At 51.1% G+C, this 57671-nt stretch carries 59 protein-coding genes and 3 tRNA genes; 39 read left to right on the top strand and 23 right to left on the bottom strand.

From position 1 onward, the window contains the following. Positions 1 to 251: 251 nt before the first annotated feature. Together ABI361_11815 and ABI361_11810 are read right to left on the bottom strand one after the other, a co-directional pair. Positions 252 to 1583 (bottom strand): S8 family peptidase, encoded by a 1332-nt coding sequence (locus ABI361_11815; GenBank protein MEO9321347.1) that lies wholly within the window; start codon positions 1581 to 1583, stop codon positions 252 to 254. A gap of 226 nt (positions 1584 to 1809) precedes the next feature. Beyond that, positions 1810 to 2349, bottom strand: a complete 540-nt coding sequence (locus tag ABI361_11810) for a resolvase (GenBank protein ID MEO9321346.1) — start codon at positions 2347 to 2349, stop codon at positions 1810 to 1812. An 85-nt stretch (positions 2350 to 2434) separates the two neighbouring features. Here ABI361_11810 and ABI361_11805 point away from each other — a divergent pair, with 85 nt between their 5' ends. From ABI361_11805 to ABI361_11795, 3 genes are all read left to right on the top strand, one after another. Further along, a complete protein-coding gene (locus ABI361_11805; GenBank protein ID MEO9321345.1) occupies positions 2435 to 3058 on the top strand; it encodes an RNA-binding protein in 624 nt (207 codons plus the stop codon). A 79-nt stretch (positions 3059 to 3137) separates the two neighbouring features. After that, positions 3138 to 3494 (top strand): twin-arginine translocase TatA/TatE family subunit, encoded by a 357-nt coding sequence (locus tag ABI361_11800; GenBank protein ID MEO9321344.1) that lies wholly within the window; start codon positions 3138 to 3140, stop codon positions 3492 to 3494. Between the two features lie 52 nt (positions 3495 to 3546). Further along, entirely contained in the window at positions 3547 to 4812 is a 1266-nt protein-coding gene (locus ABI361_11795) for a Glu/Leu/Phe/Val dehydrogenase (protein ID MEO9321343.1), read from the top strand. Between the two features lie 143 nt (positions 4813 to 4955). On the opposite strand, the gene erpA is transcribed toward ABI361_11795, so the two are convergent. The 6 genes from erpA to ABI361_11765 form a co-directional block, all read right to left on the bottom strand. Further along, the gene (gene erpA, locus ABI361_11790; GenBank protein MEO9321342.1) at positions 4956 to 5303 is read right to left on the bottom strand and encodes an iron-sulfur cluster insertion protein ErpA; all 348 of its coding nucleotides are present in this window, start codon (positions 5301 to 5303) and stop codon (positions 4956 to 4958) included. Positions 5304 to 5395: 92 nt separating this feature from the next. Beyond that, a complete protein-coding gene (locus tag ABI361_11785; GenBank protein MEO9321341.1) occupies positions 5396 to 6160 on the bottom strand; it encodes an FKBP-type peptidyl-prolyl cis-trans isomerase in 765 nt (254 codons plus the stop codon). An 89-nt stretch (positions 6161 to 6249) separates the two neighbouring features. Next, complete coding sequence (locus ABI361_11780) at positions 6250 to 7398, bottom strand: alanine--glyoxylate aminotransferase family protein (protein ID MEO9321340.1); 1149 nt, start codon at positions 7396 to 7398, stop codon at positions 6250 to 6252. 84 nt (positions 7399 to 7482) lie between these two features. Next, positions 7483 to 7570: transfer RNA gene (locus tag ABI361_11775), tRNA-Leu, on the bottom strand. A gap of 310 nt (positions 7571 to 7880) precedes the next feature. Next, positions 7881 to 8450: a hypothetical protein gene (locus ABI361_11770; protein ID MEO9321339.1), complete on the bottom strand. Its 570-nt coding sequence runs from the start codon at positions 8448 to 8450 to the stop codon at positions 7881 to 7883. 576 nt (positions 8451 to 9026) lie between these two features. Further along, positions 9027 to 9392: a hypothetical protein gene (locus ABI361_11765; protein ID MEO9321338.1), complete on the bottom strand. Its 366-nt coding sequence runs from the start codon at positions 9390 to 9392 to the stop codon at positions 9027 to 9029. 487 nt (positions 9393 to 9879) lie between these two features. Between ABI361_11765 and ABI361_11760 the strand changes: the two genes are divergently transcribed. After that, on the top strand, positions 9880 to 10251 hold the full coding sequence (locus ABI361_11760) for a hypothetical protein (GenBank protein ID MEO9321337.1): 372 nt from the start codon (positions 9880 to 9882) through the stop codon (positions 10249 to 10251). An 84-nt stretch (positions 10252 to 10335) separates the two neighbouring features. Here the strand turns inward: ABI361_11760 and ABI361_11755 are convergent, their stop codons facing one another. Beyond that, positions 10336 to 12288 (bottom strand): TOPRIM nucleotidyl transferase/hydrolase domain-containing protein, encoded by a 1953-nt coding sequence (locus ABI361_11755; protein MEO9321336.1) that lies wholly within the window; start codon positions 12286 to 12288, stop codon positions 10336 to 10338. Between the two features lie 495 nt (positions 12289 to 12783). Continuing rightward, positions 12784 to 13107 carry a hypothetical protein gene (locus ABI361_11750; protein MEO9321335.1) on the bottom strand — a complete coding sequence of 108 codons (324 nt, stop codon included), beginning with the start codon at positions 13105 to 13107 and terminating at the stop codon, positions 12784 to 12786. Between the two features lie 248 nt (positions 13108 to 13355). Between ABI361_11750 and ABI361_11745 the strand changes: the two genes are divergently transcribed. Next, positions 13356 to 13598: a hypothetical protein gene (locus ABI361_11745; protein ID MEO9321334.1), complete on the top strand. Its 243-nt coding sequence runs from the start codon at positions 13356 to 13358 to the stop codon at positions 13596 to 13598. A 77-nt stretch (positions 13599 to 13675) separates the two neighbouring features. On the opposite strand, the gene ABI361_11740 is transcribed toward ABI361_11745, so the two are convergent. The 4 genes from ABI361_11740 to ABI361_11725 form a co-directional block, all read right to left on the bottom strand. Beyond that, positions 13676 to 13984: a hypothetical protein gene (locus ABI361_11740; protein MEO9321333.1), complete on the bottom strand. Its 309-nt coding sequence runs from the start codon at positions 13982 to 13984 to the stop codon at positions 13676 to 13678. A gap of 462 nt (positions 13985 to 14446) precedes the next feature. Further along, positions 14447 to 15052 carry a hypothetical protein gene (locus ABI361_11735; protein ID MEO9321332.1) on the bottom strand — a complete coding sequence of 202 codons (606 nt, stop codon included), beginning with the start codon at positions 15050 to 15052 and terminating at the stop codon, positions 14447 to 14449. Then, positions 15049 to 16113 (bottom strand): hypothetical protein, encoded by a 1065-nt coding sequence (locus tag ABI361_11730; GenBank protein MEO9321331.1) that lies wholly within the window; start codon positions 16111 to 16113, stop codon positions 15049 to 15051. The genes ABI361_11735 and ABI361_11730 overlap by 4 nt, the downstream gene beginning before the upstream one ends. A 247-nt stretch (positions 16114 to 16360) precedes the next feature. Further along, positions 16361 to 17347: a site-specific integrase gene (locus ABI361_11725; GenBank protein ID MEO9321330.1), complete on the bottom strand. Its 987-nt coding sequence runs from the start codon at positions 17345 to 17347 to the stop codon at positions 16361 to 16363. 299 nt (positions 17348 to 17646) lie between these two features. Here ABI361_11725 and ABI361_11720 point away from each other — a divergent pair, with 299 nt between their 5' ends. From ABI361_11720 to mvk, 5 genes are all read left to right on the top strand, one after another. Continuing rightward, positions 17647 to 17883, top strand: coding sequence for a DNA-directed RNA polymerase subunit N (locus ABI361_11720; GenBank protein ID MEO9321329.1), 237 nt, complete (start codon positions 17647 to 17649; stop codon positions 17881 to 17883). Positions 17884 to 17911: 28 nt separating this feature from the next. Continuing rightward, positions 17912 to 19153 carry an enolase C-terminal domain-like protein gene (locus tag ABI361_11715; protein ID MEO9321328.1) on the top strand — a complete coding sequence of 414 codons (1242 nt, stop codon included), beginning with the start codon at positions 17912 to 17914 and terminating at the stop codon, positions 19151 to 19153. A 388-nt stretch (positions 19154 to 19541) separates the two neighbouring features. Next, positions 19542 to 20132 carry a 30S ribosomal protein S2 gene (rpsB, locus tag ABI361_11710; GenBank protein ID MEO9321327.1) on the top strand — a complete coding sequence of 197 codons (591 nt, stop codon included), beginning with the start codon at positions 19542 to 19544 and terminating at the stop codon, positions 20130 to 20132. Positions 20133 to 20323: 191 nt separating this feature from the next. Beyond that, entirely contained in the window at positions 20324 to 21202 is an 879-nt protein-coding gene (gene amrB, locus ABI361_11705; GenBank protein ID MEO9321326.1) for an AmmeMemoRadiSam system protein B, read from the top strand. Then, on the top strand, positions 21199 to 22185 hold the full coding sequence (gene mvk / locus ABI361_11700) for a mevalonate kinase (GenBank protein MEO9321325.1): 987 nt from the start codon (positions 21199 to 21201) through the stop codon (positions 22183 to 22185). The genes amrB and mvk overlap by 4 nt, the downstream gene beginning before the upstream one ends. 17 nt (positions 22186 to 22202) lie before the next feature. Here mvk and ABI361_11695 read toward each other — a convergent pair whose 3' ends face one another. After that, positions 22203 to 23222, bottom strand: coding sequence for a phosphate uptake regulator PhoU (locus ABI361_11695; GenBank protein MEO9321324.1), 1020 nt, complete (start codon positions 23220 to 23222; stop codon positions 22203 to 22205). 72 nt (positions 23223 to 23294) lie between these two features. Here ABI361_11695 and ABI361_11690 point away from each other — a divergent pair, with 72 nt between their 5' ends. From ABI361_11690 to ABI361_11660, 7 genes are all read left to right on the top strand, one after another. Then, the gene (locus tag ABI361_11690; GenBank protein MEO9321323.1) at positions 23295 to 24218 is read left to right on the top strand and encodes a GHMP kinase; all 924 of its coding nucleotides are present in this window, start codon (positions 23295 to 23297) and stop codon (positions 24216 to 24218) included. 12 nt (positions 24219 to 24230) lie between these two features. Next, the gene (locus ABI361_11685) at positions 24231 to 24974 is read left to right on the top strand and encodes a 4-phosphopantoate--beta-alanine ligase (protein ID MEO9321322.1); all 744 of its coding nucleotides are present in this window, start codon (positions 24231 to 24233) and stop codon (positions 24972 to 24974) included. A gap of 2 nt (positions 24975 to 24976) precedes the next feature. After that, on the top strand, positions 24977 to 25867 hold the full coding sequence (gene panB / locus ABI361_11680) for a 3-methyl-2-oxobutanoate hydroxymethyltransferase (GenBank protein MEO9321321.1): 891 nt from the start codon (positions 24977 to 24979) through the stop codon (positions 25865 to 25867). Beyond that, positions 25860 to 27119 carry a bifunctional phosphopantothenoylcysteine decarboxylase/phosphopantothenate--cysteine ligase CoaBC gene (gene coaBC / locus ABI361_11675; GenBank protein MEO9321320.1) on the top strand — a complete coding sequence of 420 codons (1260 nt, stop codon included), beginning with the start codon at positions 25860 to 25862 and terminating at the stop codon, positions 27117 to 27119. The genes panB and coaBC overlap by 8 nt, the downstream gene beginning before the upstream one ends. Before the next feature lie 53 nt (positions 27120 to 27172). After that, on the top strand, positions 27173 to 28285 hold the full coding sequence (locus ABI361_11670; protein MEO9321319.1) for an aminopeptidase P family protein: 1113 nt from the start codon (positions 27173 to 27175) through the stop codon (positions 28283 to 28285). A 248-nt stretch (positions 28286 to 28533) separates the two neighbouring features. Further along, complete coding sequence (locus tag ABI361_11665; protein MEO9321318.1) at positions 28534 to 28953, top strand: hypothetical protein; 420 nt, start codon at positions 28534 to 28536, stop codon at positions 28951 to 28953. Between the two features lie 68 nt (positions 28954 to 29021). Then, on the top strand, positions 29022 to 29366 hold the full coding sequence (locus ABI361_11660) for a winged helix-turn-helix domain-containing protein (protein ID MEO9321317.1): 345 nt from the start codon (positions 29022 to 29024) through the stop codon (positions 29364 to 29366). Here the strand turns inward: ABI361_11660 and bcp are convergent. Both bcp and ABI361_11650 read right to left on the bottom strand, forming a co-directional pair. Then, positions 29363 to 29863, bottom strand: a complete 501-nt coding sequence (gene bcp, locus ABI361_11655; GenBank protein MEO9321316.1) for a thioredoxin-dependent thiol peroxidase — start codon at positions 29861 to 29863, stop codon at positions 29363 to 29365. The two genes, ABI361_11660 and bcp, sit on opposite strands and share 4 nt — an antisense overlap. A gap of 43 nt (positions 29864 to 29906) precedes the next feature. Beyond that, the gene (locus tag ABI361_11650) at positions 29907 to 30914 is read right to left on the bottom strand and encodes a redoxin family protein (protein ID MEO9321315.1); all 1008 of its coding nucleotides are present in this window, start codon (positions 30912 to 30914) and stop codon (positions 29907 to 29909) included. 90 nt (positions 30915 to 31004) lie between these two features. Between ABI361_11650 and ABI361_11645 the strand changes: the two genes are divergently transcribed. The 15 genes from ABI361_11645 to ABI361_11575 all read left to right on the top strand — a co-directional run bounded on the left by ABI361_11645 (position 31005) and on the right by ABI361_11575 (position 46160). After that, complete coding sequence (locus ABI361_11645) at positions 31005 to 31424, top strand: cupin domain-containing protein (GenBank protein MEO9321314.1); 420 nt, start codon at positions 31005 to 31007, stop codon at positions 31422 to 31424. 54 nt (positions 31425 to 31478) lie between these two features. Further along, positions 31479 to 32906, top strand: coding sequence for a TldD/PmbA family protein (locus tag ABI361_11640; GenBank protein MEO9321313.1), 1428 nt, complete (start codon positions 31479 to 31481; stop codon positions 32904 to 32906). Between the two features lie 3 nt (positions 32907 to 32909). After that, on the top strand, positions 32910 to 34244 hold the full coding sequence (locus ABI361_11635) for a TldD/PmbA family protein (GenBank protein MEO9321312.1): 1335 nt from the start codon (positions 32910 to 32912) through the stop codon (positions 34242 to 34244). 2 nt (positions 34245 to 34246) lie between these two features. Next, positions 34247 to 35452: an NAD(P)/FAD-dependent oxidoreductase gene (locus ABI361_11630; GenBank protein ID MEO9321311.1), complete on the top strand. Its 1206-nt coding sequence runs from the start codon at positions 34247 to 34249 to the stop codon at positions 35450 to 35452. Between the two features lie 113 nt (positions 35453 to 35565). Beyond that, the gene (locus tag ABI361_11625) at positions 35566 to 35898 is read left to right on the top strand and encodes an NADH-quinone oxidoreductase subunit A (GenBank protein ID MEO9321310.1); all 333 of its coding nucleotides are present in this window, start codon (positions 35566 to 35568) and stop codon (positions 35896 to 35898) included. 73 nt (positions 35899 to 35971) lie between these two features. Further along, positions 35972 to 36487: an NADH-quinone oxidoreductase subunit NuoB gene (nuoB, locus tag ABI361_11620; protein MEO9321309.1), complete on the top strand. Its 516-nt coding sequence runs from the start codon at positions 35972 to 35974 to the stop codon at positions 36485 to 36487. A gap of 1 nt (position 36488) precedes the next feature. After that, on the top strand, positions 36489 to 37106 hold the full coding sequence (locus ABI361_11615; GenBank protein MEO9321308.1) for an NADH-quinone oxidoreductase subunit C: 618 nt from the start codon (positions 36489 to 36491) through the stop codon (positions 37104 to 37106). A gap of 96 nt (positions 37107 to 37202) precedes the next feature. Then, the gene (locus ABI361_11610; GenBank protein ID MEO9321307.1) at positions 37203 to 38282 is read left to right on the top strand and encodes an NADH-quinone oxidoreductase subunit D; all 1080 of its coding nucleotides are present in this window, start codon (positions 37203 to 37205) and stop codon (positions 38280 to 38282) included. A 5-nt stretch (positions 38283 to 38287) separates the two neighbouring features. After that, positions 38288 to 39556 (top strand): complex I subunit 1 family protein, encoded by a 1269-nt coding sequence (locus ABI361_11605; protein ID MEO9321306.1) that lies wholly within the window; start codon positions 38288 to 38290, stop codon positions 39554 to 39556. Next, positions 39553 to 40053 carry an NADH-quinone oxidoreductase subunit I gene (locus tag ABI361_11600; protein ID MEO9321305.1) on the top strand — a complete coding sequence of 167 codons (501 nt, stop codon included), beginning with the start codon at positions 39553 to 39555 and terminating at the stop codon, positions 40051 to 40053. The genes ABI361_11605 and ABI361_11600 overlap by 4 nt, the downstream gene beginning before the upstream one ends. Beyond that, on the top strand, positions 40046 to 40570 hold the full coding sequence (locus ABI361_11595; GenBank protein ID MEO9321304.1) for an NADH-quinone oxidoreductase subunit J: 525 nt from the start codon (positions 40046 to 40048) through the stop codon (positions 40568 to 40570). The genes ABI361_11600 and ABI361_11595 overlap by 8 nt, the downstream gene beginning before the upstream one ends. Next, on the top strand, positions 40554 to 40856 hold the full coding sequence (gene nuoK / locus ABI361_11590; protein MEO9321303.1) for an NADH-quinone oxidoreductase subunit NuoK: 303 nt from the start codon (positions 40554 to 40556) through the stop codon (positions 40854 to 40856). Before ABI361_11595 ends, nuoK begins: the two co-directional genes overlap by 17 nt. Before the next feature lie 3 nt (positions 40857 to 40859). After that, positions 40860 to 42587, top strand: coding sequence for an NADH-quinone oxidoreductase subunit M (locus ABI361_11585; GenBank protein ID MEO9321302.1), 1728 nt, complete (start codon positions 40860 to 40862; stop codon positions 42585 to 42587). Then, the gene (locus ABI361_11580) at positions 42587 to 44650 is read left to right on the top strand and encodes an NADH-quinone oxidoreductase subunit L (GenBank protein ID MEO9321301.1); all 2064 of its coding nucleotides are present in this window, start codon (positions 42587 to 42589) and stop codon (positions 44648 to 44650) included. Before ABI361_11585 ends, ABI361_11580 begins: the two co-directional genes overlap by 1 nt. Before the next feature lie 4 nt (positions 44651 to 44654). Next, entirely contained in the window at positions 44655 to 46160 is a 1506-nt protein-coding gene (locus tag ABI361_11575; GenBank protein ID MEO9321300.1) for an NADH-quinone oxidoreductase subunit N, read from the top strand. Between the two features lie 15 nt (positions 46161 to 46175). On the opposite strand, the gene ABI361_11570 is transcribed toward ABI361_11575, so the two are convergent. Then, positions 46176 to 47045: a polyprenyl synthetase family protein gene (locus ABI361_11570; GenBank protein MEO9321299.1), complete on the bottom strand. Its 870-nt coding sequence runs from the start codon at positions 47043 to 47045 to the stop codon at positions 46176 to 46178. 210 nt (positions 47046 to 47255) lie between these two features. Further along, a tRNA-Glu gene (locus tag ABI361_11565) sits at positions 47256 to 47351 on the bottom strand. A 91-nt stretch (positions 47352 to 47442) separates the two neighbouring features. Here ABI361_11565 and ABI361_11560 point away from each other — a divergent pair. The 4 genes from ABI361_11560 to ABI361_11545 all read left to right on the top strand — a co-directional run bounded on the left by ABI361_11560 (position 47443) and on the right by ABI361_11545 (position 49871). Beyond that, the gene (locus ABI361_11560) at positions 47443 to 48126 is read left to right on the top strand and encodes an iron-containing redox enzyme family protein (protein ID MEO9321298.1); all 684 of its coding nucleotides are present in this window, start codon (positions 47443 to 47445) and stop codon (positions 48124 to 48126) included. Positions 48127 to 48174: 48 nt separating this feature from the next. After that, a tRNA-Ile gene (locus tag ABI361_11555) sits at positions 48175 to 48248 on the top strand. Positions 48249 to 48297: 49 nt separating this feature from the next. Then, positions 48298 to 48693: a hypothetical protein gene (locus ABI361_11550; GenBank protein ID MEO9321297.1), complete on the top strand. Its 396-nt coding sequence runs from the start codon at positions 48298 to 48300 to the stop codon at positions 48691 to 48693. A gap of 365 nt (positions 48694 to 49058) precedes the next feature. Beyond that, a complete protein-coding gene (locus ABI361_11545) occupies positions 49059 to 49871 on the top strand; it encodes a hypothetical protein (protein ID MEO9321296.1) in 813 nt (270 codons plus the stop codon). A gap of 12 nt (positions 49872 to 49883) precedes the next feature. Here ABI361_11545 and ABI361_11540 read toward each other — a convergent pair whose 3' ends face one another. Continuing rightward, entirely contained in the window at positions 49884 to 51644 is a 1761-nt protein-coding gene (locus ABI361_11540) for a hypothetical protein (GenBank protein MEO9321295.1), read from the bottom strand. 1318 nt (positions 51645 to 52962) lie between these two features. Here ABI361_11540 and ABI361_11535 point away from each other — a divergent pair. Beyond that, on the top strand, positions 52963 to 53862 hold the full coding sequence (locus tag ABI361_11535; GenBank protein ID MEO9321294.1) for a hypothetical protein: 900 nt from the start codon (positions 52963 to 52965) through the stop codon (positions 53860 to 53862). 462 nt (positions 53863 to 54324) lie between these two features. On the opposite strand, the gene ABI361_11530 is transcribed toward ABI361_11535, so the two are convergent. Further along, on the bottom strand, positions 54325 to 54561 hold the full coding sequence (locus ABI361_11530; GenBank protein MEO9321293.1) for a hypothetical protein: 237 nt from the start codon (positions 54559 to 54561) through the stop codon (positions 54325 to 54327). 356 nt (positions 54562 to 54917) lie between these two features. Between ABI361_11530 and ABI361_11525 the strand changes: the two genes are divergently transcribed. Further along, complete coding sequence (locus ABI361_11525) at positions 54918 to 55787, top strand: hypothetical protein (GenBank protein MEO9321292.1); 870 nt, start codon at positions 54918 to 54920, stop codon at positions 55785 to 55787. A 191-nt stretch (positions 55788 to 55978) separates the two neighbouring features. Further along, the gene (locus tag ABI361_11520) at positions 55979 to 56608 is read left to right on the top strand and encodes a hypothetical protein (protein ID MEO9321291.1); all 630 of its coding nucleotides are present in this window, start codon (positions 55979 to 55981) and stop codon (positions 56606 to 56608) included. Positions 56609 to 56712: 104 nt separating this feature from the next. Here the strand turns inward: ABI361_11520 and ABI361_11515 are convergent, their stop codons facing one another. Further along, complete coding sequence (locus ABI361_11515) at positions 56713 to 57207, bottom strand: cupredoxin domain-containing protein (protein MEO9321290.1); 495 nt, start codon at positions 57205 to 57207, stop codon at positions 56713 to 56715. 145 nt (positions 57208 to 57352) lie between these two features. Then, positions 57353 to 57671, bottom strand: a 319-nt coding sequence (locus ABI361_11510; protein ID MEO9321289.1) for a hypothetical protein, incomplete at its 5' end; no start/stop codon positions are given.

Below are 57671 nucleotides of genomic sequence, written 5' to 3'. Positions count from 1 at the left end.
ATAGTTGCAGAATTATTATCACGGATCAAGCATATAAGTAGTTCTGATGCCAGAAAAACGACAAAAAGCGGCTACCACTCCAAGAATTACCATGAAAAAACCCGAAACGCTGCAATATGACTACGAGAACCGCGGTATAGCTGGAAAATAAGGATTGTGCGGACATTTATATAGAATTGAAAATATAGCGGATTTTTGCAACTTCCGCAAAGCTTCTGAAAAATCAGGGGTCGCGGAATCCGCGCCTAGGTCTAGTTGTAGAACTGGAATCCCGCTGAAACCAGCGAAAAGCTTCCAAAAAGAGAACCTGCGCCGGCTCGCGGCAGCATGCTGAGCGCGGGGATGGAAGCCACATTAGTACTGCCCGCGTCGCTGCTTGACTTGACACTTTTCACGACCGTCGGAAAGTTCAGGCTGAGTTCGCCGTAACCATACTGATCATTTCGGCCCGGGGAACCCAGGTGCTTTGTCATGTGGTCGAGAACGTTACGGACTTCCTCCGGCGTCCATTTGCCGTCGCCGTCCGTCAGTCCGCTCGACTTCCAGAGCCTTTCATCGCTTCCAAGGATGAGAGCCACGGTCCCCGTGACAAAAGGGGTTGCCATTGACGTGCCGCTTAGTACCTTGTACTTCCCGTCGAACCATGTAGAGTTGATTCCTGACCCCGGAGCCACCAGTTCAACCTTGTTTCCTGTCAGTGAGAACGACGACCTAGACCCGTCTCTTGTCACAGAACCCACCCCGATCACGGCGTCGTATTCGGCAGGATACAGTACTCCCCCGGAGGAGCCATTGCCCACTGCTGCGACAAGGACAATGCCGTATTTGTCATGGGCAACGGTTACCGCCTGCTTGAGCGCCTCGCTCCCGTCCGAACCGGTGATGCTCATGGTAATGACATTCATGTGGTTTTCAATAGCCCAGTTGATTCCCTGAACCAGCAAGTCAAATGTCCCCTTTCCCTGCGAGTCAGACACCTTGACCGCGTAGAGGCTTGCCTGCGGCGCCACTCCAATTGTTCCAAAGTTATTTCTGGCGGCCGCAATTATGCCGGCTACATGCGTCCCGTGACCGTTGTCGTCCATTGGGTCATTGTTGCCATTTACAAGATTGATTCCCCCCATGTAGTTGGCCGCAAGGTCTGGGTGTTTGTAGTCAATCCCTGTGTCAAGTTCCGCAACTTTGACGCCCTTGCCCATAAAGCCCGCATCATGGACTGCCTTCACTCCGATCGCAGACAGACCCCATGAATGCGAGTATTCGTTGCTCGCTGTATGCGACGAACCGGTGAAATTGTCTGTGCCCCCATCTTGCACGGACGCAGGAGCAACGACTACCTGTGAGTTTGGTTCGACAAAGTCTATGCCCGGAAGAACTCTCAGAAGCGCGACCGAGATCTGCGGGAGGGTTGCATCGATGATTCCTACTTTTTGGTAGACGTGGTCTATCCTGCCGCCAAGATCGGTGATAGAATAACTCGAGACCCTGCCATCATGGAAGGAAACCATGACATTTGTGGGCGAAAATGCCGTTGTCAGCGGTGCAATAAGCAACGTCAATGTCAGAAGAATTGTGTAGTGCAAAATTCTCTAACATTGTCGTTACTCTGCCAGCATAAGAAACATCTAGAACATTTTTCTCAGGCATTTGGCCGAGATGTCTATAGTAAATATAATCTGGGGCCCAATGGACAGATAAATCTTATATAATATTCACAAATTCAATGCGAGTTTCAGCCCGTTGCCAATAACCAAAATGGGCACCCACTTGCCGAGCCTGAAAGCGCATTCCAATTTGGGTTAGCTCAGCCTAGTGGCTTGCTAGTCGGGATATTCTTGCCTGGGCAGTACTGCGCAGTTCATCGGAAAACGGCATTGCAAAATCCGGCAGATTCAACTCGACGCTCTGCGCGTTTTCTCTCAGGCTGTAAGTCCTCCCCTCGTACGTGCACTTGACCGTTAGGTCGCCATGCGCGTCGACGGAATCCGCGACCTTGAAGTATTCGACGAGCTTTCGCTGCTCGTAAACCGTCTTGTTTTTTCTCCTGAACCTTTTCTTGCTCAGGAACTTGAACGCAAAGACAATCTTGCGTTCCTTGTACACCGAAAACATGTCCCGGACAAGAACGCACCTGGCTATCTGGTCGGGTGGGACATACAGGATGTCACCTGTGCCGGACTTGGCCTCAATGGCAAGAAGAATGGAACGCTCGTTGTTCAGGGCAACAATGTCTGGAAGACCAGTGCTCGAGCCCCCTAGCCTTCTTGCGTGCCAGCCTTCGGAGCGGTTGAACCGCTCGACAAGGGCATGTTCAAAGTTGTAGCCTCTGCTTCGCCGGATGTTGCCCACGACGTACCGCACCGCGGCTTGAAGAATTAAAGTTTTGCAGCCTCTGCAATGTTTTTATTGAATAAAATAGGATCGAAATCCCATCGTGATTGATTCATCGGCAGGCAATTCTCTTCAGCTAATTGACGGCCAGCTTAAAGACGTGCAGCGCCGCAGGGAGCTACTGATACGAGGTTCCCGCGACGCCATCGCAATGGCCAGCAAATCGATAATATTTATGCACAAGGGCAAGTTTGACGAAGCCGTCCTGCAGATGGAAAATGCTCGCTCGACAGTCGACCAGCTGCGCCCTTCTGCCCAGAGCGACCTTTACAAGTACGTCGCGGTGGCCGAGCAGGAGCTTGCCGAAGCGTACTGCCTTCTTGCCATCATGAACAACAAGCCGATTCCGTCAGCCGAAAGCCTCGGGATCTCCGGTCCGTCATACCTGACGGGGATACTGGACTGCGTCGGCGAGGTCAAGCGGCTCGTCTACGACCGGATGCGAACAGGCAGAGAGCAGGATGCCGAGTCGCTTTTTGGTGTGATGGAAGAGCTCTACGATGCAGTGTATCCGTTTGCGGTTTACGACAACATCGTTGCCGGCCTTCGCAAAAAGCTCGACGTCGCCCGGATGCTGATTGAAGACGTAAGGGCGTCAGTCACAGAAGAGCGGCGCAGGACTACACTTATCGCCGCCTTTGACCGGCTCAGGCCCGGCTCCGCCTAGAATCTCGCAAGTCGGGCATATTTTCAGTCATGTAACACAGCAAGTAATTAATTGCTGTTAGACCCTGATTGACTTGGATTTGGTCCTGGCGGCGCTTGTGCGAGAAATCGCAGGCTCGGAATGGATTATCCTTATCCTGTTGGTACTTGTCCTGATGTTTGGGACAAAAAGGCTGCCTCAGATGTCCCGGACTTTGGGTAGGGCAGCTGGCGAGTACGAGAAGGCCAGAAATATGGTAAAAAGGGAACTGGGGCAGGGCTTTTCTTCCTATGGATCGCCACCCGCGCAAACCAGCGGCGTCGTGCCGCGCATTACGGGTCCTGTCACAACAGAAAGGGAAAAGCTAGAGCAGATCGCCCAGAGCCTTGGGATTGACTCAAAAGGAAAAACCGACGACGAACTCAGGACGCAGATCTCGCAAAAAATGAGCTCTTAAATTCTAGAACAATTTACAACACTTAAATACACTCGTTTTGTTCAAATCTTTTATGTCAGCGTCCCGGAGCGTGGCCATAAACCCGTTTGAGGTTGCACTGAAACAGCTTGACGAGGCTGCAAAACTCATCAAGCTCGACAAAGGACTCCACCAGGTCCTTGCAAATCCAAAGCGCGTTCTTACCGTTTCTCTCCCTGTCAAGATGGACAACGGGGAAATCCGCGTGTTTACCGGCTATAGATCACAGCACAATGATGCGAGGGGGCCTTACAAGGGAGGAATCAGATACCATCCCCAGGTGTCCATCGACGAGGTAAAAGCTCTTTCAATGTGGATGACATGGAAGTGCGCCGTCGCAGACATTCCTTACGGCGGAGGAAAGGGCGGCATAATATGCAATCCCAAGGAAATGTCCGACGGAGAATTGGAACGCATGACCCGCAGATACGCATACGCCATTGCGGACATTATCGGACCCCTTACCGACATTCCAGCGCCCGATGTTTACACGGGAGGCAAGGAGATGGCCTGGATTATGGACACTTATTCGGCGCTAAAGGGCAATTACATGCAGCCCGAAATTATCACCGGCAAGCCCCTCTCGATAGGCGGTTCGCTTGGAAGAAACGAGGCTACCGGCCGCGGACTTTCAATCACCGTGCGCGAGGCGGCCAAGAAGCTCAAGGTCGACATGAAGAATGCAACCGTGGCTGTCCAGGGCTTTGGAAACGCAGGCCAGTTTGCGTCGCAGCTCGTTGAAGCCCTTGGTGCAAAGGTAGTTGCGGCTTCAGATTCCAAAGGCGGGATCGTAAACAAGTCTGGCATTTCAATTGCCAGCCTGCGGCAGCACAAGCAAAAGACGGGCAGCGTCGAGGGCTTTGGCGGCTCAAAGGCAATTTCAAACGAGGAACTGCTAGAGACAGACTGTACCATACTCATTCCAGCGGCGCTTGAAAACCAGATTACCGCAAAGAACGCGCCGAAGGTCAAGGCCAAGATAGTTGCCGAAGCTGCAAACGGTCCGACAACTCCTGAAGCAGACGATATTCTCTTCAACAACAAGATCCTTGTAATCCCGGACATTCTCGCAAACGGAGGAGGAGTGACAGTGTCCTACTTTGAGTGGCTACAAAACCTTCGCAGGGAATACTGGACGGAGGCAGAGGTAAATGAGAGGCTCGACAAGAACATCACTAAAGCATTCCTCGATGTTTATGAGACGCATGACAAGTACAAGGTCAATATGCGAAAGGCCAGCACGCTTTTGGCGATAAACCGCGTCGTCGAGGCTATTCAGGCGCGTGGCCTGTGGCCCTAGCGCGCCTTTTTCTGATCATGAAAAAATCTATCTATTTGCACAGACGGCTTTAGAGCCTATCTTGCAGCGCATCTGCTGCCGCTTATAGCCCGTAAAACAAGATAAAAAGAGCTGCGGAATTCAAAAAGAGAAGAAAGGGACGCTTATTCTGTGCTGAACGAGTGGCCACAAGAGCAGCTCTTGGTCACGTTGGGATTGTTTATCTTAAATCCCGACCCCATCAGGCTCTCAATGTAGTCAATGTTGGCGCCCTTGAGGTATCGCTCGCTGTAGCTGTCGAGGATTATCTTGACTCCGCCCTGCTCGATGACCTTGTCGTCATCGTCGACTTTTTCTTCAAAGCCCATGCCATAGGACAGGCCCGCGCAACCACCACCCGAAACATATACTCTCAGGAAAAGGTTCGAGTTGCCTTCTTGCTTCATAAATTCAGCGACTTTTTCGGCCGCCTTGGGGGTTATTGTAACCGGTTGCTGTTGAATGCTTTCCATGCTGCGAGCTTTTTGGCTTTATAATGTAATAAACTTTTGCCCCTTTTTACTCTATGACAAGGGTGAGTCCGCGCTCGGTAAAGCCTTGCCTGCTACTTTGCCTCAGCAGGCTTTTCCTGCTCTTTTGCAGCTGCTTCGGTGCTTTGCGCTGGCTCTGGGGCCGGCTTTGGCTGCTGGGGAGCGGAAATCGTTTCTACGTACTTTACCTTCTTTACCTTGGAGACATTCTTGAAGATGTCCCTTGCAATTCCTGCCTTTACCGACTGGAGGCCTTCCATCTGGTACGTTTCCTCAGGCAGGTCCATCTCAAGCTGCTCGTCGCTTATCGCGAACTTTAGTTTGTCGTCGTCTATCGGAAGCCATCTCTTTACAAGCGCAGAGACCTTTTCATTATCCGTCTCGAGCTTTTTGACAACGTTTACGTCGTAAACAAGCGTGCGGCCTGCAAGCCTGTGATTGAAGTCGACCTGTATTCTGCCAGAGCCGACAAACCTGACAATGCCTGTCCTGTCGTCCACGTCGATGACGTCACCGACAGAAACCTCGTCTGCCTTGTCGCCAAGCTTGCGCTGCGGAATCATGCGTACCTTTGCCGGGTCACGCTCGCCAAACGCCTTGTCGGGAGTGAGCTCCACGTTCATCTGGCTGCCGATGTCGGCTTTTGTGAGGGCCTCGTCCAGCCCCTTTAGAACCCAGCCATCACCAACGGACACGAGCCGTGGCTGGTATTTGCGCGTCGGGTCAAAGTGATCGCTTTTCTTTGCATCTTCCTCCTTTGTAGTTTCGAAAATTTCGTTAGTGTCCTTAACGCGAGCAGTGTAATCTAGCAGCACGAGAGAACCCTTATCCAAAGTCATGTAACCCCGCGTACTGTACAGGTAATATTAAGTTTCAGAGAAAATGTGTAAAAAGTGGGTGGAGAACTGCTGGAGCGGAAAAAAGATTGCTAGTTCGGAAGCGCCTTTAGTTTTTCAAGCGCTACCGAAGTAGCCTCTGGGTTTGTCTTTATGCCAAGCATGTTCATTGCAGACGAAATTGAAGATATGGTGCGCATGACATGGTACCTTCCAACCTCACCCATCGAACCAACCCTGAATACCTTGCCCTTCAGGTCGCCAAAGCCGCCGGCAATAAGCACCTTGAACTGGTTTGAGAGCAGATCCCTGAACTTCTTGTCATCCATCCCCGCCAGGTAATTGACGGCTATTATCACGTTGCTCCTTGCGTCCGGCTTCGCGAAAGGCGTAAGCCCAAGCGCGCTAAGGCCGGCGTAAAGCGCTTCAGCACAAGTCCTGTGGCGGCGAATTCTTGCGTCCATGCCCTCCTCAAGCACGATGTCAAGTGCCTCTCTGAACGCATAGTAAAGCGGCAGCGCCGGAGTGAACGGCGTTTCATGGTGTTCTTCGTAGTACTTGAAGTAGCGTTTAAAGTTCAGGTACTGAGTCGGCGGCGGATTTTCCTGCATGTATTTCTTGGTTCTGGCGTTTACGGAAACCGGCGATACGCCAGGCGGCGCAGCAAGGGCCTTTTGCGCAGCTGTAACGCAGATGTCAATGTTCCACTTGTCAACGGGGAGCTCGTCGCCTCCAAGGATTGACACCGCGTCAGCGATAAAGTAGCAGCCTTTTCTTGCAGCCAGTTCGCCGAGCTTATCCATATAGCGGATCGTCGTGCCGGTTGAAGTCTCGTTATAGACCGCGTAAAGCGCCTTGACGTCTTTATTTTGGTCCATGACTTCTTCAAATTTTTCATAAGGCGGGTTTTCCCCAAATGGTGCCTTTATCCTGATTGTCTGGCCGCCCCAGCTGTCAATCAGGTCAGCCAGCCTTGTGCTAAACTCGCCGTTTACTGGAATTACGGCCTTGTCGCCCTTCTTTATGAGGTTGACGACGGATGCCTCGACTGCGCCGGTGCCAGAAGTGGTCAGGAGAACAATGTCGCCCTGTGTCTGAAACACCTTTTGCGACTTTTCAACTATTGATTTGTAGAGCACCCTGAAATCATCGCTCCTGTGATTAATTATCGGCGCAAGCATTGCATTCATTACACGGTTTGGAACGTTAGTTGGTCCGGGAAGCATTGCAAGATATTCCATATTAGAATCTCAAGCAAAACGGCGTTTTTTCCTATATTTAAATCAATTATCCGGATGGCCCACTAAACACTACTTTCAAACAAATGGTGCGGGAGATGGGATTTGAACCCACGAACCCCTAAGGGATAAGAGCCTCAGTCTTACGCCTTTGGCCAAGCTGGGCGACTCCCGCATAACTTGCTCGGCTGGCGTAAAATATTACCGCGTCATTTCGGTGAAACGAACGCGGGTAATCATGCGCCAAGTTGGCCTGTTCCCCTAGTTGCCCGGCGTGTGCTAGTGTCGCTGACTATATAATGCTAATGCGATTTATTTGTCTGAAAACGAAATAACTGGTGCGTCGGCAGGTAGTATTTACAACTAGTCTGATTTTAGCCTTTACAATTCGCATGTCGATAAGGTCTTAAGCAAGTATCAAATTTTCCGATTTCGAAAAGCAATGTGCGGCGGGAGAAATCAATGTAGACTTGATCTGCTGCGGTTTAGTTGTGACCAGTCGCTATTCGCACGATTTCAGCTGCTGCCAAAATTATAGTCAGAGCAACGAGAGCAATCGTAAATTTTTCTAAGCGTTTTGAAGAATCCGAGACCTGCTTTGTTGTTGCTATCGTTATTCTGGCATGTTGGTATAACGCATCTTTTAGCAGCCTCTCTGCACTATAATGGCTTCCAAATGACTCGTCAAGATTCTTGAGCATGTCTTCGACTGATTCTATGTTATCTTTCATACTCTTGGGGTTAGCTAATGCCTCGATACCACCTCTCACTCTTTTAAGACCAAAAACTCCTAAGAATGCACCTAACGCAATTAGCCCGAGTCCGCTTCCGATGTCATAATTGGCGATGGAACCGAGAGCATTATACACACGCAATACAGCTTGGCTGGCTTCTGTCTGATTCCCATATCCCTTTTCTACTATGGTTGGTATTGCTCCGAAAGGGTAGCTAAGTCCGACCGCTAGTAGCGCTCCTCCAACTGTGAAGAATGCAGTCGCTGCAAGCATCCAATATGCAATACTGACAGCTTCTCTCCTTGCGTCGTTAATTGACAAGTAATCCGACAGCTTGCAGGGTTTCTTAAAAGTTTGACACCAAAAAAGGAAAAGGGGGAAATAATCGTCCACTCGTTGGGCTGATATTTGCAGTTCTTCAATCGTCAGTCTGTCAGCCGCTGTCTGCGTCAATGCTTGAAATAGTTCTGACTCGCTCCGGATTTTGGACTCGCGATATCTCGAGAGAGCCGACCCGTCGGTGACCTAGCGGAGATTTTGAACGTGATACCCACCAGCCCATAAACCTTTTAAGAGATATCGACAATAGACTATGTTGTATGGCGAAGCACCGGACCATATCCTCAGACTTTTGGCAAAACAGTTGTGTGCTCAAAGAGCGACAGCTTAAGCGAAAAGCACTGAATAAGCAAGATTACTTGGATGCCCACTGGCATCAACAACTCGAAAACAATTGCAAACGCTTACGGGACCAAGCTAAAGGGCGTTAAGCGCTCAGGTCTCTCCTTTTTCTAGGCTCGGCTTGCTCGTGAAAGCACTAGAGCAAGCGAAAGAGCGCTAACTTATCGAGCCACTAGTTTCAACTTTCAGGTTTGGGGAGATACACTACCAATAAACTTACGTGAATGATTGGTTGATTTTTGCTTTTGAACCCAAGCCCATCCCTTGCCCTCTAAGAGCATCAACAAGCTGTTTGAAATCCTCGGAGGTTCTTCCCATATCTGCCAAGTCCACTAACTCAACAATAATCTGATAAAAAATGTCAAAATACATCTCGCCATTTTCCTTGAAAACTCTTCCTGCTTGAGGTATAATGCCACCATCAGGACGCTCTCTGAACCAATCCTTCTCAAGCCTTTCGCCTTTCCATATTCCCTTCCAAACCAAATCAGGATGCTGTGAGGTGTAGATTTGCCTAGTCCTTTCAATAGTAGCTTCAAGGCTTGAATAAACGGCTAGCATAGAGCTCAGGCGTGCGCTCATATTCAAACAAGTGAATCATGAATATTTGAAGTATTGTCGCCTAATCTTGAGTTTTCGTTCAGAACAAGATGTTACAGGATCTTGGTATCTTGCTGCGTATATAATCGGTTTTGTGAGCCTCTTCTCAGGAGGATTTTCGCCACTTGCGCCGACGGAGATCATACTATTCGGAAACCATCTTGGTCAGTTGCCATCGGAGGCTCAATTGATGATCACGTATGCAGGATTTTCAATAGTCATTCCGGTCGTCATTCTGGGGATGGCTTTGGCTGGCTACTTTCGGGTTTACTTTTACAGATCACATCTCTCAAAAAGAGTCAGTAGACCCTCCTGAATTAGTCGAGGAGCTAGGCTACAAGATAGGCGACGTTATAGCATGGGACTTGGTAACCGATAAAGGAAAGAAATACACTCGTTTGCGACGGCTGGAATAGATAAGCTAAGTCACGATGACCTTAAATTTCGAACGCTATAACGGGCTGTGTCCTTGTTTCATCCCCGGTCGAAGGATAATCAAAAAGATGAAAAGGATATTGATGTTGACCTAAAAGACCTTCTAGTCTTAGATGGCGTACTCATGGGAGCGATGCTTTTCATTCTTGCATTGGAGCCAATTAGCCATAATGTAGACTGGTACGCCAAGCTTCAGGAATGGATGAAATGGACGACGCTTGCTAGCACCGTGATGTCATTTGGAGCATTTTCAACTTCGGTCATCGGAGCATTTTCCAGAAAGAGCTCTTACGAGACGCGGTTCAAATTCTGTACTATAATGACAGTTGTAGGCGTAATCATGCTTACTGTCACAATTGCATTTACAGTCTACATAAGGTATATTTTCCTTGTCGTTGGGCAGTGACAAACTTTTCTCATACCGTGAAATTGTAAACCTTGTCATGTCCATTTCAAGCTTTTTCCTTTGCTCTCCTTTGAAATTCTTAGCCTATTCTTTCGAGTATATTGCTATTCTTGAATTTATTCCGTCAAAAATCTTTGACAAATTTTCCACTAATGCTTGGTCGAGCTGAGTTAAGGAATTGGTGATTCTCAACATCTCGTATGCAATTTTGACTTTATCGAGGTCGTACTTTGAGGTCTTGAGCAAAGATTTGCCCTTGTTAGTAACCTTTCCATTGCCTTCAGATATTGCCTTCAGGACATCTACTTTGCTTAGATTAAGCGATTTCCCGTGAACTGAGTGGAACGCCTCCGCGTATGTTTCTAAAGGAAATAGATCCTCGATATCTAAGTCCGCTTGAACGCCTCTGTGATTCGAAAGCAAAATTACATTACTAGTGGGAATTCCATCCTTTTGAAAGTCTGCACTCGCGTTCCTCCCTTCATCGTCGTTATCGAGGACCACGACATAAGGAAGATTCTCGATTTGCAATAATAGCGCATATTCTTTTGCGCCGCGTGCCCCTTTGCCTGCAACCACACTTATGTGCTCTAAATCTATTTTCCTAATTTTTCGGCTATTGAATTCTTGGAGCATGCCGTCAAGCAAAATTCGGTCTGAAGGACCTTCTCCAACAATCGTTTTCTCTCCAACAAAGAGGCTATCTCCGAGCGAAACACCCAACGCAGCACGGAGTGGGTATAATACATCTTTATCCTCGATCGCATAAAATTTCTCGGTAACTTCTGTGTATCCAGCGCCTTTCTTTCTGACTAATCTCAGCCGTTCTAGCTTCGAACGTGGGATGAGAAATGGTAAGTGGGTTGTGTAGATTGTCGTAACGCCATTTCCTAGATATGACTCAAAAAGGTCCAGCAAGTCTTTATGCCCTTTTGGATGGAGGAATACCCCCGGATCATCAAGTAATAGAATCGCCCTTTTGAATTCAGAATTCGTCTCTGCGCCGAAGTTAATGAAAAATCCTAAGAACCACTGAAAGCCTTCACTCCCAAGGCTGGGCGGGAGTAATGTCTCGACTGCGGCAGAATTCTTTGTGAATACCATCAATTTCTCAGTTGAATAGCGAAGTTCCATATCGAGCTCCTCTTGTCTCCAAGCTCCTCTAAGCAACTTTGTCGCCCTGCCACAACCACTTTCCAGATAAACCTGCCTTTTGGTTTCGTCCTGCAGATACTCGATAGTATCTAGTTTAATTTGAGCTAGCTTCAAAAAGTTAATGAAAGTTTTGTGTTTTTGAGGATTAGCCCTAAGTTCAGCGATTGTTACTTCATCCTCGAGTCTATCCCATGTCTTGAAGTATATGGTTCTCGGCATTCGCTCAAGGACGAACTTGTACATTGCAATTGCAATTTCATCCTCCATAAAAGATTCCATAATTGATTGCAGCTCTCTCGCAAATGCAACAAGATCTGTCTTGAACGGGGCGTCGATAGCCGCATTGGACAAGTTTGTAATCTCCTGCAAACTACTCAAGGCAACTGACTTCACAGTTTGCGCTGGGCTTGCATTTTCCACGGTTGCAGCGGCGGAATTGAATTGGGCTCTCATTGCATCGTTAGGGGCGTGTGTGAGATGAGTATTAGTTGCGCTGTTTCTATGATTGGCGATCACTCTGCGCATTTCACTCATCAAGTCATTAACTTTCGCTCTAGATATGACGCGGATTGCTTTGTCTGAAATCTTGATCTGATAAGACTCATCAAAATATTTCGTAATCATTATTTTCTTCGGTTCTTCAGCAAGTTGCAATAGGCTGCCGAGCTCTTTAATCTCCTCTGGAGCGAGCTCGAAGCTAGCATGAACCATAGGGATGTCTTTGTCCTCAATCTCATTGTCATTGTATCTCTTGAGCATTCCCTCTAACTGAGTTAGATCGAAGTAGGCATAGAAGGCGTCCATAGACAAGGATGCCAATCCATTTAGGATTCCGCTCTTGCCTGCTTCATTTGGACCGATCACTACCATTATGTCAGACATTGTAATAACTCCGGAATCTACAACTGAGCGAAAATTAGTGACTCTAAAATCTGCTAGGCGCAAGTGGGGGCTAGTACGCAAGCTACTTCTATAAACTTTATCGAGTTTTCTATACTAGTAGCAACGATCAACTAAATTATAATCCTCTACAGCATCGCGGACAGATTTCTCTCGTTATTCGGCTATCTGAGCGTGTTTGGTAGACGTTTGTATTCATGCCCTCAACAGTTTGCGTTGCCATTCCCCCGCTAACCCAAATTACTATCGCATACAACGTGTACAAAGTTCGCTCAATCATCGAACACCGCGCCACTAGGCGTATCATACTCCGCACCGCTATAGGAACTACTTGAGCTTGACAACTCGTTTCCGTCAAAATCAAATAGTGCATAGTTGACGCTTTCTCCGTCTTCGTCTATTCCAATGCTTAGGCAGTCTATCAGGTCGAAACTGGCTCTTTAGTCATGCTGCTCCGAAGGCTGCGGCGGGAGGATTTCATTCCGACTCAATATCGTCTGACTTCACGAAGACTCGAAACTTTATTCGATTGACATTCTCCGAAGCTTTCTCTTGCTTGGAATTTGCAGAACCACTAAGCCAAGCGCCTATTACATAAACTCCCCCTTTGACCGAACCGCCCTTTTCATCCTTATCTCTGGCGGCAACAGAGACGTCAAAATCAACAAATTGTCCATAATAGTCAGGAACTTTTTCCCCGATAAATTGAAACTTGTCAGTCTCTTCTATTGCATCATTTGCATTTTTTACGCCTTTTACAATTTCAACGAGTGTAGTCATAACGAAGTCCTGAAGTTCCATGACAGTTGGTCAGTTCAAATGCTCGAAATTAAATACTGCTGCGGCAGACTGGAAAAAGCTTCATTCAACTGGAATGCGAGATTCTTCGACAGAGCATCCACGGTTACACACCCATATTTTTTGCTCTTTGCCATCCTTCAGTTCTTTGATTATCCGCATGTCATGTTTGCACTTTGGACATCTTTTCCTCATAGCCAGCGGATTTACCTACCGAGAAATTAATAAGGTTAGACACTGTTAACTTGGTATTGAGGAAGTATAGCCTGCATCCAGTTATACCGCTAGGCTATGGAGCGTTCTGCACGATTTACGCAGCGTTTCTGTTTTGGGCTGGCGGTAAAATTGATGGAATATTTCCAACTGGCTCGGATGCTCTCTTTCAGGCTGGTCTTCTCGTGTCTGGGCTGGGATTGTTTATTATTTCGCAGTTCGCTTACTACGAGCACAAAGCGCTTCGCAAACTGCAAGAGAACACTGGGTTTTACGACTAAAAGGAATACTAGTTCGCTGGCTGTAATACGAGCTCCTCAGCGAAGTCTTTCTTCTAATCTTCCAGAGTATTTTCACTTTAGCAAAAGGTCTTGCGGCGGAGGTCTATCTTTGCCTTTGGGTGTTCCCTTTGATAAGCTTGCACAAAACCCTTCGCCAAGTCATAAAGAACTCCATAGGTATCTATCCGAGGATCACTGGTATCTGCGAATTGTCCTAGGTATTGCTCCAGTTTTGATCTAGCCTGTATTACTGTCTCCTTTGGCGTTGGCTCTTTGTAGCCGCGCCTGTAGAAACTGGTGGTATTGGCAAATGTGATGCTGTCCTTATCATTTAACTGAGCCAGGTTCCGCTCATAAAATTCATCATCCTTAATTTCGTCTCTCAATGATTGAACCTTCCTTGACTTTTACTTATTGTGAGTACCTTACTTAAAAACGAGCTACGAAATCTTGCTTGTGGTATTTAGGCTCAACTATCTCAGGTACTCCTTCTCACATTAACTTTCACAATTTCGGCATCAAGTTCACCAAATATTTTTGTCCACTCCGATATCTGGCGGTTACAGACGTCGATCCAAAAGGAAATTCCTCTCTCGTTTTTTTGTCTTTGGAACATGTGGTTTGCGTTACCTATTGGAACGCTTATTCCCCAAGCTATTACTTTCAATTTTTGTCCTAGCTCTGGATCATAATACCTAGAAAGGAAAATGGCATCTCCCATATGCTTTTATTATTAAGATCGAAAGTCAGTTTGTGTCCCTCTACTAGTTTCCCGATTAGACGAATTTTTTGTTCCGTAGTTTAAGCGAGCCTGCCGAAGTACTCGCAATAGGCTAATTCCGGATTTTTCATAGCTCTCCACCATGTCGGTCCTTCTCTATTATATGCTCAATTTCGGACCAAGCCTTTTTGGAAATACTGAATTGCTGGTCCGGCAGCATGTAACGCCGATCGATTTTCTCCTTCTCCGCGATTTGGTTTACCGCATTTGCTACTGCTTCAGAGAACGCAAGCCTGGAATCGAGGATCTTCAAACCCGCATTTACAAGCCGAAGATCTAGTTCAGCCATAAGTCGCTCTATAGATAGCCTGGTTTCAAGGTCCGTTGCCTTGTCTAGATAGGAGCGTAGGCGAGCTTGCTGAATGGAGAGTCGTACAAGATATCTACGCATGTCCTCGTCGAAAGTAGTTGTTCCTTCAGTCTTTCGCGTTTGGGCGTATAGAAATCTGATATCTGAATTAATGGTCCCTCTACTGACTTTCATTATTTCTGAAATCTTGCTAGCCGAATATCCATACTCGAAATGAAGCCTAAAGACCTCCTTGCGGCGCTTATGCCGTTCTGCCTTGGTATATGGTGAGAATTTCTGCATAGGTTTGATCAGGTTAGCGCCTTGCATTAATGCTGGATCGACGCTTTCAATTTCGGGAGAGTTTGCAGGAATATCGCTCATGTCATACCCTCTTTACCCTTTGACGTTTCCAGCGCGATTAACCGTTTGTTAAGTCCCTCTAAGGTGAACGCTTCGGCGATAGTCTCTCCGTACGGTTTATTGGGATTAACAGTCTTCTCAAACCTATAGAATAATTTATCATTGATTGGCTTAAGATACACCCTGAAAACGTTATCGTAGTATCGATACTGTTCAGAGTGGTTCAGTTGTAAATCGCTGACTTTGCAGCTCGATATTGAAACGTCCCTATTGATGTCTAACTGCGTGACTAGCCAATCGCTGATAGCTGGAATGATGTGATGTCTCTCGTCGTGCAGAATGACGGAAAGCGCGCCTCTAACTTCGCCTAGGAACGCATTTAGCTCGGTCCTATGACTCTCTGAAACTAGCGGGAAAGCATGTCTAGAACAAACCACGACGATCTCGAGCGAGCCAGAAGGATAGAACGATAACTTGACGCTTCTATAGCCTACAGGAATCTTCCACTGCTTACCCTTGTTACCATTTACAATATCGGCTTTTAGAGCTGGATACGTTTCAGTAGGCAGACATAGCTTAAAGTGTATGTTATGGATATGCAGCGGTGCGTCCTTTAGGAGCGGCAAAGCATACTCGATAAGCGTGTTAGCCCTTACTGGATCAAGCAACGTATCAGCGCATAAGGCATCTTGGTTATGCTCGTGATCAAAGTAGAATACCCCCGTGGGGCGAATTGGTGTAGTTCTAGTGACAATTTCGGCTTTTAACGATGACGGATAATACTGTTGAGGTTTTGTACGTTTATCAGGTATGGTGAAAAGCACCAGAGAACGATTTGAATGATATTTTAGCATCGCCTGAGCCTTCGACTTGCTCGTAGCAAGCCCACTTTCAATCAAGTTTACAAATGTTATACCACTACCGTTTTTCTGATATTTTTCCAAGGCTAGCTGTTCAATTTCGCTAGATCGGACATTCTGTACTAAATCGGCATTTGGTATACTTTTTCGAGAAAGATCTGGGACTGGTCTACCCTTCAAGATTTGACTATCAGTAACAAAAATTTTTGCAGTGAGACCCATTTTGTAATTAACCATCTCTACACTATTGAACTGCGCCGAAATGCTCGCGGCAACGCTCGCAGTTTTCGATATGCTGTAGCATCTTGCTAACCTGACGCAAAAAGTCCGCCTGTATATCACCTGTTATTGCTACGCATTCGGACATGGTTTATTTTGTAAAGTTCAAAAATATAATATGTGGTGCCTTCACAAATTGAGCGTGAATTTCTCCTTCATAAATGTATAATAAGTATAGTCCGCTGAGGCTCTAGTCTAGCCTAAGCTTAGGGAACTTGTTAAGGCGCTCCTGGATTTCCGCCATTTGGTCGAGCAGAGGCTTATTCTTCGCATCAATTTCAGACATAATTTTCTCTCGCAGTTTGGCTTCGGCGCTCAGCTTCTTCTCCAGATCTCGGATCTCGGACCTGAGCTTGCTTTCACTTTCGATCGTGAGAAGGTCGGCGGCTTTTAGGTATTCGCGGGTTATTTCCTCGTCTGTGAGCCTAGCATAAGAGATGTCTAATCCCGTTTTATGCCCCATTAGGTGTTCCTTCACCGTGTGATTTACGCCGGCTTTGATCAGCTGAGTGTTGAAGAATTTTCGTAGACCATGATTCGCCATTACGTCGTGTCGCTTGCGACTACTGTAACCTTTAGTCTCGCGAATGCCGGCTGTAACTAGGAGCCCTTTCATCAGTGTATTCAGGGTAGTTGTTGACACGTGTCTCGGATTCCTTGCGTCCGACCGTGAAAATTCCTCTCTTATCAATGGAGCATCAGGCGTCAGATCCTCGCCTGCACGCTTTCTTTTCTCTAGGTATAGGTCAATAACCGCCACGCACTCAGGCGTACAGAATGTAAAATACTCCTCATCCGCCCCCTCGTACAACATTATCTTGTATAGTCCGCTTATGCGCTCTAGATTCCTGATTTTCAGGTCCGCAATTGAGCCTATGCGCAGCCCCGCGGATGCCATGAGTAAAATCATTATCCTCTTTCTGTCGTCAGCATGATCTAGGAGTTTGCGAATTTCATCTATAGTATATGCTCGGTCCTTAACTGCCCTTTTTCTCTCTCCACAGAACGCCTTTAGCTTTTTCCAGTTGACGCCGATAACGTCATTGTATTGGTAGAAATGGATAATCGCTGAAAGGTTTACAATTATGGTTTGAGCTCTTAGGTTCCGTTTGTATCGAAGTTCCGAGATGTACGCCTGGACCCTTATTTGAATCGTCTTTGCGTCCTCGGCAGCCATAGCGTCAAAATCTGTCAGACCGTGAAATCTCATGTATCGCTGAAGAGCCTTGCTGTAAAGTCTGAGACTGAATGGGCTTCTTATGGAGTCTACGAAATTACTATAAGCGGCAGAATTTAATAGCGGTTCGTCAATTGCGGTAGTCATTGACTGTAATTAATGCTCTGAGGTCGTATTTTAGGGGAGATATGTCACAGTATCTATAATTTATTGGGGAATGCGAGATTGCATTCAAGGAAATCGGGCCTTCGCCCACCGCCAAGCGTTTTTATTAGCAGGGTGAAATGTAAATGCAAGCAATGCTAGTGCCTGTCAGGTGTTTTACTTGTGGAGGCCTCATCGCAGACAGGTTTCAGCAGTACTCTATCCGCGTAAAAGCTGGCGAGGATCCTGCAAAGGTTATGGACTCTATCGGCATCAAGCGGTATTGCTGCAGAAGGATGTTTGTCTCGAGCGTAGAGACAATCTATCAGATAATTCCCTACTATGAGGCCCTGAGGCGCCGCATGTCAGAGATCCAATCTGAAATAGAATAAATATCGTCTTCAAAGTCCAGTCAACGTATTGGCTTCCATTTCTTCAGTCCGCGGTCGCATCATTTTCAACAGCCGGGGCAGTAAAACAATTGAAGTTGACGTCGTTTCCGATAACAAGTTCATGGGACGCGCCTGCGCGCCCTCCGGCGCAAGCGTTGGCAAACTGGAAGCCCAAAGTTTTCCAGAGAACAAGCCAGAAAGGGCCCTGTCTGCCCTCAATGCCAATGCATCCAAGTTCGTTGGAGCAAACGCGGCTGACTTGAAGGCAGTCTATGATATCCTAAGAAAAATCGACGATACACAGAACTACAGCAAGATCGGAGGTTCAGTGGCATACGCCCTGAGCATTGCAGCTGCGGAAAGCGCCGCCAAGGCCGCGGATGTTCCCCTTTTCAGGCAGCTAAACCCGAAGGGGCCATACGCATTTCCTTTCCCACTTGGAAACATTCTTGGCGGAGGGGCTCATGCAGGACCCGGGACCCCTGACATACAGGAAATCCTCGCATGTCCTACCGGAGCCCGGGACATAGTTTCGGCTCTTGAGACCAACTTTAGACTGCACGCAGAGACCCGGAAGGTAATCGAATCAATAGACAAGCGGTTTACTTATGGCAGGGGCGACGAGGGCGCATGGGCCCCAAACGTCAACAACGACCAGGCTCTTGAAATCGTGGAGAAGGCAACTCGGAACTGCGGTTACACGCTTGGAAAAGAGATTTCACTTGGCATTGATTTTGCAAGCTCTTCTTTTTGGGACGAAAAAAAGAAGGTGTATGATTATGCCCGCCAGGGAATCAAGCGCGATGTCGGCGAGCAAATCGAGTTTGCAAACAGACTCATCAAGGACTACAAGCTAATCTACGCAGAAGACCCTGTTCAGGAAGAAGATTTTGAAAGCATGGCAGAAATCACCAAGAAGAACCCAAAGACGTACGTGACCGGCGACGACATGCTGGTTACAAACGCGGCAAAGGTGAGGGAGGCTGCCGAGTATGGCGCCTGCAGCGGAGCTATCCTGAAGGTGAACCAGGCCGGTAGCCTCTATGATGCTATGCAGTTTGCAGCAGAGTGCAACAAGCGCGACGTAGGCATAATCACCTCACATAGGTCAGGCGAATCAGTAGACTCGCACATTTCCCATATCGCCGTGGCGACGGGCTCGAAGATGCTCAAGTCCGGCGTGCTTGGAGGCGAGCGCGTAGCCAAGCTCAATGAACTTGTCCGGCTTTCAGAGCACGGTCTAGTTGCTGGGATGGCCCGCATAATCTAGCAAAAGGCGGGCTTTGGCAGAGCTTTGGGCAAAGCGGATTGTGCGCTTGTCTCTAGCGATTTGGCAGCAATCTTGCGATAGGCCTGCATTTGGAATCTGCGGATTTGCGGGTTCATGGCCGAATATGCGCCGGTAGGCCTGCGCATGAATATTCTTAATAAACGCCACATACGCCTAGTTTGTAGCATGGTTTAATAGCTGGAGTGGCAAAACTGTCCCCTGCGTAAGGATTTACATGACTGAATCATCTCCCAACGAAGACAACGAGATTAGCGCCGCCGACGAAGTAAGCGAAGTCGAGGGCACTGATCAATCCGAGTCTTATTCCTCTGAACAGGTCGAGTCCCCTGAGGGACAAGAGAATGTTGAAACGACTGACCTTGAGAACATGATACTGTCAACTGGCATCCGTGTTGGCACGCCGGTAAAGACCAAGTACATGGCTCCGTTTATACTCAAGGCAAACCCTGAGGGACTATACATCCTTGACATCAGCAAGACCCTTGCCAGAATCGATGTTGCTGCCAAGTTTATCGGTAGATCCGACATTTCAAAGGTTGCAGTAACCTCTGCTAGGGAGTACGGCAAGACCCCGGTTGAAAAATTCTGCGAACTCACAGGGGCTACACCCATCCTCGGCAGGTTTATGCCCGGCACATTTACGAATCCCTCACTTCCCGACTATATGGAGCCGGAAATAGTAGTAGTCACAGACCCTCAGGCTGACCAGCAGGCGGTTTTGGAAGCCACGAGAGCCGGTGTACCGGTAATTGCAATTTCAAACAGCGACAACGTGACATCCAAGGTGGATCTTGTTGTGCCGGCAAACAACAGAGGCCGCAAGGCACTTGCCACGACTTACTGGCTCTTGGCGCGTGAAGTGCTAAAGAAGCAGAGCAAGATCAAGTCAGACGGCGAAATGGAGTCAAAGGCATCCATAGACGACTTTGAGACCAAGCTGGTCGAAGAGTTGCTCTAGGCCTCACTTTTATTTTCTTCACCGATTTCTTTAAATTGCGACCGTCCAGAACGAGGCAGGTACATGGCAGACTGCAGAGGTTTTTGTCTTGCGTATCCCTGCCTCCAGCTTACCGATTCTTCGTTTCCTACTCGCGCAAGCCATCCATTCGCTTATTATACAATCAAGCCGGTAGGGTTGTCTGAAATAACTTGACTTCTGATACTGCCACGCGCCCGCCTGCAGTCGCCGGAATGTTTTATCCTGACAATTCCCGCGAGTTGACCAGAGCAGTGGAGGACACTTTTGCAGACTGGCGCTTCGGGCCAGGCGCGCAGCCGCCCTCGCTTGAAAACCAACGAATCTATGGGATGATCTCGCCGCACGCCGGATACGCTTACTCGGGAGCCGTTGCGGCAAATGGCTATTACCGGATTTCCGGCTCTAACTTTGAGAACGTCATTCTCGTAGGCCCCAATCACTACGGAATTGGCTCAACTGTTGCCACCATGAAATCCGGCCAGTGGGAAACCCCCATTGGCAGCATCGCCGTTAATTCTGATTGGACAGCACTTATCTCGAAAAAATCCGGCATACTTGACTTTGACAATTTTGCACACAGCAGGGACCACTGCATCGAGGTGCAGCTTCCATACCTCCAGGTAATCAGGCAGCGCAAGTATTCTGCCGAGTTTTCAATAGTCCCGATTATTCTTATTATGCAGGACCTGGACACCGCATACGACCTTGGAAACGCCATCAAAGAAACTGTCGAAGAAAACGCCGAAGAGGGCAAGACACCTGTCATTATCGGATCCTCAGACCTGACTCACTATGAGCCAAACGAAGAGGCCCACAGAAAGGACGGCGAGCTGATAAATGCAATACTGTCGCTTGACGTCAACAGGTTCTATGCCGTACTTGAGCGCCTTGACGTATCTGCGTGCGGCTATGGCGCTATAGCCACCACCATGATAGCTGCAAAGGGGCTTGGGGCGACAAAGGGAGAGCTGTTAAAGTATGCGACTAGCGGCGATGTCACAGGAGATAAGGACGCGGTTGTCGGATACTGCTCCATAATATTTACATGAAACCTGCATCCTTCGCGTCGGCCCCCGCAAAGGTAATCCTTTTCGGCGAGCATTTCGTCGTGCATGGGAGCACGGCGATTCTCGCATCGATAGAGCGGCGAATCTCCGCCAAGGCTGCCTTGACAGACGAGCCGGGCAGGATCTCCATAATTTCCGACCTTGGCAGCGAGAGCATGGTTGTCGGTTCGCAGGAAAGCGCAGAGGACGCCCAGCGGCGGAAGACAGGCGGACTGGCGCCTCTACTGGACTTGGCAAGGCAAATTGTTCATGAAAAATCTGGCGGGCAGGTACCCGGAATCAGGATTCATATTGAATCACACGTCCGGTCGGGAATAGGACTGGGTTCTTCCGCAGCTTCCTGTGTAGCAACTGCTGCTGCCGTAGTGTCTCTTTTCGGGCCGGTCGACAGGCAGCGGGTATGCAGACTTGCTATGGATGCCGAGGGAATGGTGCATGGAACTGCGTCGGGGGCGGACTGCTATGTGAGCACGTTCGGCGGGCTTGTGACCTACAACCGGAACCAGAGCATGAGGCCTTTGACCCCGGGTTCTGATTTGGTTTTGTTGGTCTGTAACACCGGAATTGCCCACTCCACAAGAGAGGAAGTGGACAAGGTTAGAAAGTTCAAGGAAAGAGACGTTGCCAATTTCAAGAGTCTTCAGGACGAGCTCGACGATATATCGTCCAAAGCTGCCGATGCACTGGAGCGCGGCGACAAGGTCGGGGTGGGCCGCCTCATGGGCCAGAACCAGCGGCTACTGCATAGGCTTGGAGTCTCTCATCCAAAGGCAGAGGAAATAATAAAGCTCGCACTAAGTGCAGGCGCGCTGGGAGCAAAGGTCACGGGGGCAGGCGGGGGAGGAGCCGTCATTGCGCTTGCTGGCAGTCATGAAGAAGGAGAAAAAATTCTCGCCGCGGTGGAGCAGCATGGCTACGAGGCCTTTGTGACCGGAATTGACACGCATGGCCTTGTCAGCGAATAACTTCTACAACAGCGGCTCTATGCGTTTTTGAGAGGCGCCGTCAGGTGCACCGGCTTTACCAGGTCTGCAATGTCCACCCAGCATCGGGCGATCTTGTCAAGCGAATAGAGGATATTGAGAAAGTTAATGGTCGAGCTGGAGTCGCGTTTTGAAGCAATGGCGTTCAGCGATGAGACATCCTTGAGCGAATTGACAAGGTCTGTAAAGCGCTCGTACATCCTGACCACCGTGAGCGAGTCGTTCCTGTTCTTGTTGACAAAGGCAGATACTGCCTTTTCCTGCATGTCGTCGACTAGCATGCCTGCCTCGACGATTTTTTCAATGTGTGGAATCTCTGAAGCCGCGCGGATCCCGGCCAGGTCAACGATATAGTCCCCTGCACTTTCGAGCAGGTTTGCAGCTATCCTGTAGTCAAGGATGTCGATGTTGCTCAGGTTTAGTTTTCCCGCAAGCCTCTGATCCATCATCGCACTCCGAATAAGCCTGACAAGTAAAAAGTAGTGGCGGTTTACTTCCTGATCCCTGCTGCCCACTACCCTGCGTATGTCCTTCTCTTTCTTGTTCATTGATTCCACGACATCCCTTGACATACCTGACACTATGGAATTCATTCTTCGAAGAATCTTTTCGGCGTCAAGGGTACCTGCGTCCAGCAAAAACTGAGCCGAAATCTTGAAGGCATCCTCGTCAACGATTTCAAGACCTGCCAACTTGTGAACCGCCCTCTTTATCCTGTCGGCGTCGTCAAACGGAATCTCTGAGCTTGAACGTATGCGAATCAAGTCGTAGCCGAGAAGATAAGCGCCGTAAACTTGGTTTACCACCGAATCCATGGTCGCAGGCGTATACGACAGGGTGGCCTCCTTGGTCGCATCAGAATTGTCGTCTGATGAAAAAATCGAGATCGAGTTGTCCCGATTTATGTCAAGCGTCAGGATGCTCGCCTTTCCAAGTTTATTTCGTTTTATCCAATCACCCGGAAGGGAGATCATAAAGCTGCTGCCGACCTTCTGCAGCCTCCGCACATACTTTGACATGAATATTTATGCTCGTATAAACTAATTAAACGTTATTCTTATATTTTCAGCAGATTATTAAGACTTGTTCTGATGGCATCGGCACTAATTAGTGCGCCCGTGGCTCTCGCCAGATCTTTTAGTCCTGCCCATATTACAGGCTTTTTTGACAAGCCTGCGGCGCCTCAGCAGAATGCAATGTACGCAGGTTCCGTCGGTGCTGGGTTTTCAATTGACAAAGGCATCTACACCACTGTCCAGGTCCACGAGAGCAGGGTGAAGGGTTACTCGATTACTATCAACGGAAGGCCGTCCAGAGACGCAGAAGTTTCGAAATGGGTTGCCGAAAAATACATGCGCTATCTGGGCTCTTCCTTTTTTGTTTCCATTGACCATCACGTAGAAATTCCAATTGGCTACGGACTTGGTTCAAGCGGAGCTGCAGCATTGAGCCTTTCTTATGCGCTCAACAGCGCGCTTGGGACCGGACTCTCGCAGACAGAGGCGGCCCAAATCGCGCACCGCGCAGAGATTGAATGCAAGACGGGACTCGGAACCGTAATCGCCGAATTTGCAGGAGGCTTTGAAGCGCGGCAGACTGTCGGGGCACCCGGAGTCGGGCTGGTATCAACAAGACCCCTTGATGGCTACTCAGCCGTGATTCTGTGTCTCTCTCCGATTTCGACCAAGACTTATCTATCTTGCAGGAACGGTTTCGAGCAGGGGCTCGGCACGCGGATGCTCTCGGAACTTGCCGCAGGTGGTTATCAGCCGGAGGAATTTATGAAAATGTCCCGGGCATTTTCGGCAAGGCTGGGGATTGATTCCGGAAAATGCAAGGCGCCAATGGAAGCCCTTGCACGATCTGGCTATGTTTCAAGCGTCGCACTTTTCGGCGAGACCGTCTTTGCGCTCGTGCCATCCGAGGATGCCTGGAAGGCAGAGAGAATACTGCAGCCTTTTGACGGGGACTTGCTTGTCTGTGGAATCGACCCCGCCGGCGCGCGGCTTATCTGAAAGGCCGCTGCCATGATAGAAATCCCTGAAAGCCACCCGAGAGCCAAGTCGCTGCACGTGCGGGAGGCTCTGGTCGCCGGATTTCAGAACGGCTTGGTGGCACCTCAGGGGCTCATCGCCCACGGTCGAGGCGAGGCGTTTGACTACCTTCTCGGTGAGGCTACAACCCCTATGGCACGCGCCGCAATACGGGCTGCCGCCGCCTCGCTTTTGACGGCAATGCACCCGGTGATATCCGTCAACGGAAATGCGGCAGCGCTTGTTCCAGGACAGCTGGTAGAGCTTGCAGCCTCGGTAAATGCCAAACTCGAAGTCAACCTGTTTCACCGAACCGAGGAAAGGGAAAGGAGGATAAGGCAGGAACTTGAGCGAAACGGCGCAACTCAGGTCCTTGGAACCGGCGGCGATGCCTCAGCGCAGATCCCCGAACTGCAAAGCGAGAGGCGCAGGGTTGACCCCGCGGGAATATTTTCTGCCGATGTTGTCTTCGTGCCACTTGAGGACGGCGACAGGACGGAGGCGCTTGTAAAGATGGGCAAGACTGTAATTACTGTAGACCTGAATCCGATCTCAAGGACCGCAAAAGCCGCACAAATCAGCATTGTGGACAACCTTGTAAGGGCTGTCCCTGAACTGGTCGCCGCGGTAGCCGACCTGAAGAAGAGCGGCGAATCTCTCCAGGCCCTGCTGGACTCTTTTGACAACCAGGAAAACCTTGCAAGATCGCTGCAACTAATCCGCGGCGGAGTCGGCTAGCAATGGCGAACAAAGAGAAAAAGCAAACGGTTTCGGGGATTGCTGCAATGAAGAATCGCTCGAAAATCTCGGTAGTCACTGCATATGATTACTGCACTGCCCTTATCTGCGACAGGGCAGGCCTGGACATCCTGCTTGTCGGCGACAGCGCCGGGATGGTGGTTCTGGGCTATCCTAACACGGTTCGGGTGGAGATGGCCGACATGCTTCTCTTTTGCGGCGCGGTTTCAAGGGGCGCAAAAAGGGCAATGGTGGTAGGCGACATGCCATTTGGCTCCTATCAGTCTGGCCCAACGCAGGCAGTGGAAAATGCCGTCCGGATGATAAAGAGTGGCTGCGACGCGGTCAAGCTGGAAGGGGGGGCCGAAATCCAAAAGACAGTCGAGTCTATCGTGTCAGCCGGGATCCCTGTGATGGGGCACATCGGACTGAAGCCACAGACTGCGACGCTTTGGGAAGGATACAAGGTTCAGGGAAGGACTGCAGAGGCGGCCCAGAAGTTGCTCGCTGACGCGTTCGCGCTCGAGCAGGCAGGCGCATTTTCGATTGTACTTGAAATGGTATCGACAGAGGCAGCTGGCGAAATATCAAAAGCGCTCCGGATACCGACCATTGGAATAGGCTCGGGCCCAAAATGCGACGGTCAGGTTCTCGTGCTGCACGACCTGATAGGGATGTACGAGGATATCAAGCCAAGGTTTGCTGTGCGCAATGCGGACGTTTCCAGCGTGATATTTGACGCAGTGTCCCGGTATTCTATGGACATAAAGGGAGAAAAATTTCCAGCCGAGTCGCACACATTTCACATGGACAGCGGGGAGCTTGACAAATGGGCCGGCACTTTCCGAAAGGAAGAGTCTGGCACCGTGAACAAAGGGAAAAGGCTTGACTGAAAGAGACACCCACCCTTCAAAGGATATCACAGGCACTGCGGGTAAAGAGCTCGCGGGCAAGAGGGTGGTGCTCTGCGTAACTGGCAGCGTGGCCGCATACAGGGCAATCGATCTGGCCCGACTGCTCATGAGGCACGGCGCCGACGTGAGGCCGGTTATGAGCGGATCCACTGGTATGATGGTTTCCCCGGAGATGATGAAGTGGGCCACAGGAAATCCCGCAGTATCGTCGCTTAGTGGCGACCTTGAGCATGTTGCTCTGGCAGACTTTGGCAGGTCCGACCTGATAGTTGTCTATCCGTGCACTGCAAACACTATAGGCAAGGCGGCAAACGGGATAGACGATACCCCGGTCACCTCGGTGCTGTCAGTGGCGCTTGGCTCGAAAATCCCGGTAATCGTTGCCCCTGCTATGCATGAGGCAATGATTGAAAACGCTGCTGTTGCGCAGAACATCGGCAAGCTAAAGCAGGCCGGGGTTATCTTTTGCGAACCCTTGATTGTAGAAGGCAAGGCCAAGGCAGCGGAACCGCAGGAGGTACTGCAACTTGCAATTTCGACACTTTCGCCAAAGCCTCTCGCCGGCAAGAAAGTACTGGTTACGGCCGGAAGCACCATAGAATACATCGATCCCATCAGGGTCGTTACCAACCTGAGCTCCGGCAAAATGGGGATTGCGATAGCACAGCAGGCCTCTGCAATGGGCGCAAAGGTGACGTTGATACTTGGGGTCGGGGTTGAACCGCCGCGGTTTGAAAAGATACTGCGCGTGAAAACGTCATCAGAGATGTATGATGCGGTTGTCTCTGAGCTGAAATCCGAAGAGGGCGGCTATGATGTTGCTGTAATGACGGCTGCAGTATCCGACTTTAAGCCATCAAAAAAATCCGCTTCAAAGATCGACACCAGAAAGGGATCGCTCGAACTGCGCCTGGAACCTACAAAGAAGATCATAAACGAAGTAAAGAAAATTAGCAGCCGAACCGTGCTCGTGGCATTCAAGGCCGAGTGGGGTCTTGACAGGGGGCAGCTGGTTGAGAAGGCCAAATTGAAACTTGACGAATGCAACGCCGACCTTGTGGTCGCAAACGACTTGGCACTTCCGGGAGCATCTGCGGGCTCTGACACCACTGAGGTCCTTGTGGTCGGAAGGACAGGCAGGCCCCTGCACATGCCACTCGCATCAAAAGTCGAGGTGGCGCAAAAGCTTGTCCAGCTTGTCGCAGAAGTAATCGACAAGAACAGTAAATGACTGGAACGCTCCTGACAAGCATACTATATAGAGCGGCGTGCGTTTTTTGAAAAGTGAAAACCGTGAAGGCTCGGCGGGAAAGACTCTTGCAGCTGGCCGAAAAGGCGGGATACAAGAGCGTCGCTGCATTCGAGCCCCAAAACGTATTCTACCTTACGGGCTTTTGGGGCGAAGCCATCGCAATCTGCTCACCTTGGTCGACAAAGCTAATCGCGCCCAAGCTAGAGTACACGCGGGCAAAGGAGGACTCTAATGACTGCGAGGTTGTCGCCACGGAACGCGGCACAGAGTTGATATCTACTTTTGTATCCGCGCTCGAAAAGACCGGCAAGACCTGCACTGACTGTTCTGACTATGCTACTATTGAATCGATAAAAAAGCAGCTTTCGCTTAGGCCCGACTCGCCGTCGGGCGCTGATTCAGCGATTGCCTACGACGTAAACCCGCTTTTTGAAGCCCGAAAAATAAAGGACGAGGGCGAGGTGCGCATAATCTCAGCCGCATCAAAGATACTCGACAGGCTCTATGAGATTTGCCTGAAAAAGATCAGGGCAGGCGTTTCAGAAAGAGACCTTCAGGCGCTGCTGGTCTACGAAGGCATGAAACTCGGCGCCAATCCGCCTGCCTACAAGTCAACCCTCAATCCGCTTATCATCGCAGGGGGCCCGAACGGTGCACTTCCGCACGCCGAGGTAAGCGACAGAAAATTCAAGAAAGGCGACCTCGTGGTAGTTGACCTCACGCTTCGCCACCGGGGCTACATCTCTGATGCAACGCGCACGTTCGCGCTGGGCTCTGTTCCCCCAGAAGCCCGAGACTCGTACGAGGTGGTCAGAGAGTCGCAGCTGGCGGGACTAAAGGCCGCACGCGCAGGCACGACATGCGGGGCGGTCGACTCCGCATGCAGGAGCGTCATTTCAGAGGCAGGCGCGTCGTCCGAATTCATTCATTCCACCGGTCACGGCATCGGACTCGACGTGCACGAGCCTCCCTGGCTCAGGGCAAACAATACCTCCGAGTCTCTGTCGCCTGGAATGGCCGTAACAGTCGAGCCCGGGATATACCGTCAGGGCAAGTTCGGAATCCGGATTGAAGACAGCATAATCGTGACCGAGGGCAAGCCGCGGGTACTGCACAGGTTCCCAAAAGAACTCATTTCACTCTGACCCAGTACAGCAGTTTGCTAGTCGAATTTTTTCAGAATATTGTAGTAAGGCGACGCCTTGTGTCTTTCAACGCACTTGTCGCATATGGACCGCTCGCCGTATTTTTTGTGACACAGACAGTCGCATACAAAACTGGACACGGGCTCTGCTTCCAACGAAAGCGCATTTAAACCTAGTATTGGGAAGCACTTGTCGCCTTCCCATGCGCGGCAAAGCTACTTTTTTATGAATCTGCAGCGCGTCAGTTCATGATGGACTCGCGCCTCCGCCAGCTTGAAAGGAAACAAAAGCTTTACTCTCTATTGAAGAGCCAGCATGATGCAGAGATACACGAACTCATGCACTACTTGTCTGCGCTGGCCACAGTTGAGAACAACCTTGTTCGGACCTATCTTCACACGCTGCTGACCGACGGACTCAAGCACATCGAGTACATCTCCAAAATGATGGCCGGGATAGAGGGCGCCACAGGAAGCACCATCCTTACAAAGGCGGGGATAGAAGAGTCAATCAGGGAGGAGCAGGAGTCGCGAGACACCTTGCTCCAGTGCGCCGAAATGGCTGATGATGCCGAAGTAAGGGAGCTCCTTAAGAGCATCAGCGTGGACGAAGAGCATCATATCCGGATTCTCCAGCACCTGGGCGAGCTTGTTTCTCCTCAAAAATAGAACAACTATCTAGAATCTTATTGCGTAGTTTTCTTAAGTAGTGGGCATTAGCAAGATTCTGTCGGAATTTGATTACATATTCAGAGCCGGTAAAAGGCGAGCGCCACAGAAGCAAGGTGGACATCGTCTATGACATTTTGGTGTCGGCAGTCGGCGCTGGCACAAAAAAAACGCACATACTATACAAGGCAAATATCAGCAGCACTCAGGTCGAGAGTTATTTTTCGGCTCTCCTTGCGCACAACCTGCTTGTGCACAAGCACGACGCTGACGGGCATAACCTGTACCAGACTACGGAAAAGGGAAGAAAGTTCATCGAGTGTTGCGATGAGATCCGGTCCATGATAGGGATCGTGATGAACAACAGGCGTATCGACCCAATGTCTGACTTTTTCGCCTTTGACCGGCGCTAGCCTCGAAGGACGGCATAGACTTCGTCGCTGTGGCCCGCCGGTTTTACCCGGGCAAACACCTTGACTATCTTGCCGGTGCGGTCGACCAAGAAGGTTGTCCTGTTTACGCCCATGTACTCCCTTCCCATAAACGACTTCAAGCCGTAGACGCCGTACTGCTTTGCGGTGGATTTGTCAGTGTCGGCAGCAAGTGGGTACGGAATCCCCATCTTGGCGCGGAACTTGTCATGCGATTCCTGATCGTCGGGGCTGACGCCAACCACCTCGATGCCAGCCTTTGAGAACTTGGCGTAATCGCGCGAAAACTCGGCCGCCTCCGTGGTGCAGCCGGGCGTAAAATCCTTCGGATAAAAGTAAATCACGACGTCTTTTTTGCCGCGAAGATCCGACAGGCGCATCGATATGCCGGAAGAGTCGAGCATCGCAAAGTCCGGCGCCATCTTGCCCTCTGCAAGCGCCACTGCACTAGCAGCAGATTCGTCCTTTTTCTCTGCCATTATAGCCTACCGGTTGTTGCGTCCGCGGAGTAAAAAAACTATGCTACCCGAAAGCGAAAGTGTAGAACGCAAAGTTGTCTGAAAGCGGGCTCACCTCGACTTCGTGGACCTCCGGCTCTGGCGTCTTTGCAACGTTGTACATGAACGGCCAGTCGATGTTGACGACCGACCTTTCTCCTTCAATAACGCAGTCCCTGCCCAAATTATCCTTGCTTAAAGGCTTGCCATCAACTCTTATCTCTGCCTTTCCCGGCCTGCCGTCAGTGGTGCCAAGAATCGCATGAACCCGCCGTGCAGAGTTGTAATGCATCATGACTGCCGGCGGCCTAGAGTCTTTTGTCGCCCTGTCTGCGATGGACACGCGCTCTCGTTCCCATACCCACTTGCCCCTAAGGTACACCACGTTCATTTCATGCGACGGGCTGTCCGAGACATAGTTTGCCGCGTCGGGCTTGAGCTTTTGGTTATTCCCAAACCTTCTGAGGCGCGAGTATCCCACGCATATCTCCGGCGCCATGCCGGCGAACTGGATGCCATAAGTTTCATAGATCTCGTCCTTCGGGTCATCCTTATCAAGCTCGGCCTCGATGGACTGTCCCGCTTCCCGCAACAGTTCAACCACAGCGTCTTCAAAATCAACAATCGTGCCATACCCTGCGTGCTCGTACCTGACAAGGCCGTTGCCGTCTATCAGCACGTGCTTTGGCCAGTAGGTGTTGCCGTAAGCATCCCAGGTCTTGTTGCTGGTGTCATAGGCCACTGGCACCTCATTTACATTGTACCGAGCAAGTGCCCTGGCTATGTTTGCAGGGTCTTTTGCAAATTCATATTCGTACGAATGGGCCTCGATTACGCGCAGCCCGTGCATTGCGTATTTTTCGTGAAGCCTTCTTAGGACTGGCAGGGTCCTCAGGCAGAAGCTGCAGGTATATGTCCAGCAGTCAAGCAGGATGACGCTTCCCTTGAGCCCCTTGACGCTCAGCGGAGGAGAATTTGCCCACCCGGTAATTTCCCTGAGTTCCGGGGCCGGCGTCGCAGGTACAATTTCCATCTTTACCTCAGGCGGCTGCGGCCAATATTATTCTTTTAAGAGACTCCGATGCCAACGAACTTATTCGCCGTAACTCCTGCATTCCTAGTCATGAGCGCAGCAAGGCAAGTGCATTTTGGCAGTATACCACAAACAGCACCGGACAGTTCAATGTCCAAGTACTTTACCGGAAGGGTGGAGATAAGAAAGATGGTAAGCGATCTGCAGAGCAGGGAGGCTGAAATGTTTCTCGTGACATTTTACGGAGGGGCCCGGACAAAACTTCATTTCCACGATTCTGACCAGATTCTCCTTGCGACAGAGGGTTCCGGGCTTGTGGCAGTCCAGTCCAAGGCTTCCCTCGCCAGCGAGGAGCATGCATCGGTGGACTTTGTAATCAGGCAGCTCCAAGCCGGCGACTTTGTAATGGTGCCCGCAGGCCTGTGGCACTGGCACGGCGCAAAAGACGAGGGCCAGTTTGCCCACTACCAGGTCAAGAGGCCCGGCAGTACGACTTGGCTTGAGGACTAGGCTTTTGGGCCATCAGATAAACATAATTGGCTAGCGCGTTCCCTCAGCTCTAATTTGTCTCCGTCGCAGGAGCCGGAAATGCTTGACAGGCTCAGGTCCGCACTCTCGGGGCGGGATTCATCAGTGTCCTACGCAGAGATAAGGTTCCAGAGCCGGACGGTTTCTGAGGTCGCCTTTGTTAACGGAGAGCTTGACCGGATACGGGCGGTCGAGTCTTCGGGCTCAGGCATCCGGGTCCTTTCCGGGGGCTCGTGGGGCTTTGCCGCGACCTCCGACTCGGCGCTATCTTCGCTTAGAAAAGCGCTTTCTGATTCAGTTTCATTGGCGAGGGTGATTTCAGAGCGACCCGGTGGAATCAGGTCGCGAAAACTGGCAGAGTGCAAAATGGAGAAGGGCCGATTCAGTCCCCCTGTCAATGGTGAGCTTTGCTCAGTTGACATGGAGCAAAAAGTAGCAGTAACCCGGCAGGCCGAGGCCGCGGCAAAAAAGCACTCCAAGGCCATAAGGACGTCATCGTGCACGTACAGGGAAATAATCGACTACAAAGCAATCGTCAACACCGACGGCGCGGAACTGGAAATCTTTGACTCGAAGCCGGAGTTCAATGTCTCTGCCGTCGCCAAGCTCAACGGGGAGACGGCTACTGCAAGCGAGGGGCTAGGAATTACCGGAGGCTGGGTTGATCTGTTTGACAAAAAGAGCCACCTAGACTATGCCTACGAGGCGGCAGAAAAGGCAGAAAAACTAGCCGCGGCAAAATACCCTCCGGGCGAAAAGACCTCGATAATTCTCGACCCGGGCATGGTTGGCCTTCTCTGCCACGAGGCGATAGGACACACGGTTGAGGCCGACTTTGTGCTTTCCGGCTCTGTCGCGAGCAAAAGACTCGGACAGCCAGTGGCAAGCGCGGGAGTCACGCTGGTCGACAGCGGCTCTTCTGACCTTGCCAAGAATGCCGGCGGCAGCATTGCCGTCGACGACGAAGGCGTGGCAGCCTCAAGGGTCCCGATTATAGAGAAGGGCGAGCTCGTGTCCTATCTTCACAACCGCGAAACTGCACAGGAGTTTGGCGTCCGTCCGACCGGCAACGCTCGCGCATTTGGATATTCCGACGAGCCTCTAATTCGAATGCGAAACACGTACATCGAGCCGGGAAATAGCGATCTTGATGAAATAATAAAAGAGACGCATCATGGCTACCTGGTACGCGGGGCCCGAAACGGGCAGGCTGACGCCAACGGCGAGTTCATGTTCGGTGCGCAGGAAGCGTACCTGATTGAGGCAGGCGAGCTCAAGACCCTTTTCAAGGGGGCAAGCATCTCAGGGAGCGCGTTTGAGGTTCTCGGCTCAATAGACATGCTTGGAAGCAGGTTCGAGTATGACATGGGCGCAGGATACTGCGGCAAGTACCAGCCTGCAAAGGTGGATGGAGGGGGACCGTATCTGAGGTGCACCGCCGTCATTGGAGGACTGCAGGGATAAAACTTGGCAGACATACTTCGATTCGCACTGAAGGAGGCCGTGGCCGCGGGAGCCCGCGATGCCGAAGCATACCTGACAAGCAGCAGGGACTCGGAGGTGTTTATCGAGAACAATAATCTAAAGCAGGCCAAATCGAATACTTCGCACACCCTTGGGATAAGGGTACTGCTGGACGGAGGCTGCACCGGCTTTTACTCTCTGAACCAGCCTGACAGGGAAAAGGTAGCCGCAGCGGCGGTCAAAGCCGTGCATATTGCAAGGGTCAGTCCCAAGGACAAGAATAACCGGCTGCCCTCGGCCAGGAAAAAATTCTCCCTTCTGAGCGGCCTGCACGACAGAAACGCGTCATCATTCGAGGCCTCGGATGCCGCAAGGCACGCGGTTGAGATGCTCGAGACTGCCAGATCTTTGGACAGCCGCGTCAGCGTGGATAGCGGCGAATTCGGTTCCTCGGTGTTTGCCCAGACGCTTGCCAATACCTCAGGGGTCTATCTGTCTGAGAAAATCAGCACTTTTTACTGGTCGATAATGGGCATGGCAATCGACGGGGACGACGTTTCGAGTTTCGACGTCCAGTCTGCAGGCACCCACAGGGTTAAGGACATTGATGTAACTGAGGTGGCAAACGACTTTTCAAAGACTGTCGTCCAGTCGCTAGGCGCCCGCAAAATCGAGAGCTTCAAAGGAGAGATGCTGCTCACACCTTCTGCTGCGCTTGAAATCCTGGGCGACGTGCTTGCACATTCAGTAAACTCCGAGTCGGTGCAGCGAAAATCAAGCAAGTTTGCGGGCAAACTCGGCAGGAGGGTTGCAAGCGACCTGCTAACGCTTGAAGACGACGCGACAAACACCGAGGGCCTTGCGGCTGCAAGTTTTGACCGCGAAGGCCTGCCGCACAGGCGCAACGTAGTCATACGCAACGGAATACTTGAGCGCTTCCTGTACAACACGTATACTGCGAGCAAGGAAGGCGTAAAGAGCACCGCAAACGCAGTCGGCTCTGCAATGTCTCCTCCGAGCGTCGCAACAACTAACCTGATAATATCGGCAGGCAGGACTCCTCTCGATTCACTTATTTCCGAGATTAACCGCGGCGTACTTGTAAGCAGATTTTCCGGAAACGTAAACCCCGTGACCGGAGACTTTTCCGGCGTAGTCAAGGGTGGACGGATAATCTCCGGAGGCGTCCTCGGCAAGGGAGTGAGAGAACTTATGGTTGCCGGAAATGCATTTGAGTCGCTAAAGAGGCTGACGGGGCTGTCAAAGGAGCGAAAGGTACTGTACAGCGCGATACTGCCCTACATGCGCATCAGCGCGGTGTCGTTTACGGCAGGGTGAAGTTGTTGGAAATTTCAACCGATATTGTAGTAGTTGGAGGAGGTCCTGCCGGGCTGTCCGCGGCATACTCGGCAGCCAAAGTAGGGGCCAAGGTGATTGTCCTAGAAAAAGACGAGGCCATAGCTCACAGCGTGCGCACAAGCGGTGTAAGTTGGATAGACTCCATGCAGGCCCTTGGAATACCGGACAGCCTGTACAATCCCGTCTCTTCGTTCAGTTTCGTCTCTCCGAACAACGAGGTCAGGATCAGCGGAAGCAAACCGCTCTCGTGCGTTCTAGACGTGAGGTCGACATACCAGCACCTAGCCTCGCTTGCCGCAAGCGCCGGAGCCGAAATAATCGTCCGCGGGAACGTCTCGGGCGTGATAACAAAAGACGGCGGTAGGATTGCTGGAGTAAAGGCAAGCACTCCCCGGGGAGACCTTTCAATCAGCTCCACCCTTGCAATCGACGCCAGCGGCTTTGGCTCGTCAATAGCACGGAGGGCCGGCCTGGCAAGGGAGTGGCGGCGGTTTGGCGTGGGCGCCGAATACGAATGCTATTGCTCTGATATTGACAGCACCACCTGGACCCTGCTGGTTGGAGCCCGGTACTCCCCTGCGGGCTATGCCTGGATTTTCCCGCTCTCTGCAAACCGCGTGCGGATAGGCGTCGGCGTCGGAAGACCCGAGGCATCCGCAGACCCTGTCGCAATCCTGCACGAAATCATATCCAAGAGGCCCGGACCGCTTGCGGGAATTAGGACCATCCAGCCACTGGAATTTCATTACGGCAGCATCCCAAATGAAGGGGTCCGCCAGCAGAGCGTCTGGGACGGTCTTATGGTCGTCGGAGATTCCGCAGGCCAGGCAAACCCGCTTGTCCTTGAGGGGATACGCTACGCCATCGAGTTTGGAAGACTTGCCGGTGATGTGGGAGCTCGCTCGCTTGGACAGGGTTCCACCAAAGAGTCCCTTCTGGAGTATGATTCCGCCTGGAGGAAAAAAGCGGAGTCAAAGATAAAATCTGCCCTGAAGGTCCAGGAGCGATGGCTTGGCCTTTCCGATGGCGACTGGGACAAGGAAATAGAAATCCTCCACGACATGAGTCCGGACGAGTTTATCGACTTTATCAAGGCAGAGTTCACAGCGTCAAAAATGATGAAACTTGCTATAAAACATCCAAAACTTGCAGCCCGGCAACTTTTTGGGATGGTACTAAAGAATTAACCGGTCAAAAAGATCGATTTTGAGGCAACCTCGTTAAGTTTTTATACCTTGATCAGAAGAGCAGTTTTGCCTTGGCTGGGGAGACGGCTGCCGACTTTACTCCTATCCTTTACATGCTCGGCTTTGGCTTGGTTGCATCAGTGCCCGCGCTGATTCTGTCCCGATTGCTGTCCCCGCGAAGGCGATACAACCCTGTAAAGTTTTTGCCAATGGAATGCGGTCAGATGCCGACAGGCGAGGGCCGTTCGCACTTTATGATGCAGTACTACGCCTACATCCTGATGTTCGTGGTCTTTGACGTCATGTCGATTTTCCTCTATGCTTGGGGCACCGCTCTTTTTTCCATCCCAAGAGCAGCCACGCTCCCAATCATTGGATTTCTGGCAATAATGTTTACTGCAATGGGGTATGCCCTTTACCTTTCCGGCAAGAAGGGGATCTGGTGAAAGAGTTCATGCTAACAAGTATTAAATACGGAAAAAGCGCCAAAGAACTCAGAAAGGAGGGAGACAAAGCCAAATGATGAAGGACCTCGTGAGCCCGCAGAACTTCAACGTTATGGTGAGCAAGCTGAGCGACGTGCTTGTCAGAGCACTCGATGCTCCGCTAGGTTACGCCATAAACTGGGGAAGAATCTGGTCGCTCTGGCCCGTCCACCTGGAAACCGCGTGCTGCAGTGTGGAATTCGGCGCCTCGTCTAGCCCACGCTACGACGTCGAGAGATTCGGAATCATTGAAGCTTTTGGTTCTCTAAGGCAATGCGATCTGATAGTGGTCCAGGGAACTGTGACTCGGAAAATGGCCCCGCGTCTTCGAATGGTATATGACCAGATGGCCGAACCAAAGTACGTCATAGCCATGGGTGCATGCGCCATAACCGGAGGACTGTTCTTTGACTCGTACAACGTATTGCCGGGAATAGATAGTGTAGTTCCAGTGGACGTTTACGTTCCTGGGTGCCCTCCTAGACCTGAGACTCTAATCCAAGGATGTATGCTCCTGCAGGAAAAGATCAAAAGGTCAAAGATAAAGTAGCATGAGCGGCGAGCAAAAGCCGACCAAGCCCAAAGAGAGCGGCAGCACATCTTCAAGCCCTTCGCCCCCCACACTTCCTGCAAAGACCAAGACCTCCGCCATGGCCGCTGTGGCCGCGCCTCAGACGGGAATTGCAAAAGAACCGGCACCGCCCAAGTTTGAGAAAGGGCTTGCAGACCAGCTAACAGCCGAGTTCGGCGATCTTGTAAAGGTGCTTTTCGTCCGGCCTCTCAGGCTCAAGATCCTAGTCGAACCCACGAACGTTGTTTCTGTCGCTACTTACCTCCGCGATACAATGGGCTTTGATCATGCCGAGTGCGCAGGCGGAACGGACTATCCCAAAGACAACCAGATGGAAATGGTTTATCAGCTAGGCTCCTACACGAACGAGGACCTGGGACCGCAGATTCTTATGCTGGCTGTGAGGACAAACAGAGACGATCCGCACCTTCCCACGTTGTTAAATGTCTACAAAAGCGTCGAGTATCATGAACGAGAGACGTTTGAAATGCTTGGCATCTATTTTGACGGTCACCCGCGAAATGACAGGTTCCTTCTGCCCGAGGACTGGGCGGACCTTCCGCCTCTCCGGAAGGATTTTAGGATCAAAGGGAGATAGGTTGACAAAATGAGTGGAAGCAGCCTCGAGGACAAATTTGAAGAATCTAAAAGACTTGGCCTTCAGATAGTAAAAGAGTCCGAGGAGGACCGACTGATGACTTTGAGCGTCGGTCCGCAGCACCCCGGTTCCGGCCACTTTAGGTTCGTTATCAAGGTAGACGGGGACTATATCGTCTACTGCGACCCTGACCCGGGTTACGTTCATCGCGGCGAGGAGAAAATGTGCGAGTACCGAAACGTGATTCAGAACATTCCCCACCTTGAAAGGCCTGTAATCCACGACTCTACAAACGTAACCTACTCGTACAGCCTTGCCGTAGAGGAGCTGATAGGTATCGAGGTGCCCCGGAGGGGCCAGTTTATCCGCGCCCTTGCCTCGGAAATGAACCGGCAGATCTACACTCTATACTGGCTTGCAATTTACGGAATATTTCTTGGGCACTCGACCATGTTCATGTGGCCCGCCGGCGACAGAGAGCTTTTCATCGACCTGATGGAGGCCCTGACAGGCGCACGTGTCACGCACGCTTACAACATCCCCGGAGGAGTAAGAAACGACATGCCAAACGGATTCAAGGAAAAGGCACTCCGACAGATCCGCTACTTCCAGAAGCGGCTCAAGGAATACGAGGACATATTCTACAACATGCCCCTTTTCCGCCAGAGGACCGAAGGCGTGGCGGTGCTGAGCAAGGAAGATGCAATCAAACTCGGAGTCACCGGCTCGGTCCTGCGAGCCTCGGGCGTGCCCTATGATATCCGAAAGGTCGAGCCCTACGACATTTACAATGAAATCGATTTCAAGGTCCAGTACATGCAGTCCGGCGACTCGTTTGCCCGCTCATACGTGCCGTTTCTTGACATGAAGGAATCGTGCTACATAATGGAGCAGCTGCTCGACAAGATGCCCGAGTCAGGCGAAGTGAGGGCAAAACTGCAGCCAAACCCCAAGGGCCCTCCAGGGGAGGCCTACAGGCGCGTCGAGTCTGGAAGGGGCGCACTGGGCTATTACATCGTAAGCGACGGCAAGCCGCGGCTGTACAGGGTAAAGATCTCAGTCGGCTCCTTTAGAAACATCCTTGCGCTGCCGCATCTCCTCGTTGGCTCCCGCATGGCCGACATGCCCTCGGTATACTGGTCACTCAACTACTGGCCCGTGGAGGCTGACAGGTAGAAAGCATGGCAACCTATCCGCAGAACTTTAGGTTTGGCGAGTTTGTCGGGAGCGTAATCTGGCTTGTATTCTGGATACTTGCCATAGTCACGCTTGTCGGCCTGCCGCTGATCTTTGTCATTCTGTTTTACGTCCCGCTTCCGCCGGTCAACGGCCAGGTTCTGACACCCTACCTGTTCCTGACGATGATGGTCGATCCGACCCGCACGATTCCGATTATCAAGTACCTGATCCATACCGACCTCTTTAGGGTCGCCGCGTTTCCCGGGTTCGGCTTTGCTGCTATCTTTGCAGCCGTGACCATTTTTGTCGAAAGAAAGTTCCTCGCCAAGATGCAGCTGCGAGTCGGGCCGCTCTACGCTGGCAAGATAGAGGGCATATTCCAGCTTTTAGCCGACGGGCTCAAATTGATTTCAAAGGAAATCATTGTTCCGTCCGGCGCGGACAAGCCCCTATTCTGGGCCGCGCCGATTGCATTTGTTTCAACCGCTGCAGCGGTAGTCGCACTCATTCCTGTTGCCCCGCACTGGGTCGTCTCAAACACGGACGTGGGCCTGCTGGCCGTCTTTGCAATCCTCGGCTTCTTCCCGCTCATAGCGCTGCTCTTCTCTTGGGCTAGCAACAGCAAGTATCCCTTCATCGGCGGCCTGCGCGCCCTGCACCAGATGATCGCTTTTGAAATCCCGTTCATCCTCTCCGCACTGTCAGTCGTGATTCTTGCCGGGACTCTCAACCTTACGGGAATCGTAAACGCGCAGGTCCAGTCGTACTGGTTTATCTTTTTCCTGCCTGTCAGCGCCTTTGTTTTCTACCTGTCATCTCTGGCAGAACTTGAGAGGATACCCTTCGACCTGCCCGAAGCGGAAAGCGAGATTGTCGCAGGATGGCTGACAGAAACCTCTGGCATGATTTACGGGCTTATCCAGCTGGGGACCTACGTGAAGCTCTACGCCCTTGCCGCGCTCTTCGTCACTCTGTTCCTGGGCGGCTGGGCCGGCCCTCTTGTCTTCCCTCAAGAAATAATCCCCGGCTACACCGGTGACAAGATATACAACTACGTGACAGCGAGCGCAATCCTCTGGTTCGTCGTCAAGACCTTTGGCATGATTATGCTGCTTCTTCTGCCCAGGGGAATCAGCCCTAGAATTAGGATAGACATCCTGCTCCATACGGGCTGGTACAAGTTCATTGTGCTTGCGTTTATCAACATGTTTGTTGCCCTTGCACTAATATATGGCGGCGTACTTGGTCCGGGAGGGCTTTTGGTACATTGACAAATTCTGCAACTGGAATTATCAAGGCCATCGAGTCCGGTTCGAAGCATCTTTTCATAAAGCGTTTTACGTTCAGGTATCCCCAGGAAAAACTAAAGTTTGTCGGCGACGGCTACCAGTTTGAGCCAAAGCGTGGCGTCGGAATAGCCGGTTACAGGGGAAGGCACATTCTCTTCCACGACAAGTGCACGGGCTGCCAGCTGTGCTCCATAGCTTGCGAGGGAATCGCGGAAGCCATCAGCATGGTCAAGGTCGACGAATCATGGGACCAGAACAAGAAAGGCATCATGCCCCAGATTGACTACGGCAAGTGCGTGTTTTGTGGCTTTTGCGTTGACTCGTGCCCGTTTTACGCCCTGTTCATGACAAACGATTACGAGCTGTCTTCCTTTACAAAGGAGCACCTCATTTACACTCCTGCTCAGCTAGAGGTCAAGCCACAATACGATGGTACGATAGAACTCAAGATAACTGACAGGGGCGCAACCCATGGCTGATCCAGTCTTTATTGCAGTCGCAGTCCTGACGGTCGGCTCTGCGATAATTGCGCTTGAAACAAAGGAGCTTATCTACGGTGCAATCGCGCTTGCGATATGCATGATGGGGATAGCCGGATTCTTTCTGCTGCTAGATGCCCCGTTTGTCGCAATGTTCCAGATAGCGGTATACGTCGGCGCGGTGGCGGTGCTTATCATCTTTACAGTCATGCTCGTTAACACTCAGGGACTGTTTACATCAAAGGAGGATCGGAAGAGAAAGGCCGCGGGAATTACCCTTATGCTGATAATGATAGCAAGCCTTGGCACTTTGTTGATTGTGTCGGGCCTGAACCAGCACCAGGCAGGATTTGACCTGCCCCCAATTGACATCAAGGCCCTGGGCCAGCAGATGCTGACCTATTATGCGCCGGTACTGGTAATCCTCGGACTGACTCTGGCCGGCTCGATAATTGCTGCGCTTGCACTGGCACGAAGAGAAGAGGTGGAACAGCAACCAAATGAGCGAACTGATTGATTTTCTAATAGTCGCGGTTGTCCTTGTGGCAATCGGAGTCTATGGACTGGTAGTCAAGCGTAATGCGATAAGGATGCTCTTTTCAATCGAGATTATCGCAAATGCCGCAAACCTCACACTAGTGGCTTTTTCCCGTGGTATTCCAAACGCCCAGGGACAGGTGTTTGCACTCTTTTCTATAGCAATTGCCGCGGCAGAAGTCGCCGTCGGCCTTGGACTGATAATTGTCGCATATCGCCTTTACAAGGAAGTCGACGTTGCGGAGTACAAGAGCCTCAAGGGATAATTGATGGCCGCATCATTCCTTTTGATGGCTGCGACGTTCCTTCCGCTTTTCGGCTCGCCGGTCGCCTTTGCCCTTGGCCGCAGGTCCAGCGTCAACGCCGTCACGTGGTTTTCCTTCGGGATCCTCGCCGTCTCGACTGCCCTGCTGCTCATTCCTACGATAGGTCTGGGAGACGGCGTATACTCTGAAACCTACAAGTGGGGCCAGTTCGGCGACTTTGGCCTCCGGCTTGACGGCATCAGCATTCCCTTTGCATTTCTCATTTACGTGGCCGCGACAATAATCTCGCTTTTCTCAAAGCCATACATGGTCCGCAAGCTGACAGACGAGATGCCAAAGGGAAGTGATTTCCGCGGAAATCCAGGCGGCGGCTTTTCTTCGCGCCCTGATGCGCCTTCGGAACAGTCCGAGTTATCGGGCGGCGGTTCTGCTTCCCAGCTTGCAGTCGTCACCACGCAGAAATACGTCTCAAAGCAGATGGGCCTCTACTATGCCCTCTACCTCACGTTTTCGATGGGCATGCTAGGAACTGTGCTTGCCACCAACCTCATTGAATTCTATGTGTTTTTCGAACTCATGCTCGTCCCGTCATTCTTTCTAGTCGCGCTGTTCGGCTACGGCTCCCGAAGCCGTGTCGCACTGATGTTTCTATTCTGGACGCATGTCGGCGCAGCGGTGCTGTTGCTGGGGCTTCTTGCAATGGGCTTTTTCGCTGGAGGCTTTGACTACGCCACCGTAAAGGAAAACGCGGCGAAGATCCCCGCGCAGTGGCTGTCGCTTATCGTAGTCGCGCTGATTGTGGGCTTTGGAGTGAAACTGGCCGCGTTCCTGTTCCACATCTGGCTCCCGCATACGTACGCCCAGGCGCCAACGCCTGTATCCGCTCTCCTGTCGTCCGCAATGACCGGAATCGGAGCGTACGGCCTTCTCCGGATCTGGATGGAGCTCCTCGGTTCGAGCTACGACCAGTACAGCATTTACATCAACCTCTGGGGGCTCGCCACAATGATCTACGGAGGCGCGATGGCGCTTATGCAGGACGACATCAAGAAAGTCCTCGCCTATTCCAGTATCAGCCAGATGGGCTATATCCTGTTCGGCCTTGGGTCCGGCAGCGTGCTTGGAATCTCGGGCGCGACTCTGCTATTTGTCACCCACGGACTAGCAAAGGCGGCGCTTTTCATGATGGCCGGTTCTGTCATACTCCAGACTGGGACCGTCAGGCTTTCAAACCTTGGCGGGCTTGCTGGCAAGATGCCGTATACCGCAGTCTTTGCCATGATTGCGGGCCTGACTCTTATCGGGATACCGCCCACCAGCGGCTTCATGTCCGAATGGGTGATGTTCAACGGCGTACTGCAGACTGCCGCGCACAACCACGACTCGGTGCGCACGACAATATTTGCGCTCGGCATCCTCGCAACCGTGCTATCCACTGCATATCTTCTCTGGATGTACAAGCGGATTTTCTTTGGCAAAATCCCCGAGGAGCTTGCCCACGTCAAGGACTCTAACAGATACGTTACCGTGACAATGGCCGCGTTTGCCGCAATTTCTCTTGTTATCGGCGTCTTGCCAGACACGCTGCTGGCGCCAATCCTGCACTATGTGGGGGGCATGTTCGGCTCGCAGTCGACAGTGCTGCCTGTCCCGACTCCCGGGCACGCTGCTGCAGTTATGGGCGGCGGGACAAACCCGGGCGGTCCTAATATTTCAGGAGGTTCGGGCTGATGGCCACACTGGGCTTTGAAGGAATTGCCATAAACGTCTGGTTCGTCTGGATGCTGCCCTTTGTCGGCGCCGCGATAATCGCAGCAGTCGCCAGGTTTGGCAAGAAGGCGCGAGACTATACTGCCGTAGGCTTTGCGCTTGCCAGCGCCATACTTGCAGCAACTCTGATACCCACCGCGCTCGCAGGCGGAGAAATCCACAGCCAGATCCCTTGGATTCCCTCGCTCGGACTCAAGGCAGGAATCCTTGCCGATCCGCTTTCAATCGTCATGTCAAACCTCGTAGCCTGGATCTCGTTCCTTATCATGGTGTACTCTATGGGGTACATGCACGGGGACAGGGACCTTACCAGGTACTGGTTTTTCATGCTCTTTTTCATCGGCTCGATGCAGCTAATCGTAGTCTCGGACAACCTGCTGATGGTGTTCTTTGGCTGGGAGGGCGTGGGACTTGCGTCGTACGCTCTTGTGGGCTTTTGGTACCACGACAGAAAGAAAGACTTTGTCGGAACCGAGGGCCACATGGCCGGCGGAATTCCCATGTGGACATCACCGACCCACGCGGGCATGAAGGCCTTCCTCCAGACCCGCGCTGGAGACGTAATGATGCTTGCAGGGATGTTTCTGATATTCTCGTATGCCGGCACGTTTGGCTTCAAGGAGCTCTTGGCTGACCAGACCTGGGCCCAGGTCATGGCAAGCCAGAACGTGCTTGTCCCGGCAGCGGTTCTGCTATTTGGAGGCGCCATCGGCAAGTCCGCCCAGTTCCCGCTAAACGAGTGGCTGCTGGAAGCCATGACGGGCCCAACCTCCGTTTCCGCGCTCATTCATGCCGCAACCATGGTAAAGGCCGGCGTGTTTCTCGTGGCAAGAATCGCGCCACTGTTCTTCGCGCTCTCTGTCCTCCACACTGCCCAGTTCTTTGAGGTAGTAGCATGGGTAGGCGCTATTACCGCGTTCCTGCTGGCGACGCAGGCCCTTGTCAACCCCGAAATAAAGAAGGTACTAGCTTACTCGACCGGCTCGCAGATAGGCTACATGATGATGGCCCTTGGCGTCGCGGGCCTCTCCTCCAACTTTGTGGACGGCTACACCGCGGGCTTTTTCCAGCTGGTAAGCCACGCAATGTTCAAGGCCTCGCTTTTCATGGGAGCCGGAGCACTCCTGCACGTCGTGGGCTCCCGGTTCATGACCGACATGGGAGGCATGAAAAAGCACATGAAAAAGACCTACATCTTTATGCTTCTTGCCAGCCTTTCGCTTGCAGCCGCGCCGCTTGTGACCATCGGCTTCTGGAGCAAGGACGCGGTATTTGGCGCCCTTCTTGAATCCGGGTACACGTATTCGACACCACTGTTTGCCATAGCGGTAATCGTCGCAGTAATGACTGCCTTTTACACTTTCAGAATGATAGGCATGTCGTTCTTTGGCAAGGAAAGCAAGCACATCGAGGAGATGGAACACAAGGGCCACCACCTTCACGAGGTCAGTCCGCTCATGTGGGTGCCATTTGGAATCCTTGCAGTGCTGACCATAGCAATAGGCGTGGTCGGCTTTCTCTTTGAAGCACAGCTCCACGCGCTTTTCGCCTCCTACCTTGCCACCTACTTTGGAATCCACGACACAAGGCCGGAGAACATGAGCATCATGCCGCAGGGAGACAAGACTTTCTTTGGGCTCAACCCGGTTGCTGCCGCGGCGTCGCTTGGCGCCTTTGGCATCGGAGCAGGGCTTGGCTACGTATTTTACATTGCAAGAAAAGCCGACCCGCGGATTGTCTCGTACAACATCGTCACCCGCGCGATCTGGCGCTTCCTGTACAACCGATGGTACCTGAACTCCGCGCTCTACTGGGGCGGCGTAATAATCCCAATGGTAATTTCGAGGTACTTCTGGAGATACTTTGAGTCAACGATAATAGAGGGAATCAATCCTGCTTTCCAGTCCTCCATGGTGTATATGTCCCGCGTCGTCAAGGCAGGGCAGACTGGAATCACGCAGACATACCTGTTTGTGTTTGGAGTCGGCATCATGATAGTCGTGATGCTGCTATTGATAAAGTGAGAAAATGGCACTAGAGATAACATCAACCCCGATAATCCTGACAGGCGTCCTTGGAGCCGTCGGGCTGGCAATCCCCGCAATAGACGCGATAAGGCGGGAGCGCGGAGCCAACAGGAACAAGCTGTACAGCGCGATTGCATTTGGCGCCCTTGTCTTTGCATTCGGCTTTGTAATCTTCCGGATCTTCTCCGGCGAGGTCCTTCCGGCGGCAACGTTCTCCAAGGGCGTAATATCAGACGACATGTTCGGCTCGTTCTTTGCGCTGGCGATGCTTCTGGTCTCCTTGATGTCGACAGCTTCTTCATGGAACTACTGGAAGGGCAGGTCGAACCCCGCGGCGTACTATTCGCTCATACTGCTTTCAACGATAGGCATGCTGCTTATTGCGTATTCCACAGACTTTGTCATGCTCCTGGTCGCATGGGAACTGATGTCCATACCAACCTATGCGCTTGCCGCGTTTTCAAAGCGCGACCCTATCTCAAACGAGGCGGCAATCAAGTACTTTATGTTTGGCGCCCTTTCGTCCGCGCTGATAATCCTTGCGATTGGGCTTGTCTACGGCATCACAGGCACTACTAACATCGGAGACTCGATAAACGCACTCACCCACCTTGACAAGAGCCTCGTGCCAATAGGGCTTCTCTCTATCGCGCTGTTTGTAGCCGGCTTTGGCTTCAAGATGGGGATCGTTCCGTTCCACATGTGGCTGCCTGACACCTACGAGGGCGCGCCTACGACCATCGGGTCAATACTTGCAGCAGGCACCAAGAAGGCCGGATTTGCTGCCGCCATCCGCGTCGTAGTCCTCGGCATGTTTGCGCTCAATGCCGACTGGACGCTGACGCTTGGCATACTGGCTGTATTTACAATGACGCTTGGCAACCTGGGGGCGCTGGTGCAGAGAAGCGTGCCGAGGATTCTTGCATACTCTAGCATCGCGCAGGCAGGGTACATCATGATAGGAGTCGCGCTGGCGCCCTATTCCGACCAGGCGCTCAGCGGCTCGCTGTTTCACATACTAAACCACGCCGTCATGAAATCGGCAGCATTTATCGCGGCCGCCGCGGTTGCAACCGCGCTTGCCAGCTACAGCCTTGAAAAATACCGCGGCCTCGGGAGAAGGATGCCAATTACCGCGATTGCGTTCTCTATATCGCTACTCGCGCTTGCAGGCGTTCCTCCGCTCAACGGGTTCTGGAGCAAGCTGGTGCTGTTCGGAGCCGCCATCAACAGCGGCGCCCAGGTGCCGTGGGGCCCGTGGCTGGCAATTGCCGGACTGCTCAACAGCGCGCTTTCGCTTGCCTACTATGCCTGGATCATGAAAAAGATGTACATGGACGAGAGCCCGGACATGACACCTGTCAAGGAGCCCCGCGCGATGGTGGCTGTGCTTGTCTTTGCAATAGTGTTCATTGTGGGCTTTGGAATATGGCACGCGCCGCTGCTCGACCTGGCTTCCAGGTCCGTGCCAAGCCTTGCAAGCGTGACTGTAGCCGCGCCACACTAGGCGCGCTTATCCTGCCTAGAACTGGACTGAGGCAAGGTCCGTGAGGTGCTCCAGATGCATGCCGCTTGCACTCCTGGAGCCGTGAGATATCTTGGCAAGCTCGTTCTTGGCCTTTTCCGCATAGCCCTTGTACAGCCTGTCCATCGAGCCGACGAACTCCTTTGAACTGCCGTCATGCTTGCGTACAAGCATGTTAAACAGCCTGTTCTCGTTGTTCCAGTCAATCAGGTCGTCGTGGATTTGGTAGGCAATGCCAAGCAGCCTCCCAAACGAGGTCATTGCGCTTACCTGCGAAGAGTCGCCCTTGCCAAGCAGCGCGCCTATCATGGCCGAGGCCTCAAACAGCGACGCGGTCTTGTATTCGACGACCTTGATGTAATCCTCCTCGGTAATGTCGGTAGACTTGTTGAGCCGGATTTCCATCATCTCGCCCTCGCTCATGCGAGTCGCCGCGACTGCCAGCTCGTTCATTATCCGCGGGTCTCGAAGCTTTGACCCGATGTTGAGTATCACTCCGAGCACAAAGTCGGCAGTAAGGATGCTGCTGTTGTACCCGTACTTTACGTGAAAAGAGGGCTTGCCACGGCGCAGGTTCTCCTCGTCAATGATGTCGTCGTGGATTATCGATTCCGTGTGCAAAAGCTCGATTGCAGAGGCCGCAAGGTACGAGTCGGATTCAGGCTCCCTGTTTCCAACAAACTCTGCCGACAGCACAAGTATGAGCGGGCGTATCCTCTTGCCTCCGTCGCTTGCGTAGCGAAGCGGCGCATGAAACTCGGACCAGGAATAGCTGTCAAGCTCCTGCCTCAGCGCGTCGTCAATCTTGGCGACATAAGTGGCAAACTTGTCAGTGAGAGGATTTGGCCCTGCATTTTTCCTATTCAAAAAGGAGCTGTCCCTTCTTTAGGGTTAGCCGGTTGCAATATTAATTTAGTGATCAGGCTCAATTGAAAGTTCGGCACACAATAAAGTGAGGCAGGGGCAGGCCGCTCATGATCGCTCGGCCATTTGTCTTCGCCGGGCGCGCCGAATAAAATATGCAGTGCAATCCATTACGAGCAAAAACGCTTGCAAGGCCTGCCAGAATTGGAAAAGTGCTCCGATCGGGATTTGAACCCGAGATCTCCGCCTTGAAAGGGCGGAATGCTTGACCGGACTGTGCAGCCAAAACGGCTTCTACACCATCGGAGCAGTCCGCGTTGATGCCTGGAGATTCAAATAAAATCGTTTCCAGAAGCCCGGGTGACAAGGTTTTTCTAGGAGCGCAAAACCATATTTTACCATGGAAGACTTTTCTTTGGTTGAGAGAATTGACAGCGAGATTGAAAAAAGGAGCCTTCTGAAGCATCCTTTCTATCAGATGTGGTCAAAGGGCCAACTGGAGCTTGCACACTTGCGCGGTTATGCAAAGGAATACTTTCAGCTTGTAAAGGCGGTTCCCGGAATGGTGGACGCAATCTCAGCTTCTGCAGAGTCCCATCCGCTGGGCAGGGATATGCAAGTGTCTATCCGGGCAAACGGCCAGGAGGAGCATGAGCACTTATTGCCTTGGATACGGTTTGCAGACTCACTTGGAATCAGTTCCGCGGAACTGGAGGGCTTTGCCCCAGCGGCCAAGACATCTGAGTCTGTCCGCGCGATGGAACAGCTTTCAGGCCTTTCATTCGAGCAGGCGGTTGCAATGATGTACGCCTATGAAGCGGAACTTCCAAAGATCAGCCGCTCGAAAATCGAGGGCTTGCAAAAGTTCTACGGCCTTGACAGCGACGATGCGCTGGACTACTTTAGAATCCACGAAGAAGCCGACGTGCGCCATGCTCAGGTCTGGAGGGAGCTGCTCGACAGTCTTCCGGCGGACCGGCGTTCTGCTGCCTTTGAAGCCGCGGTCAGGTCGCTGGAAGCGCAAAACGGTTTGCTTGATTCCGTCATGCGAAACCACGTGAGCGCAGAAATGTGCTGCTCGTAAATTCGCCAAACCTTTATACATTCTAGGCTTGCGGCACATCGCAAAGAGGGGCCCATAGCTTAGCCTGGCAGAGCGACCGGCTCATAACCGGTAGGTCAGGGGTTCAAACCCCCTTGGGCCCACTGCCATTTGGGTTCAAAACCTTGAGTGCCGAGACGCAAATTCGGCCATGTGGCCGGCGAAAAATACGACTACAATGCTCTTTTAGACAAGTACTCTGACCTCAAAACATGGTATGACAACCTTTTCAACAGTTCGCCGTCCCTTGTCGAAGACAGACTGAGAAGAATAGGGTATGTCTGTCGTATCTACAAGACCAACCCTGACAAACTGGCAAAACTGTCAGCAAAGGAAGGCCAGAGGTTAATAGTTTCAATTATCATCGGCATGCACAAGGCCGGAAAATCTGTTGAGTACCAAAAGCCCTATGTGAAGGCACTGAAGTCTTGGTTCCTGCAGACGCTTGAGCTTTTACCCTGGCAACTAGCTCCTGATGGAACTATTTCTAATATTGGGCAGCATGCGCAGGACCTGAAGTCTCATACTTGGCTATCCAAAATCCGCTAGTATGAAGCCAGCTGCAAAAAACGGGACTGTCATGATTACTGTGTCACCCCAATCGAACTCTATGCAAATAGCCCAGCCGCCGAGGAACCTTGGGTCGGACTGAAGAGGACTATGGATGCATTCATTACGCAAATAGTACCGCTGTGCCGACAGCGACAAGTTGTATGCTCCAAAGGCGAGCAGTACTGCTCCAACAAAGAGTATGCCAATACCGGCCCGCCTGCTGACCATGTCAGATTGAGCAATACGACGCTATTTTGACTTTTCATGTCTGCCATGACAGACTATGCGATGCTAGTATCAAAACAGGCGATACCACATTGCCAATATATTCATCTTTGTCACTCAGGATATAGTTCCTGATTTTGCCCATAGGCAAGACCGCATATGTTGTCATTGGAATAAGCATGGTGGCTGCACTCTCACTAGGGCTTTTCGCAATAATCCAGTCATCAATTTCTCCTCAGACCATCGCTTATGCCAAAGCGCTCCCTGAAGGGAAACTTTTCCTCTCAGCATGTCCAGATGCGTCGATCCATTATAGTGGTGCTTCGATAATCGACCCTGTCGCCATCGTAGATTTGAGGTACCAGTATGTGCCTCAACTCTCGCCGCTTTCAGGAATGACCTTGGACTTGTACATCCCGGTAAATGAGCGCACAAACACCGCAGGTGTGCTAAACATGACAGAAACACGCTCAATTGGAGAAGTTAATCCTCATATGGAATCCGCATCAATTACCGGTGCTAAAGTATCGCTTGCATTACAAGCTGCCAAATCCTGCGAGGGCATATTTTCTGCAATTCGGATGGATCACTATAATCTGACTGTGGGCTCGCATAACTACATGGTAGGCTATACATTCCAAAATAACTATGGCAAAATGATAAACATGACTGCAAATTACGACACCCGCTCATTTGAGGCAAACTTTCTGACGTACAACGACACCACATTGAACCTATACTTTTCCAATCAGACCATGAAGGCGATCTTTGGAGAGCCATGTGCAAACTGCGGGAGCAAGAAATACGACCTTGCAGTATTTGTAGACGACGTTGACACCAATAGCAAGTCAAGCTGGTTTTTTATGCCAGACCATACCTTGTCGCAAATTAACCTAGAAGCAGGGGCATCTCGAGCGGGAGTCTATGTGACGTTCATGCTTGGAAAATAAACTGGAATTCCCTCATGGTTGCCAAGCCGCATCATAGTAACCAGTCGTATTGCTGATTAGAACTCTGTCGCTGCCGTTTACATTCACAGTGGCTAGTCCTATGCGAGATGCATAACCGATCCTCTTGCCATCTGAGAGCCAAGTAGGCATCTCTTGGCCATTCGGATCGCCTGTCAATAGAGTCTCGTTGCTGCCGTCTGGATTTATGAGAAAGATCTGATCGCCATTCGGGTCTCTATCGCTAATGTACATGATCTTCTGGCCATCTGGAGACCAGCTAGGAAGCCGATTGTCGTCTAATGATTGGTTGCCAAAAAAATTCTCCTTTGTCAACTCGGCAAAGCCTGTACCGTTTGCATCGATCGTGTAAATCTGATCTGAAAGCCCGATCTGGTTTGAACGTTCGTTAGCCCCTTGAAAGGCTAGTTTTTTGCCATCGGGCGACCAAGTGGGATGTGTAAAGTCATTGGATTGCTTGGTTACCATCGTTGGATTGCTCCCATCTGTATTCATTATGTATATGCGGTAGTGGCCTTCGGCCAAAGTGCTATATGCGATCCTGCTGCCATCCGGCGCCCATCGAGGATCCATGCCATCGCGTAGGATCTTGCGGTCGCTTCCATCAGAGTTTATAGTGCAAATTTCAGTACCGCATTCGTAAACCACCTTTGTGCCGTTTGGCGACCAGCTGGGAGAATACCCGTCAGCAACCAATGTCTGGTCGCTCCCATCCAAATTCATGAGCCATATCCCCTGCATGTAACTTTTGTATGCTGCTATCTTGGTGCCGGGTTTTGGAAACGACCCCGGCGGCCAGTGAGTCAGCGTATTTGTAATCTGGCACCTGAGCTCCGCACCGGCAGTTACTTTGTCCGGGCTAATTATTCCGCTCGAATCGCAATCTCCAGAGTACGAGATATCGTAATCAGCAAGAGAGGAGGCCGGCTGGACAAGATCTGTTACCTTCTGCTGCTGGCCCGGAACTACATCAATCATTGAATCATTGACTAGGGTTTGATTTCCATTTAGATAGGTAGTAAAGGCCGGCGCTCGATAGACATGATTGGCTACAACAAAGTTTGAAACAGTTAATCTTGGCGGTTGGCTGTCAAAGCCCAACGAATCCCCTGGTGCGTAGCTCCCTTGGTGGATAGAGACCGCCATTTTCTCAAGCTCGCTTAAGGGCACTTGGTTGCTTTCGACCGAGTATGTCAAGTTCCCGTTCCAAAAGCCTGCGCTGGAGGGATAGCTTCTGTAACCCTCGATTATCTCTAATGGTTGATTGTTTAGCGTAACAAGCTGAGGAGTTATCGTCTTCTGGCCGACTATCTGCCGGTAACTATCCAGAATGGGCAGGGTAATTGATGAGAAACGGTACCTTTGAGCCTGCGTGCTCATATTTGCATAGTAACTTGGATTGTATTGGAAGATACGGGTGTGGTCTATGACTGTCAGGACAAGCAGGTTGTTATTGTTTTCCAGCGGCGCCCCATTTTTCGAGTAAACCACTACATATCCCTCTATGCAGCCGCCTTGCGGACTACAACCAGCATCATTGCGTGCACAAGCAATATCATAACCATCAGGAACGTAATCTGGAAGACTTACACGAAGCTTGGACTTGGCATACAACTCTAGTGCTGAAAAACACCCTCCATTCGAACGTGGCGGCAATCCTCCATAGTCGTATAGGAATGCAAATGCCGCCATAAGGTCAATGCCTGCGAGTATTGCAACCAAGACTATTAGTTGCAGCTCCCTATCTTGCGGCACTAATATTGGCAGCATATCAGCACCTTTTAGGTCTTTATTTGCAACAGACGTTTTGTTACGTTGAAGGTGGCGGCGTAGAATCCGGGGCAATACAAATTGACTCCCACAGCCAATCGAAACAATCGCTAGGCCTCCGCGATTTATTTGTTATAGGAGCGCCGGATAAGTGATCAGGCAATAATCAATTGCACCGCAGAACCCCAAGCAAGTTGTTGTCGACTGTCTGAATAGTACGTATCGCGATGCTGTATTGTGATAGTGTTTATCTTACCGCCGAATCAATGCCTTTCGAGGGGTACCCGGCGAGAGTTGGCGTGGAAGACAGTATTTGGTGTGACTGCTGTCATTATAGCTATTATGATTGGGGCTACGTTCTTTTTCATAATTTTGCCGCCACATAACAGCAATGTACGTCATGCTAACGTGTTTCGCCTTTGCGACCCGGGCAATAGCTCTGCCATCAACCGGATTGACTATGATTCGGACGGCAGTCCACAAAAATCCCTCTACCTCGTTCCAGCAAATGAGGCTACAGTAGCTTTCAATAGAATAAAGAGCATTCTCGGTGGCAACAAGTCTTACGGCAATTCAAATCAGAGCAATCAAGAGACGCAAGCGCAAGCGGCAGATATTCAAAGCATATCGACCACAGCTGTACTACGTGGGCTAGTGTGTCCGTCCTGCGGCAAAGACGTGTCTACATCAGATACTAAATTTGGCTTCCATCAATGTCCGTACTGCGGATTCGCCCTTAACAAAGCCGGGAAGAATTCTTCCGAAGACTCAGCAAGGAATACAGCCAGCGCCGTTCACAACAGCATAACATGCTCGAAATGCTCAGCCACGAACCCGTTGAATGCAACATACTGCATTAATTGCGGTGCAAAAGTGAAACTCAGCTGTAGTTCTTGCAGCCATTCCAATCCTGCAGCTGCAAAGTTTTGCAATCAATGTGGAACATCGATCGACCAGACGTGCTAAATTGGGTACTGTCAAATCTGCCGCGGATCACAACCATTGAGGTGAAAGCCATCCGCCGTCAGTTTATCAGAACCAGCTAGCGCGACGCTTATAACATCGACCAAAAGCCAGTCGAAATGCCTTCAGACCCTTCTTGCGCCGGAGTTTCACAGCACACCCTGATTCTTGCCAATCACAGTTTGCCGGAAACTTGGGAGAGTCGTAATCTGATATCCGGAGATCAATTACTTGCCAGCATATGTAAAACGGCGAGGTTCTTCTAGTAGACTTTTCTGAATATTCATTTCGATTTGTTTAATACTAAGATTGTTCCCTTAGCCAAATCCGCGAAAAAGAAATGGTCCCGCGAAATATCCTCACAGCATTCGGGCTTGCATCAGCAGCTGTCTTTGTAACTATTCTGATGTTGTCGGCAGGGAATGCAAGGGCCGCGTCTAACGTACTAGCCGGTAGTTCATCCTGCGCTGCGCTAGGGGGTAACTGGAGCAGTACCCATTCTGTTTGCACCGTCAACACACTGACGGTCAACGGCGGTGACTCTCTGACCGTTGCAAAAGGAGTAACGCTAAATGTAATTGGAAAATACAACAGCTCGGTCTGGGGGAACTTTATCAACAACGGAACCGTTATCAACAGCAGCCCTTACGGTGGCATCAGCTTCTACAATGGCATGACAAATAACCCTGGAAGCACCCTTCGAGACATGAATGGTAGCATCTTTTTCTATGGCCATTCAAGTAACTATGGCGCGATAAGAATCCACGCCGTAAACATTCTCATCCAAGGAACAGTTGTCAACTCTGGGACAATTTATACAGACAAGAACGGCCGTGTAGATACAGACGGAGGCAACCTCACTAACACGCCAAGCGGGGTAATTATCAATCGCGGTTCGATTAACAGCTTTGCCTCAGATTATGGCGGCCTGTTTAACGCCGGTACCATCATTAACTATAATTCCATTGACGCGACTTACGCTTTTGTTAACTCGGGGCAAATTATCAATAAACCTGGAGGCACCGTAGATAATTACGGTACTCTTGACAATCCCGGAGTTATCAAGAACTCAGCCGCTCTGGTTAATCATGTTGCATCTACTGTTAACAATTCAGGCAGTATCATTGATTCTTGCAGCGGCACCTTTACAAACTATGGTGCACTGACTGGAAATCAAGTGGTAAGTAGATGCCATTCCAATGCAGCATCTGATATGCCGGATCCATCTGCGACGGTTTAGGCTAGCATCCTTCGAACTCATATCTAAACACATTTTGGTCGCGGACCTTTTGAATAGACAACATCACATAACCAATAGACTTACTATCGTTAAGCAAGTGGTTTATTTCTGCATTTACTAACAACGGTCAAGCAGCGATTCCGATCCTGCAGATGTCTTGTTCAGCTAGGGGAGATCGAACCCTCCCTTAGTGGGAATTAAAAATCCGTATTTCTTCGCAAGATTGGTCGAGCGTCTATGTCTCGGATATTTCCGGATTGATAATACCCGATGCTAACAGCAAGCCCGATCATAAACCTCAGCAAAGCAATTCCAGCTTGATAGTTTGGGAACCCTAACCGGCCCGTGCCTTGCAAAGCAATCAAGGCCTTATCCAAAAAACAAAGGGCGGCGCTGTGGGAAAGGCCGCTACCGTTGTTGGGTGCTCGGGACGATCGTCCCTGCTTAGGCTATTGCTTTCTGCTAGATTCTTATCTCGTGCTTTCTGGCCTCTTCGCCTGTTATGTTCAAGACGACCTCGTCGCCGTCAAAGCTGCCGACACTTTTCTTGGACAATATAATCTCCTTCATGGGGGCTTTCTGGACAAAAATATTATCGTTTGACACGCCCACAACTACTCCGACGTCTTCTCCTTCCCTGGCCCTGACGGCTTTCTGAAAGATGGCATCCCAGTCGAATACCGGCGACGATTCTGTCATGCATATCAAGTTTAATCCGACCTAATATGCGATGAGGAAGCTCGTCGGCCCAGATTCTGGGGGTTGATTATAATCGGATTATCTTAGCCCTGAAGACTCTAAGCGGCAGCGCTTCCCGTTCAATATTCGCCTGGATATACTGAATTGAGTCAATTCTGAGGGACGAATCCGGCTTTTTCATTTGCAATATCTCCGGCTCAAGTAGCACCGGGCCGTGCATTTGCCAATTCTGTTCGTCAGGATGAAAAGTTTACCGGACAGCATTGGGGGAATATCTGGCAGGTTTTGACTATCAGCATTATCTTCCGAGTATGCTTGCGAACCTGTTAAAGGCGTTTGAGACTTGCGATTTTGCAATGAACACAAAGTACGCAACATTTGCAGCAATGCTTACTGCAGCAGTACTCGTATTGGCGGTATCGCCAAGCCTCGCAGCTCTGCACCAGGCATCTGCCCAGACAACAGCCGCAACAACCTCTAACACGACAGGCGGAATGAACAGCACGTCTGCCAATACAACGTCGACAGCTTCAAACGCTACCGGAACCACGACCACCGCCTCCGCCGCCACTGAAAATACCTTCCATGTCAGGGGCACTGTTAACGGCTTTGCGATTCCGGCAAATGCCACTAGCGTCCCAACCGGGGTAGCAGATTCTGTTATCGCAGGACAATGGCAGATTGACGTTTCAAACGGCCAAGTGCAGAACTTTACTGTCTATTACGCACAATACTCTTCACTCACAGGCATGGTCGTTGCAAACCACACTCTGACTACAATGACCAGCACCACGTCAGCCAGCAATACCACGGGTACCGCTTCAACAGGAACGGCTAATTCAACTAGCACGGCAACAGGCGCGTCGCTTACTGCCAACCGCTCTGCTACCGTGAACAGCTCTGCAGGTTCTCTGACCGCTTCGAGATCGACCACGGTGACGCCCTCGACTTCAACCGCAGCGAATTCTACAACCTCGACAGCCCAGTCAAGCACTCCTTCAGTTGTCCTCACGGGCAATACAACCAGCTTTAGCACCCATGTCAACGTGTCCACAAACGGGGCGCAGCAATTCACAGATGTCCCGGTAACAGTTCACCTCTTGAACGGCAAGGTGCTTACAATTAGCGTGAGCAGCTCTGTAACCGGAAGCACGTTCCCCACTGCCCCGCTCTCAGGTATTGCTACCGTACTCACCGGCCCGAACGGACTAAGCCTGATAAAGTAATGAGCGGTCCCTGACTGCTCTCCCCTTTTTTCTTTCCTGCCTAAGTCAAGGATTGGTGCTTGAACCACCGAACACTCTAGAGCCTATCGCCATAAGAGCCACTGGCTCAAGAGAAAGACTTCATCGAACTTCTTATCAATCATACCTTCAGCTGCGACTCAATGGCGTCTGCCTTACCACCAGGCGAGAACATGACCAGAATTCCCGTCGCATACCTGATTGTCGGGCTTGAAAATAATCGAAAGGCCGTTGAGGATTTTTTCAAGAACCCGATAAGTTCGGTAAGCCTCGTAATCGACGGGAATCATATTGAGATGACGTCCAAGAATACATGGCTGTGGAAGGAAATCTGCAGTGCGCGCACGCGCGGCGTCAGGGTCAGAAGCATTACCGAAGTTACCCCCGAGAACCTTGAAGAATGCAAGCAAGACATGGCCCGGCTTGACGAGATGCGACATCTTGCAGGCGTCCTGAGCGTTTTTGGGGTGTCTGACGTTGAATTTATCGCGCTGGCCCCGCGGCCACTCTCAACAAATCCGAAAGAAACGATCCAGTCCATACAAAGCAATTCCGAAACGATTGTGGCGTTCAAGCAGCTAATTTTCGACACGCTTTGGAGCAGGGCAACGCCTGCTCTAGCGAGGATTCGAGAACTTGAAGGCAAATCAAACTCACACAATCCTTCCGAATTGGTAAGGGACATCATAGACCGGGTCTACTCTTGCATGGACTGCAATGCGACCTTCATTTTTGCGCATGAAGTCCACGCGCACAGAGAAGGCGCCGGGCACGAGAGGTTTAGGGAGTACCCGCTTGTGTAGATTCCTTTCCGGAGCAAGTCATACCGGCCCAGACAGAGGTCCCGAGTATTGATTCAATCGTGTCACCAGGATTGTACTTATTCGCGGCGATAAGGGCCGTCCCGCTAGGGAGCAGCGCTCTTTTGGGCATTGAACTGGTCGGCAGTTGGAGCAAGGACTACCAGCTGCCCTCTCATGACGGGCTGGTGGAATGAGCAGATATAGCCAAAGACCCCAGTCTCGTTTGCAATAAAGTTTATTGTCCTGTTCTGCCCGCCTGCCAGAATTACGTTTTTCACGTACGGCTTGTCAAGAATAGTGAAGCTGTGCTGGTCTGAGGCATTTGCCTCGACGTTGTAAAAGTGGATTGTTACATTGTCGCCCTTTGTGACGGTCATGGTAGATATGCTGTACATGTCAGCCGGCATGCCAACCTTGGTCTCGTTTATCCTAGTGTTATCCATGTTGAACAGATAGAACTCCCGCTTGACACCTTTGTACGATAGCGCGTGAGCATTCTGCGCCGACATGATCGCCAGCCCGGTGTTTGCGAGAAGCAGTAGCGATGCCCCAGCTGCAACGGCAAGTACGATGGATCTATTGAGTTTTGGAAAATTCACATCGCAGCTGGGTCAGTATCGCAGATAAGCGGCGATGTTCCGGTTTTGATAACACCATTACAGTACATGACATAAGAACAGAAAAAGCAGCGGGCATCTCGGGAGAGCCGCGTAATACCGGGGCGCCGGCCAGAAATTATCCTGGCTACTTTTGCTGCTCCGCATCATGATATGCCATAGGGAGGATGGTCTTGTCGTAATAGTCGAGGAACTGCGTGTTGTTTACAAGCGAGTGCGCATAAATCCCCAGGTTGATTATATGGCCTTTGCCGTAGTCCATCTTGTAGACGCCTACGAGCGGGTGAATTGTGCCAGAGTCCCGTGGCGGCTCCACTGCCCCAAAGTCCAGGAGCATGGTGGCATTTTTGTTAGAAACGTACTGCTCCTCCTGGTGGGTGTAGTTGAAATGCGGATTGGTGAACGTTACATTGGCCGAAACCGGATCGGGAAGAAAATTGCTGCCG

The sequence above is a fragment of the Nitrososphaera sp. genome (genome assembly GCA_039938515.1).
GTDB lineage: Archaea > Thermoproteota > Nitrososphaeria > Nitrososphaerales > Nitrososphaeraceae > Nitrososphaera.
The sequence above is the reverse complement of the archived record's forward strand: the minus strand, read 5'-3'. Positions and strand labels throughout refer to the sequence as shown.

Bases quoted from the DNA above. Each gene is read 5' to 3' on its own strand.
- ABI361_11605 (MEO9321306.1), top strand. From the start codon at position 38,288: ATGGCAACCTATCCGCAGAACTTTAGGTTTGGCGAGTTTGTCGGGAGC.
- nuoB (MEO9321309.1), top strand. From the start codon at position 35,972: ATGATGAAGGACCTCGTGAGCCCGCAGAACTTCAACGTTATGGTGAGC.
- ABI361_11725 (MEO9321330.1), bottom strand. From the start codon at position 17,347: ATGGCTGCCGAGGACGCAAAGACGATTCAAATAAGGGTCCAGGCGTAC.
- ABI361_11730 (MEO9321331.1), bottom strand. From the start codon at position 16,113: ATGGGTCTCACTGCAAAAATTTTTGTTACTGATAGTCAAATCTTGAAG.
- ABI361_11595 (MEO9321304.1), top strand. From the start codon at position 40,046: ATGGCTGATCCAGTCTTTATTGCAGTCGCAGTCCTGACGGTCGGCTCT.
- erpA (MEO9321342.1), bottom strand. From the start codon at position 5,303: ATGGAAAGCATTCAACAGCAACCGGTTACAATAACCCCCAAGGCGGCC.
- ABI361_11625 (MEO9321310.1), top strand. From the start codon at position 35,566: ATGCTCGGCTTTGGCTTGGTTGCATCAGTGCCCGCGCTGATTCTGTCC.
- ABI361_11525 (MEO9321292.1), top strand. From the start codon at position 54,918: ATGAACACAAAGTACGCAACATTTGCAGCAATGCTTACTGCAGCAGTA.
- ABI361_11645 (MEO9321314.1), top strand. From the start codon at position 31,005: ATGAGCGCAGCAAGGCAAGTGCATTTTGGCAGTATACCACAAACAGCA.
- ABI361_11785 (MEO9321341.1), bottom strand. From the start codon at position 6,160: ATGACTTTGGATAAGGGTTCTCTCGTGCTGCTAGATTACACTGCTCGC.
- ABI361_11720 (MEO9321329.1), top strand. From the start codon at position 17,647: ATGCTAGTGCCTGTCAGGTGTTTTACTTGTGGAGGCCTCATCGCAGAC.
- ABI361_11650 (MEO9321315.1), bottom strand. From the start codon at position 30,914: ATGGAAATTGTACCTGCGACGCCGGCCCCGGAACTCAGGGAAATTACC.
- ABI361_11735 (MEO9321332.1), bottom strand. From the start codon at position 15,052: ATGAGCGATATTCCTGCAAACTCTCCCGAAATTGAAAGCGTCGATCCA.
- ABI361_11575 (MEO9321300.1), top strand. From the start codon at position 44,655: ATGGCACTAGAGATAACATCAACCCCGATAATCCTGACAGGCGTCCTT.
- ABI361_11690 (MEO9321323.1), top strand. From the start codon at position 23,295: ATGGCATCGGCACTAATTAGTGCGCCCGTGGCTCTCGCCAGATCTTTT.
- ABI361_11585 (MEO9321302.1), top strand. From the start codon at position 40,860: ATGGCCGCATCATTCCTTTTGATGGCTGCGACGTTCCTTCCGCTTTTC.
- ABI361_11685 (MEO9321322.1), top strand. From the start codon at position 24,231: ATGATAGAAATCCCTGAAAGCCACCCGAGAGCCAAGTCGCTGCACGTG.
- ABI361_11530 (MEO9321293.1), bottom strand. From the start codon at position 54,561: ATGACAGAATCGTCGCCGGTATTCGACTGGGATGCCATCTTTCAGAAA.
- ABI361_11560 (MEO9321298.1), top strand. From the start codon at position 47,443: ATGGAAGACTTTTCTTTGGTTGAGAGAATTGACAGCGAGATTGAAAAA.
- ABI361_11755 (MEO9321336.1), bottom strand. From the start codon at position 12,288: ATGTCTGACATAATGGTAGTGATCGGTCCAAATGAAGCAGGCAAGAGC.
- nuoK (MEO9321303.1), top strand. From the start codon at position 40,554: ATGAGCGAACTGATTGATTTTCTAATAGTCGCGGTTGTCCTTGTGGCA.
- ABI361_11750 (MEO9321335.1), bottom strand. From the start codon at position 13,107: ATGGAACTTCAGGACTTCGTTATGACTACACTCGTTGAAATTGTAAAA.
- ABI361_11795 (MEO9321343.1), top strand. From the start codon at position 3,547: ATGTCAGCGTCCCGGAGCGTGGCCATAAACCCGTTTGAGGTTGCACTG.
- ABI361_11780 (MEO9321340.1), bottom strand. From the start codon at position 7,398: ATGGAATATCTTGCAATGCTTCCCGGACCAACTAACGTTCCAAACCGT.
- ABI361_11765 (MEO9321338.1), bottom strand. From the start codon at position 9,392: ATGAGCGCACGCCTGAGCTCTATGCTAGCCGTTTATTCAAGCCTTGAA.
- ABI361_11610 (MEO9321307.1), top strand. From the start codon at position 37,203: ATGACTTTGAGCGTCGGTCCGCAGCACCCCGGTTCCGGCCACTTTAGG.
- ABI361_11580 (MEO9321301.1), top strand. From the start codon at position 42,587: ATGGCCACACTGGGCTTTGAAGGAATTGCCATAAACGTCTGGTTCGTC.
- rpsB (MEO9321327.1), top strand. From the start codon at position 19,542: ATGATACTGTCAACTGGCATCCGTGTTGGCACGCCGGTAAAGACCAAG.
- ABI361_11695 (MEO9321324.1), bottom strand. From the start codon at position 23,222: ATGTCAAAGTATGTGCGGAGGCTGCAGAAGGTCGGCAGCAGCTTTATG.
- ABI361_11615 (MEO9321308.1), top strand. From the start codon at position 36,489: ATGAGCGGCGAGCAAAAGCCGACCAAGCCCAAAGAGAGCGGCAGCACA.
- ABI361_11535 (MEO9321294.1), top strand. From the start codon at position 52,963: ATGGTCCCGCGAAATATCCTCACAGCATTCGGGCTTGCATCAGCAGCT.
- bcp (MEO9321316.1), bottom strand. From the start codon at position 29,863: ATGGCAGAGAAAAAGGACGAATCTGCTGCTAGTGCAGTGGCGCTTGCA.
- ABI361_11520 (MEO9321291.1), top strand. From the start codon at position 55,979: ATGACCAGAATTCCCGTCGCATACCTGATTGTCGGGCTTGAAAATAAT.
- panB (MEO9321321.1), top strand. From the start codon at position 24,977: ATGGCGAACAAAGAGAAAAAGCAAACGGTTTCGGGGATTGCTGCAATG.
- ABI361_11665 (MEO9321318.1), top strand. From the start codon at position 28,534: ATGATGGACTCGCGCCTCCGCCAGCTTGAAAGGAAACAAAAGCTTTAC.
- mvk (MEO9321325.1), top strand. From the start codon at position 21,199: ATGAAACCTGCATCCTTCGCGTCGGCCCCCGCAAAGGTAATCCTTTTC.